At 66.1% G+C, this 54300-nt stretch carries 74 protein-coding genes and 1 pseudogene (2 of these 75 cut by a window edge); 67 read left to right on the top strand and 8 right to left on the bottom strand.

Annotated features, from left to right (window positions below):
• The 11 genes from EJK15_RS07170 to EJK15_RS07130 form a co-directional block, all read left to right on the top strand.
• Window positions 1–29, top strand: partial view of a hypothetical protein gene (locus EJK15_RS07170; RefSeq protein WP_138709584.1) — the 3' end only. 256 nt of this gene lie to the left of the window's left edge; only the last 29 of its 285 coding nucleotides appear in the window; its start codon lies off the left edge, out of view; its stop codon occupies window positions 27–29.
• On the top strand, window positions 26–175 hold the full coding sequence (locus EJK15_RS70270) for a hypothetical protein (RefSeq protein WP_171074156.1): 150 nt from the start codon (window positions 26–28) through the stop codon (window positions 173–175). The genes EJK15_RS07170 and EJK15_RS70270 overlap by 4 nt, the downstream gene beginning before the upstream one ends.
• Before the next feature lie 190 nt (window positions 176–365).
• Window positions 366–530 (top strand): hypothetical protein, encoded by a 165-nt coding sequence (locus EJK15_RS70265; RefSeq protein WP_171074155.1) that lies wholly within the window; start codon window positions 366–368, stop codon window positions 528–530.
• A complete protein-coding gene (locus tag EJK15_RS07165; protein WP_138709583.1) occupies window positions 527–832 on the top strand; it encodes a hypothetical protein in 306 nt (101 codons plus the stop codon). The genes EJK15_RS70265 and EJK15_RS07165 overlap by 4 nt, the downstream gene beginning before the upstream one ends.
• On the top strand, window positions 825–1469 hold the full coding sequence (locus EJK15_RS07160) for a hypothetical protein (RefSeq protein ID WP_138709582.1): 645 nt from the start codon (window positions 825–827) through the stop codon (window positions 1467–1469). Before EJK15_RS07165 ends, EJK15_RS07160 begins: the two co-directional genes overlap by 8 nt.
• A complete protein-coding gene (locus EJK15_RS07155; protein WP_138709581.1) occupies window positions 1466–1885 on the top strand; it encodes a hypothetical protein in 420 nt (139 codons plus the stop codon). Before EJK15_RS07160 ends, EJK15_RS07155 begins: the two co-directional genes overlap by 4 nt.
• Window positions 1886–1973: 88 nt before the next feature.
• Complete coding sequence (locus tag EJK15_RS07150; protein ID WP_138709580.1) at window positions 1974–2624, top strand: hypothetical protein; 651 nt, start codon at window positions 1974–1976, stop codon at window positions 2622–2624.
• Window positions 2621–4246, top strand: coding sequence for a DUF3560 domain-containing protein (locus tag EJK15_RS07145; RefSeq protein ID WP_138709579.1), 1626 nt, complete (start codon window positions 2621–2623; stop codon window positions 4244–4246). The genes EJK15_RS07150 and EJK15_RS07145 overlap by 4 nt, the downstream gene beginning before the upstream one ends.
• A 152-nt stretch (window positions 4247–4398) precedes the next feature.
• A complete protein-coding gene (locus EJK15_RS07140; RefSeq protein WP_138709578.1) occupies window positions 4399–4647 on the top strand; it encodes a hypothetical protein in 249 nt (82 codons plus the stop codon).
• On the top strand, window positions 4641–6530 hold the full coding sequence (locus EJK15_RS07135; RefSeq protein WP_138709577.1) for a DNA cytosine methyltransferase: 1890 nt from the start codon (window positions 4641–4643) through the stop codon (window positions 6528–6530). The genes EJK15_RS07140 and EJK15_RS07135 overlap by 7 nt, the downstream gene beginning before the upstream one ends.
• Window positions 6531–6653: 123 nt before the next feature.
• Window positions 6654–6929, top strand: a complete 276-nt coding sequence (locus EJK15_RS07130; RefSeq protein ID WP_138709576.1) for a hypothetical protein — start codon at window positions 6654–6656, stop codon at window positions 6927–6929.
• Between the two features lie 33 nt (window positions 6930–6962).
• On the opposite strand, the gene EJK15_RS07125 is transcribed toward EJK15_RS07130, so the two are convergent.
• Window positions 6963–7409 (bottom strand): hypothetical protein, encoded by a 447-nt coding sequence (locus EJK15_RS07125; protein ID WP_138709575.1) that lies wholly within the window; start codon window positions 7407–7409, stop codon window positions 6963–6965.
• Window positions 7410–7470: 61 nt separating this feature from the next.
• Here EJK15_RS07125 and EJK15_RS07120 point away from each other — a divergent pair, with 61 nt between their 5' ends.
• From EJK15_RS07120 to EJK15_RS07090, 9 genes are all read left to right on the top strand, one after another.
• Window positions 7471–7692: a hypothetical protein gene (locus EJK15_RS07120; RefSeq protein WP_138709574.1), complete on the top strand. Its 222-nt coding sequence runs from the start codon at window positions 7471–7473 to the stop codon at window positions 7690–7692.
• A 10-nt stretch (window positions 7693–7702) separates the two neighbouring features.
• Window positions 7703–8002: a hypothetical protein gene (locus EJK15_RS07115; protein WP_138709573.1), complete on the top strand. Its 300-nt coding sequence runs from the start codon at window positions 7703–7705 to the stop codon at window positions 8000–8002.
• On the top strand, window positions 7977–8402 hold the full coding sequence (locus EJK15_RS07110; protein ID WP_138709572.1) for a helix-turn-helix domain-containing protein: 426 nt from the start codon (window positions 7977–7979) through the stop codon (window positions 8400–8402). The genes EJK15_RS07115 and EJK15_RS07110 overlap by 26 nt, the downstream gene beginning before the upstream one ends.
• Complete coding sequence (locus tag EJK15_RS76195) at window positions 8399–8527, top strand: hypothetical protein (protein ID WP_276615367.1); 129 nt, start codon at window positions 8399–8401, stop codon at window positions 8525–8527. The genes EJK15_RS07110 and EJK15_RS76195 overlap by 4 nt, the downstream gene beginning before the upstream one ends.
• A complete protein-coding gene (locus EJK15_RS07105; protein WP_138709571.1) occupies window positions 8524–8943 on the top strand; it encodes a DUF6349 family protein in 420 nt (139 codons plus the stop codon). The genes EJK15_RS76195 and EJK15_RS07105 overlap by 4 nt, the downstream gene beginning before the upstream one ends.
• Window positions 8944–8997: 54 nt before the next feature.
• Complete coding sequence (locus EJK15_RS07100; RefSeq protein WP_138709570.1) at window positions 8998–10251, top strand: IS256 family transposase; 1254 nt, start codon at window positions 8998–9000, stop codon at window positions 10249–10251.
• Window positions 10252–10488: 237 nt separating this feature from the next.
• A complete protein-coding gene (locus EJK15_RS07095) occupies window positions 10489–11433 on the top strand; it encodes a C45 family autoproteolytic acyltransferase/hydrolase (protein WP_138709569.1) in 945 nt (314 codons plus the stop codon).
• 233 nt (window positions 11434–11666) lie between these two features.
• Entirely contained in the window at window positions 11667–11954 is a 288-nt protein-coding gene (locus EJK15_RS77440) for a DUF6349 family protein (protein WP_420847024.1), read from the top strand.
• Window positions 11932–12204 carry an HU family DNA-binding protein gene (locus tag EJK15_RS07090; RefSeq protein WP_206060700.1) on the top strand — a complete coding sequence of 91 codons (273 nt, stop codon included), beginning with the start codon at window positions 11932–11934 and terminating at the stop codon, window positions 12202–12204. The genes EJK15_RS77440 and EJK15_RS07090 overlap by 23 nt, the downstream gene beginning before the upstream one ends.
• Window positions 12205–12277: 73 nt before the next feature.
• Here EJK15_RS07090 and EJK15_RS07085 read toward each other — a convergent pair whose 3' ends face one another.
• Window positions 12278–13216 carry a hypothetical protein gene (locus tag EJK15_RS07085; protein ID WP_138709567.1) on the bottom strand — a complete coding sequence of 313 codons (939 nt, stop codon included), beginning with the start codon at window positions 13214–13216 and terminating at the stop codon, window positions 12278–12280.
• Window positions 13217–13516: 300 nt separating this feature from the next.
• Between EJK15_RS07085 and EJK15_RS07080 the strand changes: the two genes are divergently transcribed.
• The 7 genes from EJK15_RS07080 to EJK15_RS07050 all read left to right on the top strand — a co-directional run bounded on the left by EJK15_RS07080 (window position 13517) and on the right by EJK15_RS07050 (window position 21113).
• Window positions 13517–16792, top strand: a complete 3276-nt coding sequence (locus EJK15_RS07080) for a type ISP restriction/modification enzyme (protein WP_171074154.1) — start codon at window positions 13517–13519, stop codon at window positions 16790–16792.
• Between the two features lie 356 nt (window positions 16793–17148).
• Window positions 17149–17871 carry a GntR family transcriptional regulator gene (locus EJK15_RS07075; RefSeq protein WP_138709565.1) on the top strand — a complete coding sequence of 241 codons (723 nt, stop codon included), beginning with the start codon at window positions 17149–17151 and terminating at the stop codon, window positions 17869–17871.
• A 97-nt stretch (window positions 17872–17968) separates the two neighbouring features.
• On the top strand, window positions 17969–18778 hold the full coding sequence (locus EJK15_RS07070; RefSeq protein ID WP_171074153.1) for a helix-turn-helix domain-containing protein: 810 nt from the start codon (window positions 17969–17971) through the stop codon (window positions 18776–18778).
• Window positions 18772–18999: a DUF397 domain-containing protein gene (locus EJK15_RS07065; protein WP_138709563.1), complete on the top strand. Its 228-nt coding sequence runs from the start codon at window positions 18772–18774 to the stop codon at window positions 18997–18999. Before EJK15_RS07070 ends, EJK15_RS07065 begins: the two co-directional genes overlap by 7 nt.
• A gap of 499 nt (window positions 19000–19498) precedes the next feature.
• On the top strand, window positions 19499–19840 hold the full coding sequence (locus EJK15_RS07060) for a hypothetical protein (RefSeq protein WP_138709562.1): 342 nt from the start codon (window positions 19499–19501) through the stop codon (window positions 19838–19840).
• Window positions 19837–20115 (top strand): hypothetical protein, encoded by a 279-nt coding sequence (locus tag EJK15_RS07055; protein WP_138709561.1) that lies wholly within the window; start codon window positions 19837–19839, stop codon window positions 20113–20115. The genes EJK15_RS07060 and EJK15_RS07055 overlap by 4 nt, the downstream gene beginning before the upstream one ends.
• Before the next feature lie 26 nt (window positions 20116–20141).
• Entirely contained in the window at window positions 20142–21113 is a 972-nt protein-coding gene (locus EJK15_RS07050) for a hypothetical protein (RefSeq protein ID WP_138709560.1), read from the top strand.
• On the opposite strand, the gene EJK15_RS07045 is transcribed toward EJK15_RS07050, so the two are convergent.
• Entirely contained in the window at window positions 21114–21716 is a 603-nt protein-coding gene (locus EJK15_RS07045; RefSeq protein WP_138709559.1) for a hypothetical protein, read from the bottom strand.
• Between the two features lie 229 nt (window positions 21717–21945).
• On the opposite strand from EJK15_RS07045, the gene EJK15_RS07040 reads away from it, so the two are divergent.
• The 25 genes and pseudogenes from EJK15_RS07040 to EJK15_RS06920 all read left to right on the top strand — a co-directional run bounded on the left by EJK15_RS07040 (window position 21946) and on the right by EJK15_RS06920 (window position 36277).
• Window positions 21946–22932 carry a hypothetical protein gene (locus tag EJK15_RS07040; protein WP_138709558.1) on the top strand — a complete coding sequence of 329 codons (987 nt, stop codon included), beginning with the start codon at window positions 21946–21948 and terminating at the stop codon, window positions 22930–22932.
• A 109-nt stretch (window positions 22933–23041) separates the two neighbouring features.
• Complete coding sequence (locus EJK15_RS07035) at window positions 23042–23428, top strand: hypothetical protein (RefSeq protein ID WP_138709557.1); 387 nt, start codon at window positions 23042–23044, stop codon at window positions 23426–23428.
• Entirely contained in the window at window positions 23428–24381 is a 954-nt protein-coding gene (locus EJK15_RS07030; protein WP_138709556.1) for a YqaJ viral recombinase family nuclease, read from the top strand. Before EJK15_RS07035 ends, EJK15_RS07030 begins: the two co-directional genes overlap by 1 nt.
• Window positions 24378–25832 (top strand): hypothetical protein, encoded by a 1455-nt coding sequence (locus tag EJK15_RS07025; RefSeq protein WP_138709555.1) that lies wholly within the window; start codon window positions 24378–24380, stop codon window positions 25830–25832. The genes EJK15_RS07030 and EJK15_RS07025 overlap by 4 nt, the downstream gene beginning before the upstream one ends.
• 17 nt (window positions 25833–25849) lie before the next feature.
• Window positions 25850–26224, top strand: a complete 375-nt coding sequence (locus EJK15_RS07020; protein WP_138709554.1) for a hypothetical protein — start codon at window positions 25850–25852, stop codon at window positions 26222–26224.
• A gap of 81 nt (window positions 26225–26305) precedes the next feature.
• Complete coding sequence (locus tag EJK15_RS07015) at window positions 26306–26719, top strand: hypothetical protein (RefSeq protein WP_138709553.1); 414 nt, start codon at window positions 26306–26308, stop codon at window positions 26717–26719.
• The gene (locus EJK15_RS07010) at window positions 26716–26976 is read left to right on the top strand and encodes a hypothetical protein (protein ID WP_138709552.1); all 261 of its coding nucleotides are present in this window, start codon (window positions 26716–26718) and stop codon (window positions 26974–26976) included. Before EJK15_RS07015 ends, EJK15_RS07010 begins: the two co-directional genes overlap by 4 nt.
• A 127-nt stretch (window positions 26977–27103) precedes the next feature.
• On the top strand, window positions 27104–27475 hold the full coding sequence (locus tag EJK15_RS07005) for a DUF6197 family protein (protein ID WP_138709551.1): 372 nt from the start codon (window positions 27104–27106) through the stop codon (window positions 27473–27475).
• A complete protein-coding gene (locus EJK15_RS07000) occupies window positions 27475–27897 on the top strand; it encodes a hypothetical protein (protein ID WP_138709550.1) in 423 nt (140 codons plus the stop codon). Before EJK15_RS07005 ends, EJK15_RS07000 begins: the two co-directional genes overlap by 1 nt.
• Window positions 27894–28142, top strand: coding sequence for a hypothetical protein (locus tag EJK15_RS06995; protein ID WP_138709549.1), 249 nt, complete (start codon window positions 27894–27896; stop codon window positions 28140–28142). Before EJK15_RS07000 ends, EJK15_RS06995 begins: the two co-directional genes overlap by 4 nt.
• Window positions 28139–28612 (top strand): RusA family crossover junction endodeoxyribonuclease, encoded by a 474-nt coding sequence (locus EJK15_RS06990; RefSeq protein WP_138709548.1) that lies wholly within the window; start codon window positions 28139–28141, stop codon window positions 28610–28612. Before EJK15_RS06995 ends, EJK15_RS06990 begins: the two co-directional genes overlap by 4 nt.
• Window positions 28609–28797: a hypothetical protein gene (locus tag EJK15_RS06985; RefSeq protein WP_138709547.1), complete on the top strand. Its 189-nt coding sequence runs from the start codon at window positions 28609–28611 to the stop codon at window positions 28795–28797. The genes EJK15_RS06990 and EJK15_RS06985 overlap by 4 nt, the downstream gene beginning before the upstream one ends.
• A 102-nt stretch (window positions 28798–28899) precedes the next feature.
• On the top strand, window positions 28900–29100 hold the full coding sequence (locus EJK15_RS06980) for a hypothetical protein (RefSeq protein WP_138709546.1): 201 nt from the start codon (window positions 28900–28902) through the stop codon (window positions 29098–29100).
• Between the two features lie 7 nt (window positions 29101–29107).
• Window positions 29108–29443 carry a helix-turn-helix domain-containing protein gene (locus EJK15_RS06975; RefSeq protein ID WP_138709545.1) on the top strand — a complete coding sequence of 112 codons (336 nt, stop codon included), beginning with the start codon at window positions 29108–29110 and terminating at the stop codon, window positions 29441–29443.
• Window positions 29440–29748, top strand: coding sequence for a hypothetical protein (locus tag EJK15_RS06970; RefSeq protein ID WP_138709544.1), 309 nt, complete (start codon window positions 29440–29442; stop codon window positions 29746–29748). Before EJK15_RS06975 ends, EJK15_RS06970 begins: the two co-directional genes overlap by 4 nt.
• Window positions 29732–30118: a hypothetical protein gene (locus EJK15_RS06965; protein WP_138709543.1), complete on the top strand. Its 387-nt coding sequence runs from the start codon at window positions 29732–29734 to the stop codon at window positions 30116–30118. Before EJK15_RS06970 ends, EJK15_RS06965 begins: the two co-directional genes overlap by 17 nt.
• A gap of 3 nt (window positions 30119–30121) precedes the next feature.
• Window positions 30122–30466 (top strand): hypothetical protein, encoded by a 345-nt coding sequence (locus EJK15_RS06960; protein WP_138709542.1) that lies wholly within the window; start codon window positions 30122–30124, stop codon window positions 30464–30466.
• On the top strand, window positions 30459–30905 hold the full coding sequence (locus EJK15_RS06955; protein WP_138709541.1) for a hypothetical protein: 447 nt from the start codon (window positions 30459–30461) through the stop codon (window positions 30903–30905). Before EJK15_RS06960 ends, EJK15_RS06955 begins: the two co-directional genes overlap by 8 nt.
• 18 nt (window positions 30906–30923) lie before the next feature.
• Window positions 30924–31199, top strand: a complete 276-nt coding sequence (locus EJK15_RS06950; RefSeq protein WP_138709540.1) for a hypothetical protein — start codon at window positions 30924–30926, stop codon at window positions 31197–31199.
• 313 nt (window positions 31200–31512) lie between these two features.
• A pseudogene (locus EJK15_RS74240) lies at window positions 31513–31698 on the top strand (DnaJ domain-containing protein); the annotation flags it as partial.
• Between the two features lie 135 nt (window positions 31699–31833).
• Window positions 31834–32607 (top strand): hypothetical protein, encoded by a 774-nt coding sequence (locus tag EJK15_RS06940; RefSeq protein WP_138709539.1) that lies wholly within the window; start codon window positions 31834–31836, stop codon window positions 32605–32607.
• Between the two features lie 470 nt (window positions 32608–33077).
• A complete protein-coding gene (locus tag EJK15_RS76190; protein ID WP_276615366.1) occupies window positions 33078–33851 on the top strand; it encodes a collagen-like domain-containing protein in 774 nt (257 codons plus the stop codon).
• 63 nt (window positions 33852–33914) lie between these two features.
• Window positions 33915–34616: a hypothetical protein gene (locus EJK15_RS06930; RefSeq protein WP_138709538.1), complete on the top strand. Its 702-nt coding sequence runs from the start codon at window positions 33915–33917 to the stop codon at window positions 34614–34616.
• A 74-nt stretch (window positions 34617–34690) separates the two neighbouring features.
• Window positions 34691–35413, top strand: a complete 723-nt coding sequence (locus tag EJK15_RS06925; RefSeq protein ID WP_138709537.1) for a hypothetical protein — start codon at window positions 34691–34693, stop codon at window positions 35411–35413.
• Between the two features lie 495 nt (window positions 35414–35908).
• On the top strand, window positions 35909–36277 hold the full coding sequence (locus tag EJK15_RS06920; RefSeq protein WP_138709536.1) for a hypothetical protein: 369 nt from the start codon (window positions 35909–35911) through the stop codon (window positions 36275–36277).
• A gap of 2 nt (window positions 36278–36279) precedes the next feature.
• Here the strand turns inward: EJK15_RS06920 and EJK15_RS06915 are convergent, their stop codons facing one another.
• Together EJK15_RS06915 and EJK15_RS06910 are read right to left on the bottom strand one after the other, a co-directional pair.
• Window positions 36280–36786: a hypothetical protein gene (locus EJK15_RS06915; RefSeq protein WP_138709535.1), complete on the bottom strand. Its 507-nt coding sequence runs from the start codon at window positions 36784–36786 to the stop codon at window positions 36280–36282.
• 321 nt (window positions 36787–37107) lie between these two features.
• On the bottom strand, window positions 37108–37725 hold the full coding sequence (locus EJK15_RS06910; RefSeq protein ID WP_138709534.1) for a hypothetical protein: 618 nt from the start codon (window positions 37723–37725) through the stop codon (window positions 37108–37110).
• 453 nt (window positions 37726–38178) lie between these two features.
• Between EJK15_RS06910 and EJK15_RS06905 the strand changes: the two genes are divergently transcribed.
• The 3 genes from EJK15_RS06905 to EJK15_RS06895 all read left to right on the top strand — a co-directional run bounded on the left by EJK15_RS06905 (window position 38179) and on the right by EJK15_RS06895 (window position 40165).
• On the top strand, window positions 38179–38412 hold the full coding sequence (locus tag EJK15_RS06905) for a hypothetical protein (RefSeq protein WP_138709533.1): 234 nt from the start codon (window positions 38179–38181) through the stop codon (window positions 38410–38412).
• Window positions 38413–38429: 17 nt separating this feature from the next.
• The gene (locus EJK15_RS06900) at window positions 38430–38639 is read left to right on the top strand and encodes a helix-turn-helix domain-containing protein (RefSeq protein ID WP_138709532.1); all 210 of its coding nucleotides are present in this window, start codon (window positions 38430–38432) and stop codon (window positions 38637–38639) included.
• A 551-nt stretch (window positions 38640–39190) separates the two neighbouring features.
• Window positions 39191–40165, top strand: coding sequence for a tyrosine-type recombinase/integrase (locus EJK15_RS06895; protein WP_138709531.1), 975 nt, complete (start codon window positions 39191–39193; stop codon window positions 40163–40165).
• A 357-nt stretch (window positions 40166–40522) separates the two neighbouring features.
• On the opposite strand, the gene EJK15_RS06890 is transcribed toward EJK15_RS06895, so the two are convergent.
• Window positions 40523–41605: a pentapeptide repeat-containing protein gene (locus EJK15_RS06890; RefSeq protein WP_138709530.1), complete on the bottom strand. Its 1083-nt coding sequence runs from the start codon at window positions 41603–41605 to the stop codon at window positions 40523–40525.
• A 295-nt stretch (window positions 41606–41900) separates the two neighbouring features.
• Between EJK15_RS06890 and EJK15_RS06885 the strand changes: the two genes are divergently transcribed.
• On the top strand, window positions 41901–42683 hold the full coding sequence (locus EJK15_RS06885; RefSeq protein WP_138709529.1) for a DNA adenine methylase: 783 nt from the start codon (window positions 41901–41903) through the stop codon (window positions 42681–42683).
• An 18-nt stretch (window positions 42684–42701) separates the two neighbouring features.
• Here the strand turns inward: EJK15_RS06885 and EJK15_RS06880 are convergent, their stop codons facing one another.
• Window positions 42702–43319: a hypothetical protein gene (locus EJK15_RS06880; RefSeq protein ID WP_138709528.1), complete on the bottom strand. Its 618-nt coding sequence runs from the start codon at window positions 43317–43319 to the stop codon at window positions 42702–42704.
• 184 nt (window positions 43320–43503) lie between these two features.
• On the opposite strand from EJK15_RS06880, the gene EJK15_RS06875 reads away from it, so the two are divergent.
• On the top strand, window positions 43504–43800 hold the full coding sequence (locus EJK15_RS06875) for a hypothetical protein (protein ID WP_138709527.1): 297 nt from the start codon (window positions 43504–43506) through the stop codon (window positions 43798–43800).
• A 252-nt stretch (window positions 43801–44052) separates the two neighbouring features.
• Here the strand turns inward: EJK15_RS06875 and EJK15_RS06870 are convergent, their stop codons facing one another.
• Window positions 44053–44352, bottom strand: coding sequence for a hypothetical protein (locus tag EJK15_RS06870; RefSeq protein ID WP_138709526.1), 300 nt, complete (start codon window positions 44350–44352; stop codon window positions 44053–44055).
• Window positions 44353–45417: 1065 nt separating this feature from the next.
• On the opposite strand from EJK15_RS06870, the gene EJK15_RS06865 reads away from it, so the two are divergent.
• From EJK15_RS06865 to EJK15_RS06820, 10 genes are all read left to right on the top strand, one after another.
• On the top strand, window positions 45418–45615 hold the full coding sequence (locus EJK15_RS06865) for a hypothetical protein (protein ID WP_138709525.1): 198 nt from the start codon (window positions 45418–45420) through the stop codon (window positions 45613–45615).
• Window positions 45616–45690: 75 nt separating this feature from the next.
• Window positions 45691–46419 carry a ParB N-terminal domain-containing protein gene (locus EJK15_RS06860; RefSeq protein WP_138709524.1) on the top strand — a complete coding sequence of 243 codons (729 nt, stop codon included), beginning with the start codon at window positions 45691–45693 and terminating at the stop codon, window positions 46417–46419.
• Window positions 46420–46449: 30 nt separating this feature from the next.
• Entirely contained in the window at window positions 46450–46944 is a 495-nt protein-coding gene (locus tag EJK15_RS06855; RefSeq protein ID WP_138709523.1) for a hypothetical protein, read from the top strand.
• Window positions 46941–48227, top strand: coding sequence for a PBSX family phage terminase large subunit (locus EJK15_RS06850; protein WP_138709522.1), 1287 nt, complete (start codon window positions 46941–46943; stop codon window positions 48225–48227). The genes EJK15_RS06855 and EJK15_RS06850 overlap by 4 nt, the downstream gene beginning before the upstream one ends.
• A gap of 179 nt (window positions 48228–48406) precedes the next feature.
• Window positions 48407–48883, top strand: coding sequence for a hypothetical protein (locus tag EJK15_RS06845; RefSeq protein WP_138709521.1), 477 nt, complete (start codon window positions 48407–48409; stop codon window positions 48881–48883).
• Between the two features lies 1 nt (window position 48884).
• Window positions 48885–51344: a LamG-like jellyroll fold domain-containing protein gene (locus tag EJK15_RS06840; protein WP_138709520.1), complete on the top strand. Its 2460-nt coding sequence runs from the start codon at window positions 48885–48887 to the stop codon at window positions 51342–51344.
• Complete coding sequence (locus tag EJK15_RS06835) at window positions 51328–51624, top strand: hypothetical protein (RefSeq protein WP_138709519.1); 297 nt, start codon at window positions 51328–51330, stop codon at window positions 51622–51624. Before EJK15_RS06840 ends, EJK15_RS06835 begins: the two co-directional genes overlap by 17 nt.
• Before the next feature lie 9 nt (window positions 51625–51633).
• Window positions 51634–51897 carry a hypothetical protein gene (locus EJK15_RS06830; RefSeq protein WP_138709518.1) on the top strand — a complete coding sequence of 88 codons (264 nt, stop codon included), beginning with the start codon at window positions 51634–51636 and terminating at the stop codon, window positions 51895–51897.
• Window positions 51898–51934: 37 nt separating this feature from the next.
• Complete coding sequence (locus EJK15_RS06825; protein WP_240776809.1) at window positions 51935–53503, top strand: phage portal protein; 1569 nt, start codon at window positions 51935–51937, stop codon at window positions 53501–53503.
• 1 nt (window position 53504) lies between these two features.
• Window positions 53505–54300, top strand: the start of a protein-coding gene (locus tag EJK15_RS06820) for a phage minor capsid protein (protein WP_138709516.1). The gene runs 1079 nt beyond the window's last position; only the first 796 of its 1875 coding nucleotides appear in the window; its start codon is at window positions 53505–53507; its stop codon lies off the right edge, out of view.

Genomic DNA, 54300 nt, shown 5'->3' with positions numbered 1-54300 from the left:
CGCGGCTGGAGGAGGCCGGAGTCCTGTGAGCCTGCTCGACATCGGTGCCTCGTGCCGCCGCTGCGGCGCCCGCGCTGGCCAGGAGTGCTTCGACTGGTGCTCGCTGCGGGACGACGAGTACGGCTTCGGCGACGTCGAGTACGAGGTCTTCTCCGACGCCGACCCGGGCCTGTGACCGGCTCGGCCGAGGGAATCACGTGGGACCGGCTGAGGCCCGACGAGGGCGGCCCGTGCATGGCGGTCTGCTGCAACGTTCCACTCGTGGCCGCCGCCGTGATCATCGACGGACGCAGGTACAGGCTCTGCAGTGAGGACGCCGAGCTGATCCCCGGCTACACCCCCAACCTGCTCGAACGGAGCACGACATGATCGATGACCCGCCGTACGACGTCGAAGAAGACGCAGTCATCCACGACCCGCTGCGGGTCGTGGATGACTGCTACGACTGCGGCGCCAAGCGTGGCGAAATGCACTGGCCTACCTGCGCGAGCATGTGGGCTTCCGACGATGACGAGGACGACGAGCTGTGACCGAGTTCGAGCCCAACGCGGTAGCCCGCCAGATCATCGTCCGCCTCGAAGAGGTCGGGTTCACCGTCAAGGTGGCCGATGCCCCACACCGGTCGGTGTGGGAGGTGACGCTGGATAAGCCTGGCACCCCGTGGTTCGGCGTGCTGCATGTGTCGGCCCGGAAGGGGCGGGCGCTGCGGATCACGCTCACGTGGCACACGGCTGGCCGGCCGCACGCCACCCGCAAGGTTGAGGGCGCCCGCGACATCCGCGCCCTCATCAACCAGGTCACCCCGCGCGGATGGGAGATCAAGAATGCGTGATCAGCTCGTCGCCACCGGCAACCCCACGTTAGACGCCTACCTGGTGCTGGCGCGCGGCATGCGTCACCCGCAGTGCCTGATGCAGCAGGCCGAACGCGCGCTTGACCGGGCGCAGCAGCGCGACCGTGACCGGAACGGCTTTGGCGGCACCGCCAAGGCCCGCCAGCGCGCCGAGAGGTCGCACGACGAAGTCAAGCGCGCGCTCGACGTCGCACGCCGCGCCGAGGACCAGGCCGAAGACGCCGCCCAAGCGGCGGCCGAGGGGGCCCTGTTCATGCGGGTCGCGGATGAGGTCGAAGCGCTGTGGGACGACTTCTACGCTCCCCGCGACCTCCAGCACTACCGCGACGGAGACGACATGCCCGACGACCCCACCCTGTGGGGCCAGCTGGAGTACGGCGCCGAGGTGCACATCCGGTACAGCACGACAGCCCAGGTCGTCGTGTGGCAGTTCGTGGAGCTCGGTGAGGAGCACCCGGGGAACGCGGCTCTGCGGATCGCGCGGTACATCGAGCGCAGCGCGTTGCGCGGCCCCGGCTGCCTGGTCGAGCTGGCGGTCCACCCGGACGACCCTGTAGGGCTGCACGCCCGATCCAAGCACATGACGATCGTCAACCCGAGGAAGGAGCAGGTATGAACCCGCACACATTAGAGGCTCGCGCCCGGATGGCGCACTGGCAGATCACGCTGGATGGCCGGGCGCTCGTGCTGACCCGCGACGACTGGACCATCCGCGTCCTGTTCGACGGGTCCGCGCCGGCGAAGGCCGTCATCCGCAAGCCCGGCTCGTCCGATTGGCAGCACCTGGACCGGCGGGCGATCACCACGCACGTGCGCGGCCACCGCGAGCAGATGACGATGTTCCGCCTCGGCGACCGGGTGAAGGTCGGCGACCGGTACGGGGCCGTCACCGACGTGCACGTCGAAACCCCGACCGCGCTCACGAGCCGGGCCTGCCCCGTAAGGCTCGTCGTGGCCTACGCGGACGGGGACCCCGGCACGCCGTACGTCACATCCGTACTGCGCCTGCCGATGCCGCTCCGCAGCGCCTAACCCCTACACCACCACCACAACCGAGCGGTACCGCTATCTGCGTAAAGCGACAGCGGTACCGCTGTCTTTCGAGAAAGGCCATCCGACGATGACCACCACCAGACACCGCCGCAGGCGGCCCCGCTCCGGCTGGAGTCCCGGCGACAAGCAGGCATGGCGGGAGCGCAAGGACCGCGACAAGGCGATCGCCAATGACGCCGTCGTCACGGCTGCGCGCGCGCTGTCGGAGCGGGCGGACCTGCTTGACGCGTTCCGCGAGTACGCGGCTCGCGTTCAGGCTCACCGGACGCTGCGCAACACCTTGGCGCTCCTCGGACAGAACCCGGCCGCGACCAGGGTCAAGAGCGCGTTCTTCTGGGCGAAGGAGGACCGCGCAGTTCTTCCGACCGCCGAGCCGATGTGCATTGTTGCCCGCCGCCGCGGGGGCAAGAAGGTCGAGGAGTTCGCGGACCCCGACACGGGCGAGACGAAGGAAGCCGACGCGGGCGACTGGACGGGCTTCACGAGCGAGCGCGTGTTCGACGTGCGGGACACCACGCCGAAGAACCGTCCGTGCGATTTCTGCGGTACCCACCCCGGCCTGCGATGCCCCGACGCCTGTCCGGTCTACGAGCCTGTGCGTGGCCCGGCGCCGACCCGTGATGAGGTCCATGACCTGCTCGACCAGGTGCTGAAGGACGACATCGGGTTCTACCCGGCCGACCTCGACGGCAGCGAGAGCGAGGACGTCCAGCAATGATCACGATCAGGCACACGCACGAGGACGGCACGCTCATCTACGGCACCCGCAAGGGCGACGGAGTGTTCGAGATCGTCAAGAAATGGGAGAACGGCGGCTTCCGCTACTTCCCGTCGATGCGGATGATCGGTCTGCGCAACAGCCGTGACCGGATCGCCGACCGGTGGGCGATCAACGCCGCGACCGAGGCCCTGCGCGCGGCCGGACACGACGTCGAGGTCGAGATTGACGACACCTTCCGCGACCGCGCCCAGGTCCTGGAGGACAAGGCCGACCGGCTCGAAGACCGCCGCGACGCGCTGGAAACAAAGGCCGACCGGCACGCCGGCGCGGCGGACGCCGCCCACAACCGTGCGCACCAAATCAGCGAACGGTTCGCTGCTGGCCAGCCCATCCTGGTCGGCCACCACTCCGAGCGGGGTGCCCGCGCCGACCGGAAGCGGATGGACCAGGCGATGCGCAAGAGCATCGACGAGAACGACCAGGCGCAGGAAGTGGCCCGTCGGGCAAACGCGGTCGGCAACCAACTCCGCCGCTCCGCGACTCCAGCCGTGACCGCACGCCGGATCAAGACGGCCGAGGCCGAGCTACGCAAGATCGAGAAGAACCTGGACGGCTACCAGCGGACGTTCCGCGACCACGCGGGCAACCCGTACTACATCGAGAAGCACGAGCCCGCCCAGGGCGACTATCGCGAGATGCAGCTCGCTCGCAAGGCGCAGCTAGAAAACCAGCTCGAATACGACCGGGCGCAGCTCGCCGCCGCGGTGGAGGTGGGCGAGTACGTCGAGTACGGCAAGCACAACGTGCACGTCGGCGATCTGGTCACCTATTGGTTCCGGGACCGTCGCCGTCGCGTGGTGAAGGTCAACAAGGTGACCGTGAGCGTCGAGTCCGGATACTCGTGGCCCGACAAGGTCAAGTTCACCGACATTCTCGCCGTCGAATGCCCGCACGGCGAGGACGGGCCCGATGTTCTCGCTCCGAAGCGGTCCGCGCCGAAGGCACCGGTCCGTGCGAATGTCGAGGTGCCCGCGATCGATGTGGCCGCGTTGACGGCGCGGATCGTGGAAGCGGAGATCGGCGTGCCGCGCGACTCGGAAGCGTTCATGTCCCCGCCGACCGTGGTCGAACGGGTCCTGGACGCGGCCGAGCTGGAGCGCGGCATGACCGTGCTGGAGCCTTCCGCGGGCAACGGCGCGCTGGCCAAGGCCGCCGCGGCCGAGAGCTGCGAGGTGCACTGCGTTGAGCGGTACCCGGTGCTGTCGAAGGATCTGCTGGACGTTCCGGGCATAGTCGGCCTGACCACGGGCGACTTCCTGGAGATAACACCCGACCAGTACCCGGCCAAGTTCGACCGGGTCCTCATGAACCCGCCGTTCTCCAAGGGCCAGGACATCCAGCATGTGCGGCATGCGCTGAGGTTTCTCCGGCTGGGCGGGCTGCTGATCGCGGTCATGAGCAACGGGGTCGCCTGGCACAAGGACAAGACCGCCACCAGCTTCCGCGAGCTGGTGGAGCAGCGCGGCGGCCACATCGAGCCGCTTCCTGATGAGGCGTTCGCCGTGTCCGGCACGGACGTGCGCACGGTCCTCGTGGTCATTCCCGCGCCCGAGGAGTAGCGAGCGCGGGCCCAAGGTGTCCGGGCTCGCGCCACCCCCGACCGTACGGCCTCGCCTCTCCCGAGGCGGGGCCATTCCCTTCAATACCTACGGAGAAATCTGTGTTTTATCACAACGGCTTGCCGCCCTTGCCTGCCCTACCGTCCCGCGAGGTGGCGAACCACGGCGCGATTGCGATCGACGCCGTGAAGACGCGCCACGAGCCACGCGTCGTCGAGAACGTCGTCACCGAGCTGTCCTGGCCCACGTACTCGATGCCGCACATCACCGCCGACGGGATGATCGTCTACACCTTCCACCACGCGCTCCAGATCCTCCAGACTCCCCGGTCGCGCCCCATTCCCACTGATGGCAAGTTGGCCCAGGCCATCCAGGCAGCCGAGTCGAGGCGCTCGTGCTGAACCGGCTCTTCCCCGACGACATCGACGTTGTCGAGATGTTCGCGGGCGGCGGCGGCTCCGGCACAGGCATCGGCGCCGCCCCCGGCACCAAGCTCAAGTTCGCCGCCAACCACTCCGAGAACTGCAAGTGGACGTACGTCGAGAACCACCCCGACGTGGATTTCTGGCTCGGCGACGTGCAGAAGGCTGACGCGATCGAGAAGTTCCCGTACGCCAGCTTCTTCTGGGCGTCGCCGGCGTGCCCCGCGTACTCCGTGGCGAGCGGCAAGAAGAGGTGGTTCGACAAGGAAAACCAACTCTCGTTGTGGGGCGATCTCGACGATCTCACCGAGGACGAGAAGGCGGGCATCAGGTCGCGGGCGTTGATGGAGGAAGTCGTCACCTATCTGCGTCACTGCCAGGAGAAATACGGCCGACCCGTGCTCGGATTTGGGGTCGAGAACGTGATCCAAGCGAGATTGTGGGCGCACTGGGACCGGTGGATCCGCGAGCTGAGGAAGCTCGGCTACATCGTGCAGGTGCACGCCGTCAACGCGATGCACGTGCAGGGCCGTACCACCCTGCCTACCCCGCAGTCTCGCGACCGGATGCTCATCTCCGGCATCCACGAGTCCGTGGGCCGGGTCCCGAACTACTCCAAGTGGTTCGACCCGTATGCCTACTGCCCCAAACACGAAGGTTGGGTGCAGGCCCGCCAGGCGTGGAAGAAGACTGGCGTTGACATGGGCGTCTACGGCAAGCACGGCCAGTACCTGTACGTCTGCCCGCTGCCCGGGTGCAAGAACCAGGTCATCGAGCCGCCTGCGCTGCCCGCGGCGGCGGCTATCGACTGGAGGGACCGGGGAACGCCGATCGGCAGCAGGAAGAAGACGAAGAAGAAGCCCGAGGGTATGGCGCCCGCGACGATCGATCGGGTGCGCGCCGGAGTAGTCGACCACTGGATCCGGCCGTTCCTAACCCCCGCGGGCGGCTCGTGGAACGACGACACCATGGGCGTGGACGAACCGGTGCGGACGCTGACCACGCGCGAGTCGAACGCGTTGGTCGTCCCGTGCGAGGGCCGAGACGGCAAGAAAGCCAGCCCGGCCAGCAAGCCGATCAGGTCGCAGACGACCCGCCTGGAATCCGCGCTTGCCATCCCGCCCGGTGAGCTGCCGGAATCGTTCCTGAGCCTCCTCAGGTCCGGGCGGCCGCGCAACACCAACCCGAATGTGGACCCGATGGCGACGATCGTCGCGGACGGCTCCAACCATGCGCTGGTGTCCAAGCCGGAGCCGCTCGTGTTCCCGATGCGCGGCGGCGGCGACCAGCTCAAATCCAGGCCCGCGTTCGAGGACCCCGCGCACGCCGTCACCGCAGGTGGGCTCCATCACGCGCTTGGCGTACACCCCGACTGGGAGACGCCCGCATTCGTCATGCGCAACAACGGTAGCCGCGGCGACGGGCGCGAGCACTGCACGTCGGTGGAGGAGCCGGTACGCACCATCACCACGACCGGGCACCAGTCGCTCGTCACCATGCCTGCCGAATTGCAACCGCTGCTGATGTCGTACTACGGCCACGGCAGCGTCATCCCCGCGGGTGAACCGGTCGGCACCCTGCCGACACGGGACAGGTGGGCGCTGCTTGCCGCGAACGGGGAGACCGACGCTGCGTCGATCGACGTGTCGGCGATTCTGTTCCGGATGCTGAAGGTGGCCGAACTCCGGCGTATCCAGTCGTTCCCGGACGACTACCGGTTTGTCGCCAAGACTCAGCGCGACAAGGTTCGGCTGATTGGCAACGCCGTACCGCCACCCATGGCCGAGATACTGACGTGCGCCATCGTGGAAGCGATTCTCGGCATCGAGCTGGAGAGGTTCGCCTTCGGCCTCGCTGCCTAACCCAAAACGCCAGCGGTAACGCTGTCATATATCCCCCCGCTCGGGCGGGGGACACATCCATCCCCTCAAGGAGAACCACATGTCCAAGCGAGAGCCCAAGGCCGTGCGGAACGGAGCAAGCTCATGAACCGCCCGCCGTACGAGCGTGGACAGCTCGTGTGGATCTGCTATGGCACCACGGCCAACGTGTGGCCGCTGCTGCGCGCCCTCGTCACCGTGCACGACGTCAAGCCGTACAAGCACGACGCCTTTCCCGCCGTGGCGTGGCAGGTCACCATCCTGAACCCGCCCGACCGTGAGGGGCCTGTCGTCTACCCGGTGGACGACGACGGGACGTGCGCTGACGCGGACGGCCCGCTCGCGCCGAACGGGCGGCCGTGGATCGTCGCTGATAGCTGAGCGATGCGTCCCCCGCTCTACATGACGCCACCCTCAACCGAGCCGATCCGCGAGCACATCCGCGCGGGCCGGCTCGGCGCGATCACCAGCCCAGCCCAGGGCAACGTGATGGAGGAAGGTTGGCAGTTCTGCATCGACAATGGCTCGTTCGCCGGAACCTACCCCGGCGATGACGCCTACCTGGCCATGCTGCGCAAGCTTCGGCACCTGCGCGAATGGTGCCGGTTCGCGGTCGCGCCCGACGTGCCTGGCAGCCACCCTCGCACATGGGTTCGGTCCCGAGACATGCTGCGCCGCATCCGCGACCTCGGCTTCCCAGCCGCCTTCGCGTTGCAGGACTTGGCCGACGTGGACCGCGATCCGGTCGAGCTGTTCGACGAGTTCGAGTGCCTGTTCATCGCTGGGACCACCGCGTTCAAGCTGTCGCCGGTCGCTGCCGCGTTCGCCAAGGCCGCGGCCGACCACGGCCGTGACGTCCACATGGGTCGGGTGAACAGCCTGCGACGGTACTGGTTACGCCGCCCGGATCGGCTGCGACAGCGTGGACGGCACCTACATGCGGTACGCCCCCGACGCGAATCTGCCCGATGTGCTCGCCTGGCGGCGGGCTGTCGAGCAGTCCGACGAACTCGGCGGCCTCGATGCGCCGATCGCCGACATCACCGATTCCTCCTATCTGCTGACGACGGCTGGGCCTGGCCGCATCACGCGGCCACCATCACGCAAGCCTGACCCGTCCATCCGGCAAGAGGCTCTCTTCTAAGGAGATGATCATGACTCAACTCGACAGTACGATCTGCCCGCCGTGCGGGCGCTCGATCACCGTGTGCCGACACAGTTACCTCGGCCACCTCGCCGCCCGAGCGGAAGGTGAAACGTGGTTCTGGTCGCTCGTCATGCCGCTGGATGCGGCCGCGTTGACCGTCTGGGCGGCTCACGCGGCGGCGATCGAGTGGCACAGGCTGATCGGTGCACTCGTCAAGGCCGAGAGCCTGACATGGAAGGAAGCGCACGTGAAGGCAGCCGAGATGATCGAGGAGGTGCGACGTGGCGAGGAGAGGGAGAATCGATGAGGACACGCGGCAGGAACGCGAGAAGCTGATCGCTGCCCTCTATCGGGAGCAGTATCCGACGTACGCCATCGCCGCCCAGGTCGACATCAGCGAGCGCACTGTGCATCGATACCTGCTGCGGATCGAGGGCGTCGAGACGAGAAAGATCGACCACTACTGCGACTGGATGCCGCACCTACTAGCCCACCTGAGCAGCTACCCGGACGCGTGGTTCACGCAGACCGAGCTGTCGAGAGCTGTGCTGCGCCGCGATGACCCTCGCGTACTAAGGAAGGTCCTGCTCAGGATGGAGCGGGAGGGCCTGATCGTCTGCGAGTCGAGGCCGTACAACTGTCGGGGCGACCACACACCCAAACGTCATTCGAGGTGGTACCGGCTCGCCTCAAAGGAGCTGCTATGACCACGTGCTTCTGCTGCCGCAAGCGCGAGCTGTGCCGAGCCTGCGACCTGCCGTGGCAGCGCGCGGGCTGGCCCGATACCAGGCCGCCGCCCAGCAAGGGCGGTTGGCGCCAGGACCGGACGTGAGCGAGGTACGTGGAGCGATCGCTCGGCATAATCTGTGGCAGAATCTGCCGGTCGACGAGACGTCAGGGGTCTGGTGCATCCTGATCAACCAGCCAGGATGGGGCCGGGGCCGCGGGGACATAGTCGAGGAGACTGAGGAGCACCAGCCGACCGTGCTGGCCCGCCGCCCGCCGGAGGGAAAGCAGCAGCGCCGCGGCGCCTGCCTCGGCTGCGACTGGGAAGGCCCGGACCGCAGGCGGCTCAACGAGGCGATCGAGGACGCGAACGATCATGCTTTCCCCGACTGGCGGAGCATGCCGTCGGTACTGCCGCCCCCACCGTTCGGAAGCCGCCCTCGCTGGCTGGAGAAGAGCAATGCTCAAGATCTGTGGATCGGCCTCGGGTTGGGACGTGAAAGGGCGTACCTTCCCGAGTGATCGATAGGTCACCGAGTAGACCGATGTTGCGCCGTCGGTTGGGAAGGTACGCCCATGCTCAGCGTAGTCAACGAGGACGGCACGACGGAGTCCGGTTCCCTGATCGACGAGATCGTCCGCGAGGGAGCCCGGCGGATGCTCGCTGCCGCGCTGGAGGCGGAAGTCGACCAGTACATAGCCGAGTTGGCGGCTGAGCGGGACGAGCGCGGGCACCGCCTGGTGGTTCGCAACGGCCACCACCGGCCCCGCACTGTCGTCACCGCGGCAGGGCCCGTGGAGGTCACTGCGCCTCGGGTGAACGACCGGCGCGTCGACGAGGCCACCGGCGAGCGCAAGCGGTTCTCCTCCAGGATCCTGGCCCCGTGGTGCCGCAAGTCGCCGAAGATATCCGAAGTGCTTCCCCTGCTTTACCTGCATGGACTGTCCTCGGGGGACTTCGTGCCCGCGCTGGAGCAGTTCCTCGGCGGCTCGGCCGGCCTGTCGTCGGCGTCCGTGACCCGGCTGACGAAGCAGTGGCAGGACGACCACACCGTCTTCCAGCAGCGCGACCTCAAGGACCGCGACTTCGTCTACGTGTGGGCCGACGGCGTGCACCCCAAGGTCCGGCTCGGACAGGCCCACTCGTGCGTGCTGGTCCTGCTCGGAGTGCGGCTGGACGGCACCAAGGAGCTGATCGCTCTCGCGGAGGGACTGCGGGAGTCCACCGAGTCATGGGCCGACCTGCTACGCGACTGCCGCCGACGCGGCATGCGCGACCCCGAGCTGGTGGTCGGCGACGGCGCGATGGGTCTATGGAAGGCCCTGGCCGCAGTGTTCCCCGCCGCCCGTCATCAAAGGTGCTGGGTCTACAAGGCCCGGAATATCACGAACGCCCTTCCGAAGTCCGCGCAGCCGGGCGCGACGAAGGCCATGCAGGAGATCTACAACGCCGAGGACCGCACGCACGCCGAGAAGGCCATCGAGGCGTTCGCGAAAACCTACGGCACGAAGTGGCCCAAGGCTGCCGCGAAAATCATCGACGACCGGGACGAGCTGCTCGCCTTCTACGACTTCCCGGCCGAGCACTGGGTCCACTTGCGGACCACGAACCCCATCGAGTCCACATTCTCCACGGTCAAGCTGCGGACCAAGGTCACCCGCGGGGCCGGCAGCCCGGCCGCCGCCCTCGCCATGGTATTCAAGCTGGTCGAGTCCGCCCAGGAACGCTGGCGCGCGATCACCGGCGCCTCGCTCGTCGCCCTGGTCCGCTCCGGGGCCAAGTTCGAGAACGGCTTCCTGGTCGAGCGCGACGAGACCGTCGTAGCCTGATCACACGTCACCGAACCACAGCGATTGACAATTGCTCTCGCCGGCGCGCCAGCCTTCTTGGCTCCCGGCTTTTCCAACGCGGGACATGTTCGCCTACTTGGAATCGGCCACGCTCGCGTTCAGCGGCTTCATCAGATCCAGCGCCTGGCCGTCGCCGATGGCGGCCACCTGGTGAACACCTGCCCAATTAGCTAGGTTGCCCTCACCTCGTCCGATTCTCACAGGGGAGTGGCAGCCATGCGGCAACAGCACAAGACCTTCCAGGCGATCGAGGTCGGCGACGGCAGCGACGGGCGGTGGGCCGCCTACGCCCGGGCCCTGTGGCAGGAGATGGAGGGCCTACTGACCGAGGAGGGCCGGACTCCGGAGGGCGCGGATCGTGTTCGGGCGCTGTTCCGTGCGCACATGCCAGAACTGGTCCCGGTTCTGGATCGCCTGGCCGGCCAACTCGACCGGCCCGAGGCGGAAGTCTTCCTCACCCACGCGGCACTGCGGCCGTTCTCCCAGGCCTGCACCCAGATCGGCCAGGACGGCACTTTGCTGCGCAACTATGACCTACGGCCCGATCAGTGCGAGGGGACCATCGTCTCCTCCTGCTTCCTGCGCCCCGTGATCGGGATGCAGGACATGCTGTGGGGCTTGCTGGACGGGATGAACGACGCCGGTCTCGCGGTCTCGCTCACCTGGGGCGGACGTTCCGTCTACGGACGCGGCTTCGCCATTCTCATCCTCGTGCGCTACCTGCTGGAGACGTGCGACACCGTCGATGAGGCGGTCGACAGGCTGCGGTCTCTGCCGGTCGCCGTCCCCCAGAACCTCACCCTTGTCGATCCCAAGAAGGCGATGACGGTGTTCGTGGGACCGGATATGCCGCCGACGGTGGCACCGGACGCCTGCGCCGCCAATCACCAGCACCTGCCGGTGACCGACGAGCAGGAGCGGGCCATGCGGACGCGGGAGCGGCTGCGAGCCATCCGCGCCGCGGGTACGGACGTGGCGGCGATGCTCAAGCCGCCGCTGTATCGATCCGTCGACGAGCAGGGGTCGAGAACGCTCTACACCGCCCACTACCGGCCCGCCGAGGGCCTTGTGACGTACTACTGGCCCGGTGAGTCCTGGCAACAGTCCTTCGGCGACTTCACACCCGGATCCCGCACCGTGACCTTGGGCCGGGCCAGCTGAGAGGCTTTCCGGACTCCTGCTCACCCCTACACGAAGATCTTGCAAGAACGTGATTTCACCCGCCGCCGACAGGCCCTCCCTCGGCTGGCCCTGCCACGGCCGCACGGTGGACCGGCAGGGGCTCGGCACCGCTCCACTGGTCGGACGAGCGCCCCGCCCGTTACACCCCGACAAGGCGTCTCTCGCAACGTGGTCACCAATCCACAGGTCTTGACAATTGCTCGCTGGAGAAGGTGGCGAAGGGGTATCCGCCTGGCTGGTTCCAGCGAGGGGCGCCGATCATCACCTTGCGCGAGGAAAGCAACGGGCTGCACTGGGCGATGCGGGCGCCCGGAGGCGGCTACGACATGGCGTCGCCGTACGACTGCCCTACGAAGAAGTCGAGGCAGACGTCGGCTTACCAGCCATCACTACTCGAAGCTGAATTCGACAGCGGTACTGCTGATGAAATGGGCTACGCTGCGTCTAGCAGCATGGAAGAGACGGGAGACCCCCACGGTGGAGAAGAGAACGAAGGCTGACGTGGCGAAGGCCGCCGGCGTGCCAACCGCGACGGTGGATGCCATGCTCAGCTACATCGTCGCTGAAGTGGCGGCCGGGAACGCGGTGCAGTTCATGGGCTTCGGCGCATTCCAGCCCGTGGAGCAGGCCGCGCGTGAAGTGAATGTGCCATCCACGGGCCAGAAGACCACGGCCCCGGCCAAGTACCGGCCGAAGTTCAAGGCGGGGACCACCTTCAAGGACACGGTGGCGGCGGCGCGGAAGCCGTAGGCCGCCAGGAGTAGGCAAAGGGTGCGAGCCGTGGGGACGGCTCGCACCCTTTGTCGTTTCGTGACAGATGGGGTTATCGCTCTGGGCGCGGTATCCCAAGACGATCACAGAAGTCGTTCAGTGCCTCGGCGATGACCTCCCCGCCCGTCCGCGACTGCTGCACACACGCCGCCACCAGGCGCGCCCGCGTGTTCTCGGTCAATCGGACGGATGCCGGCTTCGGCCCGCCGCTCGCCTTCACCTTGCGCGGCGTCGGCAGAGCCACCTCCGCCCCCTGCGGCATCGTCTCCGGCACACCATGGCGAGAGGCGTACGCATTGATGGCCTCCTCCCACACCCCTTGGAGGTTCTTGCCGGTCCGTTCCGCCGCCGTCTTCACCCGCTTACGCGTGGCGTCGTCGAGTCGCGCGCCAGTTGAGTACAGCGTGGGTCGCGCGACCACCTTGTCCCGGTCGTACTCGCCGGGGATGCCCAGCTCGTCGAACCAAGCGTTCAGCGCTTCGACGACGCACTCGCTCCCGCCTAGTCCGAGCCTGGATGCCACGGCGGCGAGCCGCGCCCGCGTGTTGGTCGTGAGCCGTACCGTCGCGCGAGCGAGGTCCTGTCCGGCCGTGCGGTACTCCGCAGGGGAGGGCAACTCCATGTTCGCGTTGGCGGGCATCTCCTCCTGGATGCCGTTCTGGTCGGCGAAGAAGTTGATGGCCTCTTCCCAGATGTCTTGAATCCCTTGCTTGGTGCGTTTGACGGCGGCCGTGAGCCGATCGTCGGTGTCCGGGTCCAGGCGTGCGCTCGTACTGTGCAGGTTGGTCCACTGCGCTTCGCGGAGGCGCATCGGCCTGCGCTGTGCGGACGTCTGCGGTTCCGCTGCCGCTTTGCCAGGTTCGACGAACACGACGGACCTGGTATCGGGCTGCTTGCGGGGCATGGCGGGTGCTCCGGTGGTGGTGGCGGGTCGGTGCTGTGTCTCACCGTATTGGGTCAGCGCTGCTTTGTCGCGTCCCCACTGTCGCATTTGTCTGATTTTGCAAGTGTGCTGGCTGTCCCCTAATGGTATGAGGATGTCTCATCTCATCCACATCGACGCCCTGCCCTTCAGTCGCACCCTCTGGGGCCGCCTTCGGCGAATGACACCAGCACGATGACAATCCGGAGCCTCAGGCTTACTGACTGCCCTCAATGTGATGATCTAGCTGGTTCCCCAAAAACATGTGAAACTGATGGCCTGAAAGAAGCGATACATCAGTGACCTGATCGGTGCACGACCCCCAACATGTGACAGGTGTAAATGGCCACGCCGTATCCCCCTCCGTCGTTGTTCGCCAAGGCCGCCGAGGCAGTGTCCCGCTTCGGTAAATCCGCTACAGCGAAACTCCGTGGTGATGGCCAGCCTGAAGACCAGCTCCGCGCCCCGCTTGAAGAGTTATTCAAGGACATCGCCACAGCCCTGGGTGTCTCCGTCGACATGTTCGGCGAGACATCGCTGGCCACGCTTGCCGTCCGTCCGGATTATGGCGTGAACGTGGCAGGTGCCCGTGTGGGCTACATCGAGCTGAAGGCTCCCGGTCGGGGAGTGCCGGACACGTGGAAGCCGAACAAGCACGAGAAAATCCAGTGGGAGAAATTGCGGCTGCTGCCGAACGTGCTCTACACGGATGGCTGCGAGTGGGCACTCTATCGCGACGGCGCGCTGGTGGGGCAGGTCGCGAAGATGAACGGCGACATCCGGACGGCGGGCGCCAAGCTCACCCCCGCTGACGGCGAGTTCACGCGGATCGTCAGCGACTTCCTGCTATGGAAGCCGACCCCTCCCCGCAATATCCGGCAGCTCGTGCGAGCCGTGGCGGGCCTATGCAAGCTGCTGCGCACCGAGGTCGTCGAGGCCATCGACCGCGAGAGACGCGGGGAGGAGAAGACGAAAGTCTTCACCGACCTGGCCGTCGATTGGCGCAAGCTGTTGTTCCCCGGCCTGACTCACGAGGAGTTCGCCGACTCCTACGCTCAGACGGTCACCTTCGCCCTCCTGCTCGCCCGCGTCGACGGCATCGCTTTCGAGAGCCGCTCGCTCGGGCAGATCGCCTCGCAGCTCGGCAAGAACCACTCCCTCATGGGCAAGGCGTTGGCCGTTCTCACCCATGACACTGTGGAAGGCCGCAGCATCGTCGTGGAGACCCTCAAGCGGGTCATCGGCGCGGTCGACTGGGACAAGATCAGCGACGGATCCGCCGACTCCTATCTCCATCTATACGAGCGCTTCCTGGAGGAGTACGACTCAGAGCTGCGCAAGCAGAGCGGCTCGTACTACACCCCCAACGAGGTCGTTTCGTTCATGGTCCGTTTCACCGAGGACATCCTGCGTACCCGGTTCGGGCAGGAGGGTGGCTTCGCCTCCGACGACGTAGTGGTGGTCGACCCCGCCATGGGCACCGGTACGTATCTGCTGAACATCATCAAAACCGTGGCCAAGACCGTGGAGGAAGAGGAGGGCCCCGGCGCGGTCCCGGGCCAGCTCAAGAAGTTGTTCGGCCGCCTGATTGGCCTGGAGCGCCAAGCTGGGCCGTTCGCAGTAGCCGAGTTGCGGGTCAACCAGGCGCTTAAGACTGAGCACGGCGCTGAGATCGCTGAGAAGGATCAGAAGCTCTTTGTAGCCGACACCCTGGACAACCCGTTCGAGAACACCCAGTTGAACCTAGGCTCGATGTATGAGCCCATCGTGCGCTCCCGCCGGGAGGCGAACAGGATCAAGCGGGAGACCGCAGTCCAAGTCGTGATCGGTAACCCTCCATACCGGGAACGCGCCAAGGGCATGGGTGGCTGGATCGAGCAGGGTGCCGAGAACTCTGGGCATGGTGTTCCAATGCACGACTTCAAGGCCGCCGGGATGGGTAAGTACGAATTCAACCTCGCCAACCTCTACGTATACTTCTGGCGCTGGGCCACCTGGAAGGTCTTCGACGCCCACCCCGATCAGCCCGTAGGTATCGTCGCCTTCATCACCACCTCCGGCTACACCACGGGCCCAGGCTTCGCTGGGATGCGCGAGTATCTGCGCCGCACCGCTGACGAAGGCTGGATCATCGATCTGTCCCCAGAAGGGCACCGACCGGACATATCTACGCGCGTGTTCCCCACCGTGCAGCAGCCGCTCTGTATCGGGATTTTCGCTCGGTACGGCCAAGGCGACCGGATAACACCAGCTCGCATTCATCACCTGGGCGTCTCAGGGCACCGCACACAGAAGTTTGTCCAGCTAGCCGAGATCACCTTGGATGGGAGCGCGTGGGCAGAGTGCGGAACCGGCTGGCAAGACCGCCTACAGCCAGCCGGTGGAGACGCGTGGCTCAGCTACCCCCTCCTTGGGGACCTCTTGCCCTGGTCCCTGACGGGCTTCAACACCAACCGCAACTGGGTGCTGGCGCCAACCCCCCGAACTCTGCAGGACCGGTGGCAACGCCTTGTCCTAGCCGATCGAGAGACACAGCCGAAGCTACTGAAGGAAACGACCGACCGTACGACCGAAACCACCGTTCCCCCCCTTCCTGGGGGAAAGCAAGCGCTGGTCCCCCTCGGAGAAGAAACCAGCCTGGCCCCTCCTGTGGCGCGCGTCGCGTTCCGGAGTTTCGACCGCCAGCACCTGATATTCGACGCCCGGGTGATCGACCGTCCCAGACCCTCGCTCTGGCAAGTCATGGGAACGACGCAGGTCTACGTGACCGAACAGCATGCCCACCCCATTACCAGAGGTCCTGCCCTCACCTTCACCGCGCTCGTGCCGAACGTGCACCACTTTAACGGACGTGGCGGCCGAGCTCTGCCGCTCTATCGGGACTCTGGGTGCAGCGCCGCTAATGTTGCTCCTGGGTTGAAGAGCCTGCTCAGCAACCGCCTCCACCAAGTCGTCAGCGCTGAGGACATACTGGCCTACATTGCTGCCGTCGCAGCCCATGGCGCTTACACCGCCCGCTTTGTTACTGACTTGCGTAGCCCTGGTGTGCGGATACCACTTACCTCCGATCCTGAGTTGTGGATGGATGCCGTGCGGCTCGGTCGGCGCGTCCTCTGGCTCCATACCTATGGCGAGCGCTACGCGGACCCCGCTGACGGGCGCCCAGCTGGTCCGCCCAGGCCAGCCGACCAGTGGGCCAAGGCTGAAGTCGCCATTCCCAGTACGACGACGGACATGCCCAACGAGATCTGGTACGACGCGGATACCCTGACGCTGCACGTTGGTTCCGGTCAGATCGCCCAGGTTCAGCCACAGGTTTGGGCTTACGAAGTATCAGGCTGGCGGGTGGTAAAGCGCTGGTTCGACTACCGCAAGAAGAATCCGGACGGCCGCAAGTCGTCCGACCTCGATGACACCAAGGCCGAGGAGTGGACGGCGGAGTTCACCACCGAACTACTGCAGTTGCTCCATGTTCTTGCTCTATGCATCGAGCTAGAACCGGAGCAAGCGGACTTGCTTGAACGTATTTGTGAAGGTCCGCTCATCACCGTGACCGACATCGAGGAGGAGCAGGTGTTCCCCGTACCTGCTGGTGCGAGGAAGCCGCCTGCCTCCGAGTCTTTCGAGGCCCCGACTCTGTTGTAGGAAGTTGAGCAGGACAATAGTCGGAGCGCACTTTCGCGACAGGGCTGACCGGGCTACCTTGAACATGAGAGTTGAACTCTCGTGATGTTTGTCGGCGCCAACCGACGGGCCCTCGGGGACCCGACTCCCCCCGAGGGCCTCGACATCTGCTCCCAGAATGCAACGCACGGGCATGCCGCAGCACCGTTGACCGTGGGGGTGCGGCCGACGCGCCGTCACTCGTAACGGAGGGCGCTCGGGCTGCTGCGTGATCAAGGCGTCGTCTACACGGTAGCGGGCCGCGGCACCTACCCAGCACCGCCTAGCAAGGCCCAATAGGTGTATCAGTTGTTGGGCGAGCGGAGTACCGTGGACGAGTGACCATTTCCCTCGACGAACGCACAACCCAGGACATGACGCCGGGCCAGCGGGTGGCGACCGGCTTGCTGGCCGACATCGAGTCGGGCCAGTTTAAGCATGGCGACCAGCTTCCGTCCGAACCGGACCTGCAAGCCGCTTACGGGGTCGGCCGCGCGGCTGTCCGCTCGGGCCTGGAGCGTCTGCGAGAGCAGGGCAAGATCGTCACCGTGCACGGCAGCGGGTCGTTCGTCGTCGGCCCTGGTCGACAAGAGCCGCCGATCTCCGCCAGTGGCCGGCTGGTGAAGGACATCCGCGACGGCATCACGTCGGGTCGGCTCAAGCCCGGGGATCAACTCCCGAAAGAGCCGGAACTGATGGACACGTACCGGCTGTCGTCGCCGGCGATCCGGGCGGCGCTTCGCGAGTTGCGCGAGCAGGGGCTGATCCACTCGCAGGGCCGACATGGGAGGTTCGTCGGCCCTGAGGGCACGCCAGTGCGCCGGGCTCCGACGAAGGGGGAGGCCATCGCCGAAACGGTAGCCTCCCGGATCCGTGCGGGCCGTTACCGTCCGGACGAGTGCCTGCCGGGGGAAACCATGTTGGCGCAGGAATTCGGCGTCACTCGCAAGGTAGTGCGGGCCGGGCTCGCGGTGCTGCGCGACCAGGGCTGGGCGCATACGGTTCCCCATAAGGGCACATTCGCTAATAAATCGGATAAATGGCCCAAGTTGGTGGATTGATAGAGAAATGGTGTCGCGTTAGCCGTGCTTAGGCTTCCAGCCTGGAAGAATTCTCCCCATGTCTGAGTCGCGGATCAGCCCGCCGCTACGGCTTTTCATGTTGGGCCGCAAGCTAACTGGCCTGCGTGACGCTGCTGGCATGACCTGCGGCCAGGTGGCCAGCAGTCTGAAGTGGAGCCCGTCCAAGGTCTCCCGCTTGGAACGTGGCGTCAACAGCTACGCCACCGCAGGGGAGCTCACACGCCTCCTTGATCTGTACGGCGTGGACGCCGCCGTGCGCGCGGAGTGTCAGCACCTGCTGCGCACTGGCCGCATCACGCCGCCCTGGGAAGAGCACAAGCGCGGTCTTGGCGGCTTGGTCGAGTACGTGGCGTGGGAGACCGAGGCGTCCCGGATCCAGTACTGGCATCCGCTGCTCATCCCTGGCCAACTTCAGACCGAGGCGTACGCCCGCGCCATCATCGCCGCCGGCATGCTCGAACCGGACGAGGCGCTGCTGGCGATGAAAGTCCGCGCACGGCTCGCCCGGCAGTGGATCACCCGCTGCGACAATCCGGTCCACCTGCACGCCCTTATCGGGGAGCAGGCGCTGCGACAGCAAGTCGGCGGCCCGGACGTGATGGCCGCGCAACTCGACAAGCTGGTGCTCGACACCACCCGGCCGAACGTCACCATTCAGATCATCCCTCAGGAACGGGCAGTCGGTCTGTCCAGCGGATTCGTCGTGCTTACACTGCCGGGTCTGGGGGAAGTGCTGTTCCTGGAAGCGGGCACCGCGGGCATAATCGACCAAGGTCCGCGAGTCGTCGAGTTCAAAAAGCGCTTCGGCTACTTCCTTGCGCGGGCCCTGCCCGCCGATCAGTCCGCGGGCCTCATCACGGACATACGGAAGGGCTTGGCGTGCTGAGCGACCAGTGGATCACCGCCTCCGAGTCCGGCGACTGCGTCGAGGCGCGCCGGGCTGGCACCGACCGCGTGGAGGTGCGCAACAGCAAGCGCCCAGACGAGGCGATGGTGTGGTTCACGGGCTCCGAGTGGTGGGAGTTCGTCGCTGGAGTCCGGCGCGGTGTGTTCGACCTGCCTGAGTGGAGCACTAACGCTGCTGGCGTATGCGTCGGGCCTCGCTGATGATCCCGCGCCTGTAGGCGAGGTCTCTTTGAGCCTTGGGTTGTCCGGGCAGGATCGCAGCGGCGAGGCTGATGAGGCCGAGGATGGCCATGGTTGCGGTGAGTAGCGTTTCAGCGTCGCTGAGCGCTGAGTCGCAGATGAGCAGAGCGTAAGCGACGCAGCCGATGACACTGACGGCGCGGACGAGACGTCGTCCATTCATGGGCGTTTCCTTAGCTGATCAACCCCGTATACGTGCCACGCCACCGTAGTCAGTCATGACTGTGTCGCGATATTCCCCTGTGCTGCCCTGTTGCTTGATCGTTACCGTATGTACGAGTTGACTGACGACAAAGTGTCATGGCCCTTAAACGTCATCAATAATTCTGGACACACCAGTATTAACCTATTTACATGGTTCCCTCAGGGCGCGCACAATGCGTAACGCCCCAGAGTGGGAAACCGCTTGCTGGGCGACGCCGCGCGCACCTTTCCCGAAAGTCACTACAGAAAGTAACCCATGATCAAGCTCCTCCGCACCACGCTGGCCGCCCTCGTCGTCGCCCTCCTCCTCAGCGTTTCCGTCTCGGTGGCGGCCCAGGCCGAACCCGTAGGAACGCCCACGCCGACCGCTACGGACTCCAGCTCCACACCAGAGCCCAGCCCGGCCGCCGCCACCACCACCACGCCGGCTAGCAAGCCGGGCACCGTGGAAACGCACACCGAGACGACGCAGACGGTCACCCACGCTGACGGCAGGAAAACCATCACAAGGACTGTTACCGACACCACGACTACGACCACGACCACGACCACGACCAAGCCAGACAGCACCCAGAACAGCGACACCGGCGGCTGGTGAACTTGGCTCCAAGCCTCACGCGTCACGCAGTCGCGGCCGTCGTCGCCGTCGCCACAGCCGTGGCGGCGGCGGGGGCGGCCACGGCCGCCTCCGACGTCGTCATTCTGGTAGCACTGGTCTGGCTGGCCGTCGCCGTACTTGCGGCGACCAAGGCCGTCACGCTCACCCGCGCCATAATCGCTTACCGCCGCGCCTACCGCACCGGCCAAGAGCACGCACGCTGGGCAGCCGACCTGACATGGGACACGGTGCCGCACGTCGCAGGTGTCGAGTAACACGGGGATCGAAAAGGAGCACAACGTTGAGGTCCGGCCTGGGAATCGGCGCAATCGGGGAACAGCTCTACCGCCACCTGGTGGAGCAAGGGCCCACGCCCACGAACGAGTTGGAACGTGTCATCGGGAATGGTTCCGGGGACGCTCTCGCCAGGTTGCGAGACGTCGGCCTGGTCGTCGGTGAGCCAGCCGCTGCCCGTCATCCCGACTACGCGTTACGTCCCCTCGTGGCCAACGCCGAAGCGGTCGTGACCAGACTGAAGACGCAGGCCGCCGAGATGCGCGACTTGTTCGACAGCAGTGCGGCGGGCATGCGAGGTCCTAACACACCGGTTGAGGTTCTCACCGCTCGTCAGCGCATTGCTGCAGCCTTCGACGATCTATCGCTCGGCGCGCACATTGAGGTGCTCCAGTTCGTGACCTGGCCCTTCGTGCCCTTGACGGCAGTGCACGGTCCAGGCGATCCCGCACGTCGCAACCCTGACGGGTCGGTACGCCGGCCTCGCCGCAGGCTTCTGTTTGAGCACTCCGTGCTCGAGAGCGAGGCGGCGCTGATCGGGCTGCACAATGCGATCACCCTCGGTGCCGACGTGCGGCTTGCCAAGGAACTCCCATTCAAGCTGATCGTCTCGGATCGTGAGCGGGCGCTGGTCCCGCGCTTCCCGCGCGATTTCTCGGATCAGGCGTCCACGCTGCTTCTTCGGGGTGGCGCGCTGGTGGAGTGCATGCTCGTGATGTTCGAGCACTTCTGGTCCGAGGCCACGCCGCTGGAAGCCGACTACGACGGGTTCGGACCGGGCGCTGCCAGAGAGATCGATGAACAGGACATGGCCATCCTTCAGCACATCATCGCAGGTCAGACCGACGACAGCATGGCCAAGCTGATGGGCACGAGCAAGAGCACCATCCTGCGGCGCGTCAAGCGGATGCGCGAGCTCGCGGGAGTAGAAACCAGGCCAGCATTGATCTTTCATGCCGCTCGGAACTGGATGAACTAGTCAGCGGACGCGAAGCATCTGAATCTGCTGGTCATAGGTTCGCAGCACCAGGTCGAGGTGTTGGAGAAGGGTCTCCTCCATGTTGGCGCGCTCCTCATCGGTGATGCCCGGCATGGAGCGGATCTCTCGCAGCTTCTCCTGCAGCTCGGCCTGGATGTGTTGCGGCGTGATGGACGGGTCCAGGCTGGAGCGCTTCGTGTCGGTGGCGGAGTGCTTGGCGATGATGTCACGGAGCAGGCGTGCGGCCTCGGGCCGGCCTACCTCCTCAACCTGGCTCACAGACCCGCCCACAGCCCAGGTGACCCAGGCGTAGTCAAGATCACTGGCCCTGGTCTCGCCGCTTTCGATGCGGCGGACTTTGTTGGGGTAGAAGTTGTACCCAGCCGCTTGCGCGATCTTGTCCGCTACGGCCTTGAAAGACATCTCAGGCAGGAGTTCGTCTTGCCGGGTGCGTAGGCGGTGGAGGAGTTCTACGTCGGCGGTCCTGTGTGGTGGCTTGGGCACGGCTGGGTCCTTCTGCGTGGCGTATTTGTCGCAACAGTACCAACAGGCGTGCCATACCGCCCAGATGTCATCGACATCGATTTCACATATGGTGATCATGAAATGACTGTTACAACTGTCTCGTTTGTCATATAAGTACGCTCAAAGTGGACATGAGCGACACGCGCGCGATAGAGTCAAGACGTCGGACAGCCCTGTCCGATCCAAGATCAACAGGGCGACCGATATGCATGTTGACCAGCCGCAACGGTGCCGACCAAAGCGGAACCACCACAAGAGGCGCACAGCCAATTCCGCCAGCGGTACCGCAGTCAAAACCAGGAGAACCATGACCATCACTCACACGCCCGCTCTCCGGGTCACCGGCGAACGCATCGACAGCCTTGTCGAGGCGATCACCAGCCACCGCCTCAGCGACGTCGGCGTGGCCGCCCGTGCCCGCCTCATCCGCCTCCTCGACGAGGACAGCGCGGCAGCCGACCGCCTGATCAACGAGCGCACCCGGGCCATCGAGAACGACCCGGTGTACCACATCGAGTGCGAATGCCTGCCGAACGCGATCGAGCTGGCAGCCGCCAACGCCAACCACCTGGCCGACCGGCTCGCCGCCTACCTCGGCTTCTACCACGACCTGCCGTGCGAGGTCTCGATCGACCTGGTACAGGGCGACGGCCAGGTGATCCCGCGTGAGGGCGCCACTCGCCCCCTGTTCGTGACGGAGGCGTCACCCGTCTACGCCGTGACGTGGATGAGCACGGACGGGGCCCGCGAGATGAAGCGGATAACCGCCGACCGGTTCAAAGGCCGACTCGGCAAGACCCTCTCCCGCCGCGCGGCCTTGCCTCCCGGCCACGCGAGCCGCGTGTGGGACATCACCGTCCGCGCCCAGGACGGTACGGACGTCACCTCTGAGTTCCCGATGTTCACCCCGCGCAGGGACGACTGCGTGCCGCCGTTCGCTGAGGCGTTCATTCCGCTCGACGCCGACCCCGTCCGGGTGGTCGCCCACATGGAGAAGCTCGTCCAGCGCTACCCCGACGTGTGGGAAGGCGGCATCACGAACGGGCTGGGCATCTTTCACTGGAGCCGCTCCGGCTTCCTCGTTGAGGTCCAGAACGTCGAGGACGGCCAGCCCGCGCATATCCCGCTCCGCGTCGCCATCCACCGCATCAACTGCGCCGCGCTCGGCCTGCCCATGTCCGCACCGGAGAAGGCGGTCGAGCGGCTGATCCGCATCGCAGAGGGTTCGTCACACCTGGACCGTGCCACCCTCTACCAGCTCGCCATCGGCGAGAGAGCAGAGAGCGTCGCGTGACCACCGACCTGACGCCCCGCCCACGCCTGTGGCGCGACCCCACCAACCCGGCCGAGCAGGCCATGACCACCTACGACGAGTGGGTCTACCGCCGAGAGCAGGAGAACTGATGCAAGGAGAGATCAAGAAGGGCGACCGGCTCCGGGTCACCATCCTCGACTGCCACGTCGATGAGGTATCGACGACGTCGCGCGGCCGGTTCCTGTACCTCAACTTCCGTGACCAGCACAGCACCTTGAACGTGGGCCCGCTCCCCATCGCGGCCGAACTCCTCAAAGTCGAGGCGCTCACCCCGTACTCCTGGCCGCCCCGCCAGGACGACGTCTGGGAGGACGGGCAGGGCCTGAAATGGTTCGGCGTCCGTCCTGGTGACGGAACCAAGGTCACCCTGTTCAGCGCCCGAGGCGGCTACCCCGCGGACGGCCTCGACGAACTCCTCGTGATGAACGCCCCGTGGCGACTGGTCTACCGCAACGAGAACGAGCCGCCGTTCTGATGACCACACTCACCACACCCACCGGCCGGTTCCTCGGCCGGTGGGCCTCCGGAAGCCCAGAGTGGCACGAAGCGCGTCGGCACCGCATCGGCGGGTCCGACGTCGCTGCGATCCTCGGCCTGTCCAAATGGATGTCGCGCTACGCGCTGTGGTGCGAGAAAGCGGGCCTGGTCCAGCCGGACCCGTCCACCACGGAGCAGGCCCGCGGCCATTTCCTCGAGGGCGGCGTCGCCGACTGGTTCGCCTACCAGCACCCGGAGTTCCGGGTCGTCCAGGCCGGGACGTACGTGCACGCCGACCCCGATCGGGACTTCCAGCTCGCCAATCCCGACAGGCTGCTCCTGCGGGACGGCCTGGTCGTTGGCGGGCTGGAGATCAAAACCGACGCGGACGGCCGCGAGTGGGGCGAGTCCGGCACCGACGAGATCCCGTATTACTACTTGACGCAGGTCAAGTGGTATATGGACGTGCTCGGCCTCGATGAGTGGCAGGTGGCGGTCGTCATCGGCCGCAACTTCGAGTTCCGCGAGTACACCGTCCACGCCGACCCGGACGACGCCGACTACATGCGTGAGCAGGTCGAGGAGTTTCGGCTGTCGATCGCGTGGGACGAGATGCCGCCCGTGGATGGCCACAAGGCGACCGTCCGCGCGATCCGGAAACGGCATCCGCTCATCGACCCGGACACCGTCTACGACATCCCCGACGAGCTGGCCGCGAAGTGGTTCCCCATCCTCGCTGAGGAGAAGACGGCCGTCGCCGACGCCGCGGCGGCCAAGAAGAAGGCGCAGAAGGCCCGCGCAGAACTGCTCGACGCGATGGGCACTCGGGCCCGCGCAGAGTGGCGCGGGTCGAAGGCCGCCCGCCGCCAGTCGAAGCAGGGCGGTGCGCCTCACCTCGTCCTCGAATCCGACTTTTCCGACGTTCCCGAGCTTCTAGGAGCCGCAGCATGACCACCGACAATCTCCCCGCTATCCGCAACGCCTCGCTGGCCGAAAGGATCGAGTACTCCCAGCAGCTTGCCTTCGCGAACCTGCTGCCTCCGCAGTACTTCAAGCAGCCCGCGAACGTGCTGTGGGCGATCGAGTTCGGGGAGTCCATCGGCGTAGACGCGATCACCGCGATCACCGAGGTCCACGTCATCAAGGGCAAGCCGTCGTCGTCGGCGGGCCTGGTGTCGGCTCTGGTCCGTAAGGCCGGGCATCGGATGCGGACCTGGGTGGAGCGTGACGAGAACGGCCGCCTGATCAAGGCCGTCTCCACGATCGTCCGCAGCGACGACCCCGAGTTCGAGTTCAAGTCCGAATGGACCATTTCCAGGGCTCAGACGGCCGGGCTGCTGAAGCAGAACGAGAACTACGGCAAGTACCCGGAGGCGATGCTCAAGGCCCGCTCCCAGACCGAGGTGGCGCGCGACGCCTGCAAGGAGGCGCTGTGCGGGCTCGGCTACACGCCCGAGGAGCTCGGCGCCCAGGTCAACGATGACGGTTCGATTGTCATCACCGACGTCAGGGTGCAGGCGGGCGGGTCGGTTCGCGAGGCCGCCGCCGCGGCGGCGCAGGAAGTGGACGGCGTCGTCATGGCCACCAGGCAGCAGCTCCACGACCTTGCCGAGCTAATGGACGCCAAAGGCGTGGTGGACAAGCTCGGCTATTTGCACCTGGTGTTCCCCGACCACACCTTCCAGTCAGCCGCCAAGCTCACGTCCGCCCAGGCCGCGCAGGCAGCCAACGCGCTCAACCGCGGTGAGCACCTGCCCGCCCAGCAGGAGAACGCTCCGGACGATGCGCCGAACAGCAACGTGCCCGCCGGCGAACCGGCTGGCCCTGCGCCGGATGACAAGAAGCCCGCAGCCAGCCAGCAACCTCCGGCCGCCGAGGAGGAGCCCGTTGAGGGCGACATCGTGGAGGACGGGCCATTCGCCAACGACAAGCAGCTAAGAGACCTGGGCATTCTCATGACCGATGTCGGGATCACCGCCCACACCGGCAGGGGCTCGAAGGCCAAGAACGACGAGGCCCGGTTCGCGTGGCTGAGCAAGGTCCTGGACAAGCCCGTGCAGGACTCGACGAAGACCATCACGGCCGTTGACGCTGACAAGGCAATCGCCGAACTGAACCGGCTCCGGATCGCCGCCAAGCAACGGCGCGGCCTGCTCTACAAGCAGATCGACGCGTCGTTCAACCGGCTCGGCATCACCGACACGGAAGACCGCCTCCGTGACCTGACCGACCTCCTCGGCCACACGGTCATGAACGCCGACGACCTCACGTTCGATGAGGTGGAGGGCGTGGCGGATGCGCTGGAGCAGGCCGTCGCCAACGGCGGCCGCGAGACGTGGGACCGGATGGTCGAGGCCGCCAAGCAGGCCAACGCGGAGGCGCGGCAGGGCGGCGGCGCCTGATGTCGTCGAAGGAGATCGTGCTCCGGCAGGTCGTCACCTTCCGGTCGCCGCGCTGGCGGGCGCCCCGGTACGTGATGGTGCTGGACCAGCCGCTGCCGAAGAACACGATGGACGACCGCTACGACAGGTGTGAGTTCCACCATCTGGCGTGCGTCTGCCGCGAGGCGGAGCAGGCCGAGGAGCTTTCCGAACTTCAGGGTGAGCTGCGGCAGATCCTCACGGTGCTGCGGGAGGAGTTGGCCGACCACGCGACGTGGGCTTACGGGCCGCAGAACGAAGACGACCTGATCGCGCAGTGCAAGTGCTTCGGCTGCAAGATCGCCCGCCGCCTGTACCACACCATCGGTGGCGAGATCATCACCCACGCGTCCCGCCGAGGCCAGACCCGATGAGCCCCGTCCGGGCGTCCGCGCACATGCCAGGGCGCCCGGACGGCACCAACCCCCACCCTTCCCCCTCTGAAAGGGACCAGCATGACCAGCGACACCGTTAACGGCAGCAACCCGCTCGGCATCAACCCGAGCGACCCGCTCGGGAGCTTCTTCACCGACGACACCATTCAGATGCTCGTCGCCAAGCGGAACGCCCTGCTCGGCCAGGCTGAGGAGGTGCGGCAGCAGGCCGACAAGCAGATCTCGGCACTGAAGCGGCAGGCGCGTGAGCTTGAGGCGCTGATCAGGTACGCCGACCAAAACCGTGACACCGGCAACGCCTCCATCCCGGCAACCAGGAGGTGCGGATGCGGACGCGACGCCTACTGGATGACTGGGTTTGGCTTCTACCACGACATCGACGGCCAGGCGGCGCCCGCGATGGAGCAGTGCAAAGGAGAACCCCTCCCCAACAATGCTGAGCCGGCCCGCCTCCCCGAGCCGAGCCGCGCGTGACGATCAACCTCAACGCAGACGGGTCGATCGACCTGACCGCGATCGACTACACGACGGAGACCGGCCCGTACTGGGTCGTATTCGTGGACAACACGGCGGTCAACCCCGACTGGCCGCTCCCGATCGCGTGGGCGGCACACGAGTGGAAGCGGCTGGCCAGCCGCGCGCTCGAGACCCGCAGCGGCGCCCGCGTGGAACTCGTGCAGTGCACGCACGAGGAACTGGAGTTGGTGCCCGTCCCCGGTGGCCGCTGGTGAACCGCCGCCGCAACGACCGCCCTGACCTGTGGGCGCTGGCGGGGCTGCTGCTCCTGGCCGCCACTGTCGTGCTCGCCATCTACGCCGCGTCCCCGTCCATCCCTTAACTGGAAAGCGAGAAAACCACATGACCACCCTCACCATTCCCGGCAAGGCCGACATACGCGCCGGAGCCGCTGACCTGCTCAAGACTGGTGGCTGGATCCAGGGCAAGTACTACTCGACGAGGAGCAAGACGCCCGGGGTCTGCCTCGTCGCGGCCATCAGCCTCGCCGCGGGCCTGCCCGCCGTCGCGCTGGCCAGCCTCAAGCCGCACTCCAAGGACGCGGACTACCTCGCCCGCTGGGAGGTAGCGCAGGAACTGTGCTCCGAGATCGCCACGGCGCTCGGCCGGCCCGCCCACGAGATGGCGCCGACGCGGTGGCTGTCGTTCTGGAACGACAAACCCCACACGACCCTGGCCCAGGTGCGCGACGCTCTCGAAGGGCAGGCCGCCTGATGGAAGAGTGGTGGTACCGGCTCACCCGCCGTCAGCGGTGGATCGTCTGCGCAGCCATGGCGGTGTATTTCGCGCTGAGCTTCGTGAACGCGGGCCTCTGGTCGTTCATCACCGCCTTGCTCACGCTCACCTTCGGCTGGCTGTTCGGCGTCATGTACGGCTCCGAGCTGGCCCGACGCGAGACCGCGCGCCGTCTGGAGCTGACGGACAGTCAGTACGAAAACGCCGTCACCACAGCGATGAAGGCCGTCGAGGATAACGCGCGGCTCACCGGCGAACTCATCGAGACGCGGAAGGACCTGGCCGCCGCTCACCTGCGCCAGGCCACACTCCGCGCCCTCCTCAACGAGGCCGGGATAACCGTGGCTGACGACGACACCGAGGAGATTGACCTCATCCCGGAGGTCCAGCCTCACCCGTGAGAGACCTCCTGCTCTACGTCCTGGCCGCAGCCGGCGCGATCACCGTGTCGGCTGCGGCTGCATTGGTGCTCTACGGCTGGTGGCTACACCGGCGGCACCAGCAGGCCGCCCGCTTACGCCGCGACGAGCGGGCCCGCGCCCTGAGGCCGGAGCAAGTGAACGGCCAGGAAGGGCTGGCCGCCTGGCACGACTACATCGTTGATCACGACCTGCACACCGTCGACATCCCGAAGGAATGGAAATGACCCAACCACTCATCACGATCACCGTGGTCGGCCAGCCGGCGCCGCAAGGCTCCAAGCGACCTCTCGGCAAGGGCCGCATGGTGGAGCAGGTGGAAGGCGTTCACCCCTGGCGGCAGGACGTCAAGCAGGCTGCGATCGACGCCATGACCAACGGCCCGCTCGCCCTCGACGGGCCCCTCGTCGCGGAGATGGTGTTCACCATGCGCGATAAGCCGGTCAGCAAGCCGACGTGGTGGCCCACAGGCATCCGCTGGTCGAAGCTCATGTGGTGGCGGCCTGCGTCCGCGCCCGACCTGTCGAAACTGGTCCGCTCCACCGAGGACGCCCTTACACAGGCGCGGGTGTGGAAGGACGATGCCCGCGTCGTCGAGTACCGGCGTGTGGCCAAGGTGTTCGTCGACCAGCCTGGCGAGCCAGACGCGTTGTCCAGGCCCGGAGCTGTGATCCGCATCTGGCCGGTGGCCGAGTGATCCGCCTGGTCGCGTTCCTTGCTGTCCTCGCCGCCACCTCGGGCGCCTCTTGGGTCATCTACCAGGACAGCAAGCCGGGCGGCATCCTCGTCTTCCTAACCTGCATGGTCGTCTTCGTCGCGCCCACGTATTTCCGGCTGATGGACATCATCCCCCGACGCGACGACACGAAGCCGGGGGCGTGATGAGCCCTCGCAAGCGCGAGGAGCGAGGCGAGCTCGTCGTCGTGGACGGCCAGATCGTCGGCTACCAGCTCCCCCTTCCCGACCCCGACAAGGAGACCAAGCGTGCCAGCTCCCGAAGGCGTTCCACTCGACACCAAGCGACAGCGGAACCGAAGCCGCAAGAAGCCTCTTCGTGACCGCACGGCGATCTGGTCTCACGACGGCACCACTCTGCTCGCCGTCGTCGAGGGCCACGTCACCCCGGACGACATCGCAGCCGCGCGGCAGCTCGCTTTCCGCGCCACACCTGCACCACCGCAGTAGGAGAACCATGCCCAGCACAGCCGAGCAGGTCATCGCTCGAGTCTTGAAGAGGAAGACGCCAACCGCCGAGGCCGTCCTTGACGAACTAGCCCGAGCGGGCTGCACGATCATCGACCCCCAGCCCATCGAGCCGCCCGTCTGGCTGCCCAAGGACAACATCAGCAGAGCCACCGTGCAGCAGGTCGCCGACCTCATCCGGCAAGGCAAGACCGTCGAGGAGATCGTCTCGGAGACCGGCAAGTCGAAGCGAATGGTTGACCGCTACGTCTCCGCCGCGATTCACCTCGGATGGGTGCGCCGCCGGCCGCAGCGGAAGCGGGCAACGCGGAAGGCGCAAACGTGACGGCGGCCGAGGCGCTGCGCCGCGCCATCAGTGAGGCCGCCCGGGCGTTAGCGCACCGCGTGTACGAGCGTGACCAGCTCGCGGAGGACGACCGGACTGACCCATACGCGTTCGCGCTCGATTACCTCAACGCGCAGGTCGGCCACGGCTGGCGGCCGACGAACGCGCAGAAGAACGCGTGGACATCCGCGCCGCTGCGCGACAACACCGAAACCAACAACCGCGGCATGGAGCTGGCACGCCAATCGCTCAACCGCAAATCCGACACCGATAAGGGGGGTTATCACGATGCAGGTCCCGATTGACCCGAGCGGCAGCCTGATCCGCCACCCGCACCGATATCCGAGCCCGGACGACATCGTGTGGGAAGACGCCGAGCCGTTCGAGGCCCGCCTCATCCTCGCCGACGTCAGGAACGCCCAGGGCTACGGCAAGTACGTCATCTGGCAAGAAGCGCATGGCATCCGCCGTTTCCCGATGGACACCGAACACGCCTTCGCGGTGGTCAAGAACATGCTGATCGACCACGGCGCGATCATCACGGACACCGACCCGGAGTGGACGTTCACGAAGGCGCACGCTCGCGGCGGCGACGCGTACGGGATCAAGCTCGTCCGCAAGCGGTTCCTGGACCAAGAAGACGGCGACGCCGACCTGGAAGAGAACGAGGAGTAACCCATGACCGCCCCTCAGCCGCTCAAGCGCGCCTCCATCACGCTCCTGAGGCAGATCGCCGAACACGACAACGGGAATGGCGTGCTGTTCCAGCCCGCACCACGCGGATGCCGCAAGATCGACGGTACGGACTTCTCCACCCGGGACGAGACGTTCCGCCTCCCTGCCCAGCTCCACCTCATCACCGTCGATCACCCCCGGCTCGGCATCTGGAAGGTTCAGCTGACCGCCGCTGGCCACGACTATCTGGCCAAGGCCGACGGACGCCGCGCCAAGCACAGCTCGATCAAAGGCGCGCGGGCGACCCTGGTCGTGATCGACGAGGCCGTTCGGGGCCACCATGCCTAAGCAACAGCCCGACCAGCCCGGCGACGGGTTCAAGCTCATCGAGGGCAGGTCCAACAGTTACCGGCACCGCAACACGTGGTTGCGGCACTGGCGTGACAGCGACGACCCTCTCTGTGCCGTCACCCGTAAGGCCCGCGGGGTGGACTGTGGCCCGCCCGTCGCGGTCGTCCTCGTTCAGTACTCCTCGAACTCCTTTGCCCGTCCTGACACGGGCCGGCTGCGCTCAGTGTGCGCCCTGCATCTGCCGTTCGCGGACGGCGTGGCACGCCTGGCCAAGGACGCAGAGGCGGCTGCGCATGTCCGCCTCGTCGAGGCGCACCCGGAGGAGTTCGCCGAGTACTTCGACGACGAGGTGAGACGGCGGATGGCGGCCGCGACCGAGCAGGCGATGCGGGAGCTGACCCGCATCCTCAACGACGACATGGAAGGAACCCGATGACCGACACAGGAGGGCCTCGTGGCTGAGACCGGATGCCAGGTCGTCGTCGACAAGACGATGCAGGTCTGCGAGGCCCTGGACACCGTGGAGGTCCAGGCCGGATGCGTCCACGGGCACATCCGCAAGGGACGGGTGTGCGACAAGCACGTCAAGGAGATCGGGAGCGGCAAGACGTTCTGCCGCGCCTGCTACGAGATCCACGGGCACGCGTGCAGGATGGCGCTCTACGCGGGGGTGGCGGTGCTCGGCCGCGGCCTGCCCTCGGGCGAGGTGGTGCGTGTTCTCCAACGCTGACCTGGCCCGGTGCCGGATGCTCGGGTGCGGGCAGTCGATCCGGTGGACGACCACGGAGGCTGGCAAGCAGCTCGCCGTCAACTCCAGCCCGGACCCGGAAGGGAACACCGCAGTCCACCGGGACGTGCACGGCGTGCTCCGCTCCCGCAGGGTGACGAAGACGAAGCCGATCGCCCCACACGAGAAGCTGATGCGGCCGCACGTGTCCACCTGCTCCGTGTGGAATGCCCGGCGCCGGCGAGCCACGACCGATGACCCGCCCCCTCGGACACCACCGCCCAGGTCGCCGCGCGCGACCCCGGCCGCGGGTGAGTTGTACGAGCGCCTTGGCGTCGCCCGCACCGCCACTCAGCAGGAGATCAAGAGCGCGTACCGGCGCCTCGCGCGTGAGCTACACCCTGACGTCAACCCAGACCCCGCCGTGGCGGAGCGGTTCAAACGGGTGACGGAGGCGTACGACGTGCTGTCCAACCCGGGCCGGCGCGCCACGTACGACCTGACCGGGCGCGGCCCGCGGCCCCGGTAACGATCTCTAGCGGAACCACTTACGGTGGGGACCGACCACTTCCCTCAGTGGCGGTCCCCGCTTCGCGTTATGGGAAGGAAGGCAGCACACAGCATGCCGTGGGTTCGTGTGGATGATCAGTTCCCGACGCATCGAAAGGTGCGGCACCTGTCCGACCAGGCGTTTCGGCTGTTCGTGTCGACGTTGTGCTGGTGCAACGACAACTTGACCGACGGGCACATCCAGGAGCGTGAGTTGAGGTTCGTCAGCGATATTCGCGCTCCAAAGCGGTACGCAGATGAGCTGATTTCGGTCGGATTGTGGGAGAGAACGGACTCAGGTTGGTGTGTGCATGACTACCTCGAATACCAGCCCTCCGCAGAGAAGATCAGGGAGGGTCGTGAGGCTAAACGAGCACGTCAGGAGCGGTGGCTGGAACGGAAACGCGAGGAAGGAAGATCACGCGGAGACGCGTCTCAAGACGCGACCGCAGACCTGTCCGAAGACGCTGCCCCAATCCCATCCCAATCCCACTCCCAACACAACTTCTCTAGTCAGTCATCTAACCCGCCGCACCCAGCGCGCGACCAAGACCCGACAGACGACGACGGACAGGACTTTTCCCAGGTAGACGAGATGGTCAAGCGCGAACTCGCTCCGCTCGCCGCGCAGCCCATCACAGACCAGCAGGCCGCGCACATCCGACGCGACATCCTCAGCCGCGCCCGAACCAAGGTGAAAAACCCCAGCCGATACATCCTCCGAGCACTCCGCACCGACCCCAGCCAGTACCTGCCCCAACCACCCCGCGAACACCGCGGCACCGGACGCATGTGCCCCACCCACCCATTCATGCCCGAACCCTGCCGGAGCTGCGCAGCCGACCGCCTCGCCATCGACTAACAAGCCCAACCACCCCCACACCCGTCACCGACCCACCAGGCCCAGCAACTCCTGGTCGTCGATGACGGGTTTTCGCATGAACAGGACACCACGCGGACCACAACCAAGAGCACAGGCAGGAGATCGTCAAAAGACCTGACAGCGTCCACACACACGCGCAAACACGTGCGAACAGGTACAAGGAGACAACAACACCACCAGAACCGCTCACAAGAGACAACAGCACGCAAACCATCACCAGGGACCTACAGCCAACACACGCCGAAAGCTGACTATGCCGGCGGCTTGGCGCGGGGCAATGGATCACGGTTCGGGTGGGCCCAGAACTTAGTATGGGCTCTCAACTAAAGCGTTCCTACTGGTCGGGTAGGGGGTGGGGGTATATCTGGAGCTCCCGGAATACAACGAATTGATAACGAAAACTTGACAACCCTTGATCTCCCGTTATCCGGAAAACAAGAGTGATCGCTGTGAGAAACACGCCAACGGCCACGGCAGCGAGCGCAGCGCTTCTCAGCGTTGCGACCATCGCCGCCGCCCTGGCCATCGCCGCACAGGTCGCGCCCAGCAGCGCGACCACCACGGCGCACGTCGCAGTACCAACGTGCGTCACCGTGACGCCTACGGCGGAGATCACCGTTCCCGGTGAACCTCCCCAGGTGATCAAGACGGTCATGCCGTTCCCCCTGTGCATGGACGTGGTCACCCTCACCGGTCCCCAGGGTTCGCCCGGTCCGCAGGGTGTCCCCGGTCTGCAGGGTTCGCCCGGTCCTCAGGGCCCGCAGGGCGAGACCGGCCCAACCGGTGCGCAGGGTCCGGAAGGTCCGGCAGGCCCCCAGGGCCCCAAGGGTGAGCAGGGCCCCGCAGGTGTCCAGGGCCCGAAGGGTGACCAGGGCGAGACCGGTCCGACCGGTCCCGCAGGCACGCCCGGAACGGTCGGCCCCACGGGCGAGCAGGGCAACCCCGGCACGTCCGGACGTGACGGCAAGGACGGCAGGAACGGCACGCCCGGACCTACCGCCACCGCCACGACCACGCCCCGCGCTTCCAGCACGCACCGCACGACCCCCAAGGCGAGCCCGACACCTAAGCCTGTCTCCACGGAAACCCCGTGGCTGGACACGTGGCAGGCACCAGCCGTGTTCGTCTTAGTGGCGCTGCTAGCCGCCGCCTACCTGCTGTGGCTCAAGCGTCGCGACCGCAAGGCCAAAAGCGACAGCGGTACCGCTGACACAGACGCCTAGCACCCCCGCCCCCGCCCACACGGGCGGGGGCACCCCACCACGCCAAACGAAAGGCAACACCTCATGGCTACCAAGCCCAACACGGACGCGATCAAGGCCGCCCTTACCAGCGTGCTCGCGTGGTTCACCGTCATGGCGGACGGCACCGCCCGCCCCGCCGTGCTGGTCACAGCTACCGGCCGGATCAACTCCGACGACAGCGCCAACAGCCCCGCCCGTCTGGCGTGGCGCTGCAACGGTGCCCGCATCCCGCTCGTGGGCATGCTGGCCGCCCTCACACGCGGTTGGGACGCATCCCCGAAGACGTGGCCGATCCTTCGCGAGGTGGCCCCGTCCACGCTCGTTACCGAGGGCACGGCACTGTACGGGCTCGACGAGGAGCACCCCGCCGTGTCCTGGGATGCGGTGGCGGACCAGTACGACCGCGCGATCATCGCGGCCCTGTACCGCGCGACGCAGCCCGACGTGTCCGCGCCGTTCGACGTGATCTCAGCGGCCCTCACCCCCGCCCCCGAGGGTGAGAAGGCATCCAAGCTGTCTGAGCAGCAGCGCGAGATGGTCAACGCGATCATGAATCTCTCGGAGACGAACCCCGCCCGCGCCGCCCTCATGGAAGAACTCACCGCCGAGGGACGCGCGGAAGTCGAGCGCCGCACCAAGGTCAAGGCCGAGAAGGACGCGCGCCGCAAGGAAGCCAAGGCCAAGGCCGACGCGGAGAAGACGGAGCCGGAAGCCAAGCGCGCCAAGGCGACCCCCAAGAAGTAGCCCCACCGCCCCCGCCCCGGCATGGGCGGGGGCACCCCACCACACCCCCAACCACCACACGGGAGAGCCAGACCATGAACCCGATCAAGCGAGGAGCCGCCTACGTGGCCGTAGAGCTCACGCAGCAGGCAAGCCAGGCGTTCGAGGAGCACCGCGCCGCGTGCGCCGCGTGCATGAAGCGCACCGCGTGTGACACGCTCTCGGAGCTTCAGAAGGAGGTCTACGTGTCCAGCCAGACCAGCCGGACCGCGCTACTCATGTACGCGTCCCGGGGCAGCAACGTGGAGTACCACGGCGCAGCCGTCCACCTGCACGGAGTGTGGCGTGTCACGGACACGTGCCGGAAGTCCTTGCACACGACATACCTTCTGCACGCGGAGCGGTCCGGGGCGATCATCGATGATGTGTCGCTAGACGACATCCGCCAGCCGATCGAGCCCGAACCGTCCGGCATGCTCGCTGCCGTCCGCCGCGCGGTCGCGGAGATCACGCGCCTACTGGCCGCGTGCGGTTTCCTCCTGCACGTCCGCGTGACCCAGAAGGATGGCACGGTGCGTGTCGAGTATGACGCGGTGATGTTCCAGCGCTACGACGAGCAAGCCCGGTTTGCGCGCCAGCACGGAACCGGCATCGCGCAGGAGGATGCCGCCTATGTGGTGGACGCGCTGAAGTCGCTTCGCAACATGAGCGCCCTAGCGCGCACCGGCGCGCTACACACGATCTACGGAGTCGTTAGGAGCGCCGGAGCCGCGCGCGGTCGCGTCGAGACGCGAGCCACGCGCCGACCGCGCGCCTAGCGCGCACCGTCCCAGCGAGCCCCCGCGCCGAGCCACGCGCGGGGGCTTCCGCGCGACCCCCGACCCCCTCCGGTCCGGTCCCAGGGGTCCCTATTTGGCTTGGTTCACGTCGAAAGGAGTTGATCTTGTACTGTTGTGGGTCGTCTCGGTTGGGGGTGCGTGGTGGCTGGTCAGGCGTGTGTGGGGCCGTGCAACGAGGGGTCGCGTGCGGTGTGGGGCGTGTTTTTGCGTGCTCGTGAGTTGCATGCGGATGCGGTGGATCGGTGGGTGTCGGAGGGGGCGAAGGGTGAGCCGCCTGTGGAGCCGGTTCAGGCCGAGGTGAGGTGGCGGCTGGGGGAGCCGCTTGTGTGTTCGCTGTGTCGGGCGACGACGAGGCGTGCGTTGATCGCGGTGCGGGATTTGGCGGCGGTGCGTGCGGCTGAGGCTGATGGTTTGCGGCCTGCGTCGCGTTGGTCGAGGGTGTCGGGGACGCGTCCGCATGGTAGTCCGTCGCCGGTGGCGGAGTTGCTGGACGAGTTGACGGGGGATCTGCTCAGGTTCGAGGCTCGGTATCTGGCTGCCCGGGGTTGGCCTGCGGCTGCGGCTGCTGGTCGTGGTGCGGAGGCGCGCGGTCGGGCGGTGGCGTTGCTGGTGGAGTATCTGCATGGGGTGTTGGCGGTGCGGGAGTTGACGGAGCTGGTGGACGTGGTGCTCCGTTGGGAGCAGCGTTTGCAGGAGGTGCCGTCGTGGACGCCGGCGCGGTGCCGTTGTGGTGACCGGAATCTCTGGTGGGATCCCAAGGTGGGGTACTTCGTGTGTGGGAGATGCGGTAATCACGTGTCGGCGGTGGAGGAACGGGGCTTGGTCGTCGAGGAGGCCGGCTGAGGCTAGATGCAAGGCGAGATGTCGCGTCTGACCTGCTCCAGTTCGTAGGAGGTCCACCCGGTCGCCCATTCAAGGGTGGTGTGCTGGGGACTCAGCCCCTCCAGACTTACCAGCCAGAAGTCTGCCCCTGTACGAGCATCCGCAGGGACGGGGGTGACGATGAACTGCTTATAGCCCCCATAGTCGTCGAACTTGGTGTCCGAAAGCGGGATGGCCATATCCGCTTCGCTACAAGGCTCGATGATGAATTCGTAGAGTTCGGGAGGCTGTTCATCGGGACTGAGCCGGATGTATACGTACGCTCGGCGTGAGTTGGAGTTGCGCACGCGCCACCTCTCCTCGCTGGATGAGGACGAAAATTCGGACGAAGCTATCACGATCCGATTCGCGAAACCTTGCTTTTCGAGGGCTTCTGCGGCTGCTTTGGCCTGTGCTTCCTTTTTCTGGTCCTCGGAGCGCTGTGTGAGGGCGTCCTGCCGCTGCTGTTCGCTGATCTTCAGCGCGTTCATGGAGATGACGAACGCTGGGACTGACATGAGTCCAGCGATGACGCTGGTAAGGGCTGCCCACCATTGGACGTTCCAGCGAACATCACGGAGCCTGCGGCGAGCGCGTGGTCGAAGTCGTTGGCGCGCAGCGATTAGCGTGGTGGTGCGAGCGGACGGGCCGGGTGCGGCGCGTCGTGGCGATGAGAACCGTGGCCGTCTTCGTGCGGTCATGACTCAATATCGCTAGGTGGTGGGGGAACGTTAGAGTGCTGCGGTTCCGCCTACACTGCGGCAGGCCAGGAAGGTGGAGGAGCGGGGCCTGGTCGCGACGAGGCGGGGTGATCACACGCATGTTCCGGCTGGACGCTTATCCACGATCTTGGGTCGCCGTTCTGTGCCTTTAAGAATCTCCTCGGGGGTGTCGATCGGGTCGAGGGTTGTGATCATAATTGCCCACTCGCCCCATGCTTCGTAATCCGATACAACTGGGTCGGCTCCCCTCCCTAGCTCAAGTACGCGGTAGAGCTCGGATCCGCGGACGTTCATGGCGATGACCTCCGAGCCGAAGTCGCTTCCCTTGGGCCATCGCGGTGGCGGGGTATCGGCCACCGTGACCTGGGAGCAAGGGGCGAGACTGATTGGCTGGATATCCCGGGGCATCTCCATCTTCGGATGGTGGATAATCCACGCCTGGGCGGGGAGCGCGTTGGTGTTCTGGATGGTGATGAGGTCCGGCTTGTCGTCGATTTCGGCGTACTTCGTCCACGTGGTGATGCGTTGGACGTACGCCTCCCGGATGGCCTTCTCCGTTTCCGCCTGGGCGAGCTTCTGCTGCAGCTCTTGCTCCAGTTGCTGCAGTTCTTGCTCCAGTTGCTGTTGCTCACTGATGTCTAGCGCGGTCTTGGCGATGAGCACGCTCGGTATAGACAGAAGCCCTGCGATGACGGTGGTGAGGCCCACCCACGCCTGCATGGAAAGGGCCCGTCTCAGTGGAGGAGGGGCTGTCTTCGTGCGGCGGCGGGCAGCGAGGGTGCGCAGCGTCTTCGCGGATGATCGAGGTGTGATGGTGCGGAGCTGTAAGAAGGGCCAGCGCCTTTGGCGGGTCATATCCCAGTATGTTTCAGCGGCGATCAGGGCGCGCGGCGGTTCGCACGTTGCGTCGAGTCGAGCGGTTGTGTAACACTTCGTGTCGGCAGGTGATCTGTGCCTGCCGCACGGTTTGACTCCGTGACCTGCGGAAACTGCGGTGAAGCCCTGAGGGCGCCTCTGGCAAGATCACCGTTCCGCCTATCCCCTTGCATTCGGACGCGCGAGATCGCCTGTCAGCGTTGACTACGACGCGCCTATCTCGCGCGCTCACGTGTCCGGAATCGCCCTGTACGTCCACGAACGCGACCCTTGCGGAGGTGAGACGTGCACCCAGCGACCGCACGCCAAGCCGCCGCCCGCCTCGACCGCTCGCCGATCACCATCCGGCAGTGGGCGCGCCGCTACTCGGCGCGCGTCCTCGGCAGGGCCGGCCGCGAGGTCGTCTACGACTACGACGACCTCGCCACGATCGAGGGCTGCATCTGGCGCGGCGACGACGTCCCCCCAACACCGGAGGCGCGTGACGAGCTCCGCGCCAACCTCGCCCGAGCCGCCTGAACGAGAAAGGTCCCCTCATGAGAGTTCGGAAGAATATCCGCATCGTCGGCGCCGAGCGCCAGGCGCTGGCCGCGGCGGTGTCCAAGAAGTACGCCGCCGGCGGGTCCGTCCGCGAGATCGCCGAGTCGATCAACCGCAGCTACGGGTTCGTCCACCGCCTCCTCGAGGAGACGGGCGTGACCCTGCGGCCGCGCGGTGGCAACCACCGGCCAGCCCAAACGCACTAACTCAAGCCGGGACAGGGGGTGCCGCAGGGGACGTGATAGCAGATCCAGGCGCCACTGACATCGTCAACGAGGCAGCAATAGCACTGGATTGCTGCGTCTGGCTCTGGCTTGAGCGTAACGTTTCCCGATCTGAAGATACTGTCCTGCTCGGAAACGAGGGAGAACCGGACGATCTTTCCCTGAGACCATTCGAAGACGACCTGTCGGCCATCGACCTCGACCGTCACCTCGCCGTTGCCGCCCGCTGGAGGCGGAGGGGGCTCCAGAAGGGTAATCGAGGGGTTCGGTCCGGGAGGCGGTGATTCGGCCATGGGACGCTCCTTCCTTGTGTCTGTTGGCGCTTATCTTGAGAGTCTGCTTGTCTCCGAACATTTGCGTATGAGTAGGGCCTACTCAATTTCCGTCGGAACAGTGGAACCGCCGCCCCAAGCCCGCAGGTGGGACGGCGGTTCGGTGGTGCTCACTAGCGTCGGCTGTCCGTCCTGTTGTGATCGCTAAGAGATGGTCATAATCGAGCTTATGTCCATAGATCATTCTGCTAGCGTCGAGGTATGACCGTTGAGCTGGTCCGCGACCCGAGTAGCGCAGGCGCGATCGCATTCCCGCCGACCCTGCTCGGCTTCGCCCAGGACGCCACGATGGCGTGGCTGCTGTCGTACGACTCGAAGAACACGCGCGACGCCTACCGGCTGGAGATCGAGCGGTGGTTCGCGTTCTGCACCGAGACCGGCCTTGACCCGCTCAAGGCGCGCAAGTCCCACGGCGACGTCTACAAGCGGTGGCTCGAACTCCAAGCCGAGAAGCCGATCCCCCCGAAGACCATGCAGCGTCGCATCTCGGCGGTGTCGTCCTGGTACGACTACCTCGCCGACGAGGAGATCATCGACGCCAACCGGTTCAAGCGGACCCGCAGGCCGAAGGTGTCGCGGAACCACTCCGAGACGACCGCGCTCACACGTGACGAGGCCCGCGCCCTGGTGGCCGCGGCCGACGCCGACCACGGGCCGGCACGGCTTCGCACCTCGGCGTTCATCCGGGTCCTGCTGCACACCGGCATCCGGATCGAAGAAGCGATCTCCGCTGACCTGAGCGCGCTCGGGTACGAGCGCGGCCTGCGGACGCTGCGGATCGTCGGCAAGGGCACCAAGCCGAAGAGGCGTCGCCTCCCGGTGGAAACCGGCTACGCGATCGACCGGTACCTCGAGGATCGGGCGCGGCGCGCCGGCGTCGAGATGTCGGAACTCGCTGGCCGGATCTTCGTGACCGACACCGGGGGCCGCTTCTATCGGTCGTCGGCGTCGGCCCTGGTGACGCGGATCGGCCGTCAGGCCGGAATCCTCGCCAAGGTCACTGCGCATGTGCTGCGGCACACGTGGGCGTCACTGGCTGCCGAGCTGGGCGCGGACCCGTTCGAGATCAAGGAAGCTCTTGATCACGAGTCCATGGACACGACCATGGGCTACGTGCATTCGGGGCGCCAACTAGAAAGGGATCCTTCCCAGTTGGTCGCGTCTGCGCTTGAGTGACGAAAGCCGGTGGCCCGTCGCGAACAGGTCACTGGCTCTCTTCCTCGCCCCGACTCATCCCGCTGTCACCTGCACCCGGCGTCGTCGCGGGCCTTTGTGGGGTGGTGCATCTCGTTGGTTCCCTTGGCCGATGCAAAGCAGGGCCAAGGGTGCGCCTATTCCAAGCACGGATGATCCGGACACGTGGTGACCACCCACATCACCAGGCCCTCCCAATCCTTCGGGCCGACCTACCGCCACATGAGCAGGAATGCGACACGATCGTGGAACTCGCTGTCAGGTGTCAGTTACCTTGACCGCTGACCACGCGACCTTGTGATGGCCACTTCAGACCTGCTTGCAACTTCGGCGTCGCGTTCAGCTGTCTTCGCCTTGGTGCGGAGACTCAGCCGTGTTAGCGGCTCGAGCCCTCCATGCCGCCTCCATCCGCCGAGCCTCCTCAGCCTCTACCTCTGCGATGCGTTCTTGGACCTGTGGATCAGCCCTCAGCTCGTCGGGCAGGCGAGTCGAGCTCGTTGGGTAAGCGGCCACCACCTGTGCGACGGTCAAGCCCTCCGCCTCCAGCAAGATCGCTCCTTCCAGGTTCGCCTGATCCAAGGTCGCATTCTCCATGAGAGCTCCGCTTAGGTTCGCTCCCGTCAGATCCGCCCTGAAGAGGTTCGCCTCAGAGAGGTTCACCCAGTCCAGATTCGCCTCGCGTAGGTTGGTCTCCCATAGGTGCGCCCCTGCCAGATTCGCCGTGTTGAAGTCGGCCTTCTGCAGGTCGGTGCGGTGCAGATCAATCCGAAACGGCTCTTCTCGGTCCTTGGGACGTCGTCCGAGCACGGTTAGCGCTGCCTGTACTGCCTCGTCAAGACGGCGTTCCGCTTTCGCGGAACCGGCAGAGTCGGGCGGATGTGCGGGGGCGTGCTGACGGACGAACGCGGCAAGGACCTCTACAACGGTGGGGTGGTCCTTTGCCGAGTCCCGCATGATTCGCTCCAGCGAGTAGACCCCGCCCAGCTTCTCGACCTCTGTCAAGGCCAGTTGACCGATCGCCTTAGTGAATCGGTCGGTTACCTGCCCCTCCCGGGTGAGCTCCGCTTGTTCACGATCCTTGTCTCGGGTGTGCTCCAGCGTCTTCCGGGTCACTTCGAGAGTGTGACGGGTCAGTTCCGTCTGTTCACGGTCTCTGAGCCGGGTGTGTTCCAAGGTGCGATGGGTGTAAACAAGGCCAGCCCCGGCCACCAGGCCAGCCCCAAGGGCAACCACCGCCGTGCGGAAACCAGAAACTACAGATGCCACGGCCGGCGTCATCTTGCCTGTCAGGTGCTCATGGTCCATAATCCACGGCCCCTTCCATAGCAACCACACGAATGTCGCCACGACCGCCAGCAATATGACGGACGGCACCCAGTACTGCCTGATCCAACTCCTGATTGAATCCCCCATGTATGCCATCTCACCAGCCTCGTTACATAATCGCTAGCAAGGTAGGTCCGGAGTTCTCAAGATTCTCACGGACAGGACAGTTATGGCGCTCGTCGGTCACTTCGGCTGACACACTGCCCGCCGCTCCGGCCGCATCGGGTGACACTCGGCCAGGACTTGCGTCACCTGACATTCGCCGGGCGGCGCGTACGCGACCAGCGGCGGAACCGGAACCGCGTCCTCGTTGTACGGGTTCGGCCCGCTCATGCGATCGCACACCTGATCAAATTGTCCACTACGTCACCTGTCGAGGAGGGTTTCCGAGATGCTGCGCCCTCCGTTCCAGTACTACGGCGCCAAAGGAAGACTGGGCCCGTTCCTTGCGTCACTCCTGCCCAAGCACGAGGTGTACGTCGAGCCCTTCGCCGGGTCCGCAGCCGTCTTCTTCGCCAAGAAGTCCGTCCAGATCGAAACGATCAACGACATCAACGGCGACCTGGTGTGCTTCATGCAGACGCTCCGGGACCGCCCCCGCGCCCTCATCCGCGCCATCGAGCTCACGCCGTACGCCCGCGCCGAGCACCAGGCCGCCAAGCTCGGCGACACCACGGCGTCGGATCTGGAGCGGGCCCGCCGCTGGTGGATCCAATGCACGCAGTCCCGCAGCGGTGAGGCAGGCGCTTCCTGGCGTCGGCCGACCTCGAGGACGCGGGTCAACAACCCGGCCGGCTCCAAGCGTGCCGCCGCGGCGCTGCGCTGGCACGCGGCCCGGTTGCGTGAGGCGTTCATCGAGCAGGTGGACGCGTTCGAGCTGATCGAGCGGATGGACTCGCCGCAGACCGCCATGTATGTGGACCCGCCGTACCTGCGCAGCACGAGGAACGTGTTCGGCAGCGGCCACTACGTGAAGGAGATGGACCGTGAACCCGAGCACCGCCGCCTCCTTGAGGTGCTCGTCGAGTGCAAGTCGGCGATCGTGCTATCCGGCTACCGGTCGCAGCTGTACGACGAGCTGCTCGGGACGTGGCGCCGCATCGACTACCGGGTTCGCGCGTCGAGCTCGGACGAGCGACGGCACGCCGTTGAATCGGTGTGGATTAATCATTAGGGCGGCGAAGGCGTCTGCCTACCCGTTATCCACAGCTCCGCTGTCAAGTTGAGCAGAACGGTCCTTCGGGGTTGCTTTCTTCCCTCGCCGACGACGAAAACGCCAGGTAGAGAGGCCGATCTCGTCGAGAGGATTTCGCCGAAGTTCAGTGCCAAGGGCGCCATGAATCGCGCCAAAAACTTTAGTGAGATCCTCCCATGCCTGTTGCGCGTCCGTCCTGGTGGCGCTCTCTTTCCAGCGCTTCATTGCTCCGGCATAAGCCAGGATCGCACCGCGGACCGCATCCGACCGACACTGATGGAGCAGCACGACCTGCTTGTTCAGGTCGTCCATCTCGCCCTCGACCATGGGGAAGATTACCTCTGTGATCTCCGACTCGTCGCAATCCATAGCTGCGGCTTGGACGCGCACGTACTTCGTATGCAGATCGAGACATACCTGCTGTAGTCCGAAAAGGACTTCGCGTTCTTCCTGGTAGAGCTGGATTTGCAGTTGATCGCGGCGGGCGAGCATTTCGCGTTTGCGTACACGCCTATCAGCCAGCCCTTGCCCGAGCATGGTAAGCACGGAGCCCAGTGCGAGAGTGCCTGCCGCGACGAGTATGGGGATCCAGTCGAAGGGGGCCACTGCGGTCATGGCGCGATCCTCCCACTGCCTTCGATGGCGGCACCAGCTTGGCGAGCCTGGTCCTCGCTGATGGGCCAGCAGGCTTGCCCATCCCATCACGTGCCCACCTCCCGCGTCGGCGGCTCACACAGCCCGCGGCAGACGATCACTACCGGCGCCGCCAGATTGCGCGCCGAAAGAGGAGACGCTGATCATGGACATCAAGGAGTATCAGCACGCGCCGGAGCTCGTCGAAGCCGTGCAGGTCGAGGGCGGCAACGTCGAGGCCGTCGTGTCGTGGATCAACACGTACTCGAACCTGAAGGGCATCGTCGGGCAGACCGCGATCCGGGGCCGGTCGGCCGAGTACGTGGACATGCAGACGCAGGAGGGCATGCGCCGCGCCGGCCTGGGCGATTACGTGTGCCACGACGGCGCGGGCGAGTTCTGGCCGGTCTCGAAGTCGATCTTCGAGCGCCGGTTCGCGGAGCTCCCCGGCGGGGCCGAGTAGTGCGCATCCAGGTGCTGCGCCTTCCGCTGCTGGAGCTGAGGGGTCATGACCCGCCGCTCGGGTCGCTGAGACCGGACGCAATGTAGCTCTGCGCAGTATCGATGACTGTGCGTGCTCTCAGAAATGGTCGGACGCGGGCCTCTACCTTGTTGGTCACCGTGGTCACCAACAAGGTAGAGACATGCAACGGGTTCGCTGAGTGGCTGCGCTTCGGCAACCACAGGGTTACGGGGTATCAGCGGACCGCTCAGGTCAGGCGCTGCCGCCGCCTTGTTTCCCCCAGCCCGTCAGCGTGTATCCCAGCGGGCATGAAACTTGCGCCCAGGAGCCGGCGCTGGTCCAGGGCGACTCGAACCACTTGTCTTTGTAGAACTTGTTGGAACAGAGGGCGATTGCCTTGTACGGTCCGGTCGTGGCGCAGCGGACATGCACCTCGGGCGGTATCCGGTCCTTGTAGGGGTTGATGACGCAGTCAGCGGCGGCGAGCGCTGCGGATGCCGAAGCTGGAGCCGCCGTGAGCGGTCCGGCGGTGAGCGCGATGGCGATGCCCATGAGCGGCACCCATTTCGTGGCCCGTCTCATCATTGTCCGGCCTTTCGTGAAGGGACCTGGCGGGGGCGACAGGGTGGTGCGGTCGGCATCACCAGCGGAGACCTATCCGTGCGGCCTCGTAACCTCTTGGCACCGAGAGGGTGGGGTAACCCGCTCGCACGTTTCTGCAGACCCATGACCGGGGCGGGTCACTGTAGGCGAAGTCCGCCCCGCATACAGAACCGCCATCGATGTAGAGGGTCCAGTGTCCGACGACGGGATTGGGTCCGGTTACGTCGACGTCGATCGAGATCGTCCCGCCAGGGAATCGGGTCGGATAGAGTTGAAGATCGCACCATGGCTCCAGAGTGCCGCTTACCGGGCAGTATTTCGTCCCTCCAGCGGCGTAGGCCGGCGTGGTAAGTGCGGCTGCGACGGTGATGCCCGCCACGACGGCGGTTGCCAGTTTCTGTGGTAGTCGCATACGACGGTTTCCTTTCCTTCAGGGCCGACTAAAGAACCATCGCTGTGGTGATAACGGACTGCGCGCCGTAGGGCGCAAGACACTCTCCTCACTCGTTAGTGCGTCGTACGCCGGATCTGGGCGCCGCTACCGTCCCGGTTCTGGTGGCGTCATCGATGAACGGCCTCAAAGTTCGCGCACTGCGATTCTGAATAGGCGCTGTGGCACGCGAGAGTAAGAGAATCGCCTGCAATAACTGTCGGTGACGATCGCTGGGGCGCTCAGTATTTCACTTGCCCGATCACCGGAAGTCCTTCCTGCATTAGGATGCCACCCGTACCTTGACTGATCCAGGACAGTCTCCGGACATTTACCGGGCATATCCGATTGCTTCGGTTCGGATGGTTATCCGCTGTCCGGCAACCCGGGCGTCAGGGTGACGGCAGTGACCAGGGCTCGCCTGGTCGGCTCGTTCCTCTCGATCCCGTTGTCAGATCAGACAGTCTCGGCTAGTGGTCGGGGGTGCACCCCACAGTCATCGATACTACGCAGAGCTACATTGCGTCCTGTCTTGCCGAGCGGCGGGCCTCCATGAGGAGCCGTTCGCGCTGATCGTGGACCAGGTGCAGCGCGACGACGACGGCTGGTCGAATCCCGCCATGGCGGTGCTCGCCGAACAGATCAGCGCCCGGGGGATCTGGCTCACCGACCAGAGCGTCGAGATCGTCGAGCCGGAACTGCCGCACGTGGTGGACCACGTGCCGTTCGGCGACACAGCCTCGCCATCAGCGGAAACGCATGACGACCACTTTGAAATCTGACCTGCGGAAACGCGAAAAGCCGCAGGTCAAAATAGTCGACCACCTGGCCCTCCCAAGGGCATCGGGGGAGGGGTGATGGCCGGGATCGCCGCGCAGGAGTACCGCATGGTCCGGGTGGACGAGCTGGAGCCGCACCCGGACAACCCTCACAAGGGCGACCCGGATGTGATCGTCGGGTCGATCGGGAAGAACAAGTTCTACGGCGCGGTGCTGGTGCAGAAGTCGCGGATGCGGATCATCGCGGGTGAGCACCGCTGGCTCGGCGCCCACAAGGCGAAGCTCAAGCACGTGCCCACGATCCTCATCGACGTGGACGATGAGACCGCGAAGCGGATCATGCTCGCTGACAATCGCCTGGCTGAGTACGGCGAGTACGACGACGCCAAGCTTGCCGAGCTGCTCTCGTCGCTTCCGGACCTGGACGGCACCGGGTGGCGGGACGACGACCTCGCGGACCTGCTCGACGGCCTCGCTGGCGACATCGAGATCATGCACGACGAGCCCGCCCCGAGGCCCGCGCCGGCGCCGGCCTCGGGCCCTGGCCCTGTCGGGGACGACCTCGACGACGAGGACGACCAGGCAGACGACGAAGAGGCCGAGAGCGACGGCGGGCCAGCCGCTGATGCTGCTCCGCCTCCTAGGCCGAAGACGGGATCGACGGTCGAGCTGATCGTGCCGCTGACGGCCGCTCAGCACGACGAGGTGACGGGCCTGATCGCGGACATTCGCAGCCAGGACGGGGATGCGCCGCTGGCGGAGATCGTCGTAGCGGCGCTGAGGACACACGCACAGCGACAGCGGTAACGCTGGCGCAATAGGAGAGGCGGCCCCCTCATGGCTGATCAGCAGCGCAAGCTCGAAATCAGCGAGCGCCGCTACCAGGCGTTGCAGATGAGAATCGCCGGGGTGTCCGCGGTGGTGATCGCTCAGCGGCTCGGCTACTCCTCGCCGCAGCTTGTCTCCAAGGACATCACGAACGCGCTGAAGAAGGCCGCCAAGCAGGAGGCCATGGCGGCCGAGGAGCTGCTGAACCTGGAGATCAACAGGTTGGACCGCATGATGGCGGCGGTCTGGCCGAAGGTCATCAAGGGCGAAGTCAACGCCGTCGAAGCCGCACTGAAGATCGTGAACAAGCGGGCGAGCTTGCTGGGCCTGGACCTGATCAACCGAAACGGGGCGGCCGACACCGACATGGCGTCGCTGCTCGGGAACATGCTCTTGCAGCTTCAGGAGCGGCATCGAGTGCCTGACCCGGACACGGACCTGTTCGTGCAGGCCGACGTGATCCAGGGAGAGATCGAGTACGACGACGCTGGGGGTGAGGCGTGAGCCTGGCCCTCGACATCGTCCTGTCACCCAAGCAGGAACGCAGCATCGCCGAATCGACGGCCCGCCTGAACATCTGGGAAGGGGCCATCCGATCGGGGAAGACCATCGCGTCCCTGATCAGGTGGGTCACGTTCGTCGCGAACGCGCCCCGCGGTGGAAGCCTGGTCATCGTCGGCAAAACGGCCGACACCATCGCGCGAAACACGTTCGAGCCGCTGATGGACCCAGCGATCACCGGCCCGATCGCCAAGCGGATCAGCTACACGCGCGGCGCGCCTACCGCGACCATCCTGGGCCGCAGGGTCGAGATCATCAGCTCAAACGACTCACGCGCCGAGAACCGCCTACGGGGCATGACGGCGGTCGGCGCGTACGTCGATGAGGCGACCTTGATCGAGAGGCCGTTCTGGGACATGCTGCTGTCCCGCTTGTCGGTAAAGGGCGCGAAGCTGTTCGCCTCGACGAACCCCGACGCGCCGTCGCACTGGCTGAAGAAGGACTTCCTCGACCGAGCCCACGAGCTGGACCTGAAGTCGTGGCACTTCCGCCTCGACGACAACCACTCCCTCGACCCGGCGTACGTCAAGGCCCTGAAGTCGGAGTACAGCGGTCTCTGGTACAAGCGCTTCATCGAGGGGCGCTGGGTCATGGCTGAGGGTGCCATTTACGACATGTTCGACGAGGACAAGCATGTCGTCCGCGAACTGCCGCTGATGGAGAAGTGGCTGAGCGTCGGCGTCGACTATGGCACGGCGAATCCCTTCGCGGCGCTGTTGGTGGGCGTCAGCGTCCCCGATCTGGACGGGCAGCGCCGCATCTACGTCGCCTCCGAGCTGCGCTACGACTCCCGGGCTGAACGACGCCAGCTCACCGACAGCGAGTACAGCGCGCGGCTGACGAACTGGCTGGACCGCATCCCTGGCACGTACGGGCCTGGCACGCACGGAGTCAGGCCGGACTGGCTGGTCGTGGACCCCTCGGCGGCCAGCTTCATCCAGCAGCTTTACCGGGACCACTACCGGCCCATGCAGGCCGACAACGCGGTCTTGGACGGCATCCGCACCGTCTCGAACGTGATCTCAGCCGATCACCTGCGCGTACACGAAAGCTGCCGCGGCCTGCTCGACGAGATGGCCGGCTACGCGTGGGACGAAAGGAAAGCGGAAAAGGGTGACGACGCGCCGGTCAAAGTTGACGACCACTCGTGTGACGCCCTGAGGTACGCCATCCACACCACACAGGCGGCTTGGCTGAGACTCCTCGAACCCGTTCCCACCCTCTAAGACGCGCACCCCGTACATGCGGCCGGTTGTGGCGGCCTGGCCGCCTGGGGTGTGTTGCTCCGCGCGGCTTCCCCGTACGCGCGTCGAGCCCGAGTGCGGTCCCTGGCCCCCGCTGTTGAGGGGCAGCGAGGGCCGGGGCCGCACTGCTGGACCTGATCATCTACCCGAGGGAGGGCCTCGTGGCCGACTTCACGTTCAACATCGCCCTGGGCCGGGTCGTCGAACTGCACAACCGAGTGCGCGCCAACGATCCGTCCGGATGCGCGCTGCTCGTCGTGGCCCTGGCCGCCTCAGGCATCGAAGGCGACGCCGTTCTGAAGGACAAGGACAGCCTGGCCGACGTCGTCGCGGGCACCACCAACGAAGTGCCCACCGGGAACGGATACAACCGCAAGGTGCTGGTGGCCGCCGACCTAGTTGCCGCGGTGCCCGACGACACCAACGACCGCGTGGATGTGGACATCCCCGATCAGACGTGGAATCAGGTGCTCGTCGAGACGGGGCCGTGGGCGAAGCTGCTGGTCTGCTACCGGCCGTCCGCAGCCGCTCCTGACTCTCAGATCGTGCCGCTCACCTGCCACGACTTCGCGATCACGCCGGACGGGACCGACGTGGTCGCGCAGATCGCCTCGGCGGGCTTCTTCCGGGCGCAGTAGCGTGGCGATCCGCTACGCTGCCGCCAGCCACGGCCAGATCGCGACTCTCAGCTTGGGGCAGCGGTCGGCGTTGACGGTGTCGTGTTGGGTGAAGATCAGCGTCGATCGGAACGCGGAATCCCCGGTCTGGACGATCGATCCCAACAGCACTAGTTCCTGGCTCACCTTGCGCACCGGCGCCGACGGCACCACCATGCGCGTGCTGATCAACGGCACACAGGTCGCCAGCAGAGCCTTTACCCCCGGCGTCTGGTACTTCGTCGGGGTCAGCGTCAGCTCGACCGGCGGGTTCATGGTGAGCCGCGCGGCTGGGACGGCCTCGTTCAACGTGGACACATGGACGAACGCGGCCGCAGTGATGGCTACGCTGCTTCGGCTCGGTGTGTCGATTGACGGGTTGTGGCTGAACGGCTGCATCGCCGCATTCAAGCTGTGGACCGATGCCCTCACCCAAACCGAAGTACAGGCTGAGGCTGGCGACTACCTGCCACAACGCAAGGTAGGGCTCGGGGCCGCCTACGCCTTCTACCGCGCGGAGTCAACTGACTACAGCGGCAACGGGCGTGAGCTGTCGGTAGACACCGGTGCGACGGCAGCGAGCGGTCCTGCGATCACCTGGGGCGGCGCGTCGGTGCCGCTGGCTTTCGAGGACATCGAGGACCCCACCTACGCGTTCACCTGGTCGGGCAATTGGACCCGTGTCAGCACCTCCTCGACAACCCCAGCTCAAGCCGGATCCTGGTCTCTGCGCAGCGCGGTCATCGGCGACAACGGCACCACCAGCGCGAACGTCATCGTCCCGGATGGGTGCGACCGACTGCGCTTCTGGTATCGGGTCAGCTCGGAATCGGGCTTCGACTTCTTCCGGTTCCTGATTGCTGGAGTGGAGCAGTTCACCGCCTCCGGCCCGGGCGGCTCGTGGACACAGTCTCCCGAATACACGGTGACGCCCGGCACCACCGTGACGTTCCGCTACACCAAGGATGGTTCTTCGGCCGACCCGCAGAACGTGGACGCGGCGTTCATCGACAACGTCGAGTTCTACTCGTCCGCCTCGCCGATCACTCCTGTCGCGCTTCCTGCGAAGAGCCATTTCGATGGTGGTTTCTCGTCTGGTGACATTCTTCCTTCCACGTCAGGCGGGGGGAGCTGGACGGCGTTCACCGAGGTCGCCGGACGCCCTGTATTTACCGATCCAGGGCGGGGCAACCGCGGCTTCGCCGCCTACCAACAAAGCTCGAACGCCGAGGGTCGGCTGAGCTGGAGGTATACGCCCCCGGCCGGGGACGTGGTCTGTGCTCGTCTCTACATCAACCCCACCGGCACGTTCCCAGCCGCCAAGGCCCTGTTTGGGCTGGTTGGCCCGTCCGGGGCGGTGTCGAAGGCGTGGCTGGACCCCGCCACCATGCGCATTGCCGTGCGCGTCGGCGATCTGGTGACGGGCACCCAGACTGTGCTCACCGGCGTCAGCATCCCGAAGAACACGTGGACGCGGATCGAGTTCCGCTACACGATCAACGCCTCCGGCAGCGGCACCGTCGAGGTGTGGACGTACCTGAGCCCGGACTCTCTGACCCACAACGACTACGTGATCTCTTCGTCCACAGCTTGGCCAGGCGGAAAGCCGCAGCAGGCCGATTTCTGGCTATGGACTGCGCAGACGAACTGGTTCATTCTCGACGACGTCGCGATCGGCGCGGCCAAGCTAGGACCGGCCGTCAACATCGCCCAGCTCTCAATCGCCGGTCACAGCGGGGTCGCGTTGCCGATCACCGCGCGTAAGGTCCACCACGTAGGGCCGGCGACGGCCGTCGAGACCGTGCTCACCGCGCGACCCGTACGGGTGCGTCAGCTTGGCGCAGCGGTAGAAGACGGCGGCGCGGCCGCGGTGCGACCGCAGAAGCTTCGCGTGTTGGGGCAGGTCGAGGAGACCGCAGGCTCAGCCGCCGCCGCGCCAGCACACGCTCGTAGGCTCGGCGCCACCGTCGAGCACGATACGGCGCAGCCGGTCAGCGCCGAGCAGGGGCCGATCGTCAGGACAACGAGCGAGACCAGCACGGCCATGCCGATGGCCCCGATCAAAGTCCGCCACGTCGGCATGGCGACGACCACCGATGTGGCGCAGCCGCCCAGGCCCGTTCATCGACGGCTGCTTGGCGTCGCCGCCGAGATGAGTTCGGGCGGCGTGCTGACGAGGGTCAAGCGGCGTCGCCTGGGCTTGGCAGTCGAAACGAGCGCGGTCGAGGAGATCAGTAGCGGCTTCCTCGTGATGGTCGTTGAGGCTGACACCGCGTTGCCGGTCACTCCGCTGCTGTACGGCGGCGGGCCATTCACCGGCGTGGAGGGTCCGCGCAGGTCGTGGGGCGCCGAGCCCGTTCAGCGCCGCTGGGGCGTTGAACCCCCGCGCCGTACTTGGTCCGCCTCACGAACGCGAGGAGAGCGCCGTGGAACAGATCTCTAGCCTGTCCCGCGAATGGATTCCGTACTTCGTGCGGGGCGCGACCGGCAGCGAAATCGTCGAGATCGCCTTCACACCCCCCGGCGTTGAGCCCGGCCCGGCTGACTGGCACCCGGGCGAGTGGAAATCCGATTCGGTCACCAAGCGAGGCGCGGTCGCGCGCATCCTCCTCGGCCCCGGCGGCACGGTCGCTCTGGGCGACGGCAGCTACCAGGCCTGGGTGCGCGTGACCGCGCCGGTTGAGCAGCCGGTGCTGCCCGCTGGGCTGATCGACGTCATCTAAGGAGTCTTCATGGATCGTCCGACCACATGCCAGATCGTTCGCTACCGGGGCACACAAGGGCTGCACGCGGTCCGGGCGGCGATCGTGACCGCTGACGTGGACACGCTCGACCCGGAGGGGGTGCGAGTGGGCGCGGTCCCGCCGCTCGACAGCGCATTCCACGTGCATCTGTGGGTGTTCACCCCGGGCGCGCTGGGCGGATTCCACGAGTGCAACGTGCCGCCCGGCACCGCGCCCGGCACCGCGCCCGGCACCTGGCACTGGCCTGCCTGACCGTTCCGGCGATCGACAACAGTAGAGGGGCGTGGAGATGCCACTGCCGGTGCAGGACCAGGAGTGGCCGCCGCCGCATATCCGACGTGAGCTGCGGCTGTATGCGCAGTGGGGCGCGTGGTACGCCGGAGATCCCGATCATCTGGCGCAGGTGTACGGCGCGAACCAGGTACACGGGGTTGGCCTGGACCCGAAGGGCTGGGATCGTCCTCAGCCGGGCGTGACCGGGTTCATGAACCGGGTCAGCCGATGGTTTTGGGGAAGCTCGACGCCGGCGGGTCAGGTACGGAACACGAAGCTTCACGTGCCGATCGCGGGCGACATCTCCTCCACGTCGGCTGACCTGCTGTTCAGCGAGCCGCCGACGCTGCGGGTGAAGGGCCCGAAAGGTCAGAAGCGCCTCGACACGATCATGCACGAGGCGGGCATTTACGGCGCCCTGCTGGAGGCAGCCGAGATCGGCAGCGCATACGGCGGCAGCTATTTGCGCGTCGGCTGGGACAAGGAGATGTACGACCATCCCGTACTCAGCGTCCTGCCTCCGGATGCCGCCATCCCCGAGTTCCGCTACGGCGCGCTGTACGCAGTGACGTTCTGGCGGGTGCTGGCCGAAGATGACAAGTGCGTGATTCGGCACCTTGAGCGGCACGAACGCGGCCGCGTCTACCACGGACTTTTCGAGGGCACCAGCGACCGGCTCGGCAAGCCGATCCCGCTGACCGAGAACCCGGAAACCGAGGTGTACGCCGACAAGGTGGACGAGACGGGCGGGTTCGACACCTACTATCCGCGTGGCCTGCTGGTCAGCTACGTGCCGAACATGAGGCCGCACCGCTTGATCAGGGGCACGGCGCTGGGCCGCAGCGACTATCAGGGCGTTGAACACCTGATGGATGCGCTGGATGAGGTGTGGACGTCGCTGATGCGCGACATCCGGCTCGGCAAGGGCCGGATCGTCGTGCCGGACCTGTTCTTGGAGAACCACGGCCGCGGCAAGGGAGCGAGCTGGGATCCGGACAGGGAGATCTACAGCGGCCTGGGCATGCTGCCGCCGCCTGGCACCGCGCCGAACGCGATGCTTACGGTCAGCCAGTTCGCCATCCGGGTGACCGAGCATGTCGAGTCCGGCAAGGCGCTGGTGGCCCAGATCTTGAGGGGTGCCGGCTACTCGGCGCAGAGCTTCGGAGAGGCGGACGGGTCCGGTCGCCAGATGACGGCGACGGAGATTCACGCCCGCGAGCGTAAGTCGTTCAGCACGAGAGGCCGGAAGACGGGCTACTGGAATCCGGGCCTTCAGTGGCTGTCGGAAGCGATCCTGAGCGTGGACCATGGCGTGTTCGGGACCAAAGTGTCGGCGGAGCGCGGTGAGGTTCACTGGCCGGACGGCGTCATGCCGGACCCGGAGGGCGTGGCCCGGACGATCGAGCTATTCAACCGCGCCCAGGCCCTCAGCCTGGAGTCCAAGATCCGGATGGTCCACCCCGAGTGGGACGACCACCAGGTCAGGGCCGAGATGAACAAGTTGCGCGACGAGCTCGGGCTGAACGTCGCCGACCCGGACCGGCTCGACGACGTCCTGGTGCCCGACCGGGACGGCGAGGACTGACGTGAGCACCGTGGCGGCCGAGGCCCTGGCCCTTCAGGACCTGGAGCAGATCGAGGCCGCTCTCGACCACGCCCGCGCCGTGGCGGCCATCTACTACGACGCTGAGCGGGAACTGCTGCGCGTCGTGTCTGAGGCGCTGGTTGCTCGGCTAGGCGAACCCGAGTGGGAAGGGCCTCGGTTCGCTGAGCTGCGAGAGCTGCGCCGCCAGGCCGACCGGGTGGTGCGCCGCTTGGAGCGGCTGTCGGACAAGCTCGTCACGACGGGTGTCACCTCGGCGTGGCGGCGCGGCGTGCAGCGGGCGATGACGGACCTGACGCACCTCGGCAATGCCAAGCGCATCGGTCAGGGCCAGGGCGTGATCGAGCTGGCACGGCAGACGGTGAAGCGTGTGCAGAGCGTCCACGTTGGGGCGCTGCGCACCACGGAGGACGTGTTCTCTCAGGTGGTGGCGCAGGTGGCCGGGCGGGCGTTGACGGGTGCGGAGACGAGGGAGCAGGCGACGTCGCGCGCGCTGGACATGTTCGCTCGCCGCGGCATCACCGGGTTCACTGACTCGCAGGGCCGGTCGTGGTCGATGGGCGCGTACGCGGAGATGGCCGTGCGGGCGGCGATGGCACGAGCCTCAGTCGATGGCCACCTGGCCACGCTGAAGGAGAACGGCGTCGATCTGGTCATCGTCAGCAGGTTGCCCTTCACCTGCGAGAAGTGCGACTTCTGGGAAGGGAAGATCCTTTCCCAGGCGGGGCCGATCGGGTGGCGGCAGGAACTCTCGTATGTGTCGGACACGATGGTTGACG

The organism is Nonomuraea basaltis, assembly GCF_005893125.1.
Classification (GTDB): Bacteria; Actinomycetota; Actinomycetes; order Streptosporangiales; family Streptosporangiaceae; genus Nonomuraea; species Nonomuraea basaltis.
The sequence above is the reverse complement of the archived record's forward strand: the minus strand, read 5'-3'. Positions and strand labels throughout refer to the sequence as shown.

Coding starts and splice junctions, on each gene's coding strand:
- EJK15_RS70265 (WP_171074155.1), top strand. CDS start 366: ATGATCGATGACCCGCCGTACGACGTCGAAGAAGACGCAGTCATCCAC.
- EJK15_RS07085 (WP_138709567.1), bottom strand. CDS start 13,216: ATGCGACAGTGGGGACGCGACAAAGCAGCGCTGACCCAATACGGTGAG.
- EJK15_RS06895 (WP_138709531.1), top strand. CDS start 39,191: ATGACCGTTGAGCTGGTCCGCGACCCGAGTAGCGCAGGCGCGATCGCA.
- EJK15_RS06890 (WP_138709530.1), bottom strand. CDS start 41,605: ATGGCATACATGGGGGATTCAATCAGGAGTTGGATCAGGCAGTACTGG.
- EJK15_RS06925 (WP_138709537.1), top strand. CDS start 34,691: ATGAACCCGATCAAGCGAGGAGCCGCCTACGTGGCCGTAGAGCTCACG.
- EJK15_RS07005 (WP_138709551.1), top strand. CDS start 27,104: ATGACCACCCTCACCATTCCCGGCAAGGCCGACATACGCGCCGGAGCC.
- EJK15_RS06930 (WP_138709538.1), top strand. CDS start 33,915: ATGGCTACCAAGCCCAACACGGACGCGATCAAGGCCGCCCTTACCAGC.
- EJK15_RS07045 (WP_138709559.1), bottom strand. CDS start 21,716: ATGATCACCATATGTGAAATCGATGTCGATGACATCTGGGCGGTATGG.
- EJK15_RS07060 (WP_138709562.1), top strand. CDS start 19,499: ATGATCAAGCTCCTCCGCACCACGCTGGCCGCCCTCGTCGTCGCCCTC.
- EJK15_RS06885 (WP_138709529.1), top strand. CDS start 41,901: ATGCTGCGCCCTCCGTTCCAGTACTACGGCGCCAAAGGAAGACTGGGC.
- EJK15_RS06900 (WP_138709532.1), top strand. CDS start 38,430: ATGAGAGTTCGGAAGAATATCCGCATCGTCGGCGCCGAGCGCCAGGCG.
- EJK15_RS07155 (WP_138709581.1), top strand. CDS start 1,466: ATGAACCCGCACACATTAGAGGCTCGCGCCCGGATGGCGCACTGGCAG.
- EJK15_RS07030 (WP_138709556.1), top strand. CDS start 23,428: ATGACCACACTCACCACACCCACCGGCCGGTTCCTCGGCCGGTGGGCC.
- EJK15_RS06870 (WP_138709526.1), bottom strand. CDS start 44,352: ATGGGCATCGCCATCGCGCTCACCGCCGGACCGCTCACGGCGGCTCCA.
- EJK15_RS06965 (WP_138709543.1), top strand. CDS start 29,732: ATGCAGGTCCCGATTGACCCGAGCGGCAGCCTGATCCGCCACCCGCAC.
- EJK15_RS07115 (WP_138709573.1), top strand. CDS start 7,703: ATGACTCAACTCGACAGTACGATCTGCCCGCCGTGCGGGCGCTCGATC.
- EJK15_RS07000 (WP_138709550.1), top strand. CDS start 27,475: ATGGAAGAGTGGTGGTACCGGCTCACCCGCCGTCAGCGGTGGATCGTC.
- EJK15_RS06825 (WP_240776809.1), top strand. CDS start 51,935: ATGCCACTGCCGGTGCAGGACCAGGAGTGGCCGCCGCCGCATATCCGA.
- EJK15_RS06855 (WP_138709523.1), top strand. CDS start 46,450: ATGGCTGATCAGCAGCGCAAGCTCGAAATCAGCGAGCGCCGCTACCAG.
- EJK15_RS07025 (WP_138709555.1), top strand. CDS start 24,378: ATGACCACCGACAATCTCCCCGCTATCCGCAACGCCTCGCTGGCCGAA.
- EJK15_RS06960 (WP_138709542.1), top strand. CDS start 30,122: ATGACCGCCCCTCAGCCGCTCAAGCGCGCCTCCATCACGCTCCTGAGG.
- EJK15_RS06915 (WP_138709535.1), bottom strand. CDS start 36,786: ATGAACGCGCTGAAGATCAGCGAACAGCAGCGGCAGGACGCCCTCACA.
- EJK15_RS06875 (WP_138709527.1), top strand. CDS start 43,504: ATGGACATCAAGGAGTATCAGCACGCGCCGGAGCTCGTCGAAGCCGTG.
- EJK15_RS06990 (WP_138709548.1), top strand. CDS start 28,139: ATGACCCAACCACTCATCACGATCACCGTGGTCGGCCAGCCGGCGCCG.
- EJK15_RS07040 (WP_138709558.1), top strand. CDS start 21,946: ATGACCATCACTCACACGCCCGCTCTCCGGGTCACCGGCGAACGCATC.
- EJK15_RS06955 (WP_138709541.1), top strand. CDS start 30,459: ATGCCTAAGCAACAGCCCGACCAGCCCGGCGACGGGTTCAAGCTCATC.
- EJK15_RS07160 (WP_138709582.1), top strand. CDS start 825: ATGCGTGATCAGCTCGTCGCCACCGGCAACCCCACGTTAGACGCCTAC.
- EJK15_RS07100 (WP_138709570.1), top strand. CDS start 8,998: ATGCTCAGCGTAGTCAACGAGGACGGCACGACGGAGTCCGGTTCCCTG.
- EJK15_RS06880 (WP_138709528.1), bottom strand. CDS start 43,319: ATGACCGCAGTGGCCCCCTTCGACTGGATCCCCATACTCGTCGCGGCA.
- EJK15_RS07070 (WP_171074153.1), top strand. CDS start 17,969: ATGTTGGGCCGCAAGCTAACTGGCCTGCGTGACGCTGCTGGCATGACC.
- EJK15_RS07130 (WP_138709576.1), top strand. CDS start 6,654: ATGAACCGCCCGCCGTACGAGCGTGGACAGCTCGTGTGGATCTGCTAT.
- EJK15_RS07015 (WP_138709553.1), top strand. CDS start 26,306: ATGACCAGCGACACCGTTAACGGCAGCAACCCGCTCGGCATCAACCCG.
- EJK15_RS06860 (WP_138709524.1), top strand. CDS start 45,691: ATGGCCGGGATCGCCGCGCAGGAGTACCGCATGGTCCGGGTGGACGAG.
- EJK15_RS07095 (WP_138709569.1), top strand. CDS start 10,489: ATGCGGCAACAGCACAAGACCTTCCAGGCGATCGAGGTCGGCGACGGC.
- EJK15_RS07145 (WP_138709579.1), top strand. CDS start 2,621: ATGATCACGATCAGGCACACGCACGAGGACGGCACGCTCATCTACGGC.
- EJK15_RS07150 (WP_138709580.1), top strand. CDS start 1,974: ATGACCACCACCAGACACCGCCGCAGGCGGCCCCGCTCCGGCTGGAGT.
- EJK15_RS06830 (WP_138709518.1), top strand. CDS start 51,634: ATGGATCGTCCGACCACATGCCAGATCGTTCGCTACCGGGGCACACAA.
- EJK15_RS07035 (WP_138709557.1), top strand. CDS start 23,042: ATGCAAGGAGAGATCAAGAAGGGCGACCGGCTCCGGGTCACCATCCTC.
- EJK15_RS76195 (WP_276615367.1), top strand. CDS start 8,399: ATGACCACGTGCTTCTGCTGCCGCAAGCGCGAGCTGTGCCGAGCCTGC.
- EJK15_RS06975 (WP_138709545.1), top strand. CDS start 29,108: ATGCCCAGCACAGCCGAGCAGGTCATCGCTCGAGTCTTGAAGAGGAAG.